We start from the raw sequence: 54,948 nt of genomic DNA on the forward strand, positions 1-54,948 counted from the left end.
CGATCAGGCAGCCGTGGTGCAGTAGTGGCACCTGCATCGACAACAGCGTGGATTCCTGCCCGCCGTGCAGCGACGCGGTGGAGGTGAACACCCCGGCCGGCTTGCCGGCCAGCGTGCCGTTGACCCACTCGGCCCCCAGCCCGTCGAGGAAATGCTTGACCGGCGCGGCCATGTTGCCGAACCGGGTCGGGCTGCCCAGCAGCAGGCCGCTGCATTCGGCCAGGTCCTCGACGCTTACGTAAGGCGCACCATCATCGGGCACCGGCGGCCGCGCGGTCTGGGTGACCGCCGCCACCGGCGGCACCGTGCGCAGCCGCGCGCTCATGCCGGGCACTTCGCCGATGCCACGCGCGATCTGGCGCGCAAGCCGCGCCACCGAACCGCCGCGGCTGTAATACAGCACCAGGATCTCCGCCATCTCGCTTCCGTTGTGTCCAGTCTGTCCGCAGTATGGCATTGCCTCCACCCGGCTTCAGGTACGCTTGCCACGATGGAACCCCTGGATACCCTCAACCTGTGGATGGAACGCGTGCGCGACCGCGCCCGTACCGCCAGCTTCGGTCGCTTCCTGTGGCGCCGCTTCCTCGACGACCGCCTGTTCCAGGCCGCCGCCTCGCTGGCCTATACCACCGTGTTCGCGCTGGTGCCGCTGGCGATCGTGGTGTTCGGCGTGCTCTCGGCATTCCCGGTGTTCGACCGCTGGAGCGACACCCTCAGCGACTACGTGTTCTCCAACTTCGTACCCAACGCCGCGCGCGCGGCCGAAGGCTACCTGCGCCAGTTCTCGGCCAGCGCCGGGCAGCTCACCGCCGCCGGCTTCATCGCGCTGGTGGTGTCGCTGCTGATCACCCTCAACAGCGTGGAGCAGACCTTCAACCAGATCTGGCGGGTCAGCTCGGCGCGGCCCAAGCTCACCCGTTTCCTGGTCTATTGGACCGTGCTGACCCTCGGCGCGATGCTGGCGGCCGCGTCGCTGGCGGTGTCTGCGCGCGTGTTCGCGTTGCCGCTGTTCGGCACCAGCGAAGGCCGCCTGCTGGCCAATGCGTCGCTGACCCTGGCGCCGATCCTGATCGAGTTCGTGTGCATCATGCTGGTGTACCGGGTGGTGCCACACCACACGGTGAAGTGGCGGCATGCCATTCCCGGCGCGATCCTCGCGGCAGTGATGCTGGAGCTGGTGAAGTGGGGCATGGGCGCCTACCTGGGCAGTTTCCAGTCCTACCAGAAGCTCTACGGCACCGTTGCCTTCGTGCCGATCCTGCTGCTGTGGATCTACCTGTGCTGGGTGTCGGTGCTGCTGGGTGCCTCGCTGGCCTCGTCGATCGCCGCGTTCCGCTACCAGCCGGCCGACCTGCGCCTGCCCACCGGCTACGAACTGTATGGCCTGCTGCGCCTGATCGGCCGCTTCCACCAGGCGCGCCTGGACGGCCGCGGGCTGGATGAAGACGAGGTCCTGCGGCTGGAGCCGATGCTGACCGACTCGCTGCTGCAGAGCATGCTCTGCGACCTGGAAGCGATCCGGGTGGTGCGCCGCGACGAGCAGGGCGAGTGGCTGCTGTCGCGCGACCTGGACAAGCTCACCCTGGCCGACCTCTACGAATCCACCCAGCTGCGCATTCCGGTCAAGGAAGCCTACCTTCCCTACCGCGATGACAGCCTCGGCACCGCCTCGGTGGCGGCGCTGGATGCATTGCGATTGCCCCTGCGCGAGCTGCTCAAGCGCCGCGTCAGCGATATCTATTCCTCGTCTGGAGACACCCCATGACCTTCAAGCCCCTGCTGCTGGCCGTCGGCCTGCTGGCCCTGGCCGGCTGCAACAAGCCGGCACCGCAGCCCCAAGCGGCCGCCCCGGCGCCCGCGCCCGCAGCAGAACCGGCGGCCCCGGCCGCCGATGCCGCCACGCCCGACCTGGAGCGCAAAACCGTGGCGCAGCCGCGCCTGGTGCTGCCCGCCCTCGACGGAACCACCTACGACCTCGCCGCACATCGCGGCAAGTGGGTGGTGGTGAACTTCTGGGCGACCTGGTGCGCGCCGTGCCGCAAGGAAATGCCGGAGCTGTCGGCACTGCATGCCATGCGCGAAGAGATCGAAGTGGTCGGCCTGGCGTATGAAGACATCGAGCCGGAGGAGATGAAGGCGTTCCTGCAGAAGCTGCCGGTGACCTACCCGATCGTGCTGGTGGACACCTACAACCCGCCGGAAGACTTCGCCGTGCCGCGCGGCCTGCCGCTGACCTACCTGATCGCCCCGGACGGAAAGGTAGCCAAGGAATTCCTGGGCCCGGTCACTGCCCACGACATCGAGGCGCGGATCGCCGCCAAATGACGGCGGCTCATTCGATGGCGTAACCGTCGATCGGCTTCAGCACGCCGAAATGCTCTTCGTGCAGTTTGCCCTTCAAGGGCGGCAGGTCCGGGATGGGGTCCTCCACCCCGGTATCCGGCAACCGGTCCAGCAGGTTGCGGATCAACCCCAGCCGCCCGCGCTTCTGGTCGTTGAAGTCCACCAGCGTCCAGGGCGCCTGCTCCCGGTGCGTCGCACGCAGCATCGCCTCGCGCGCCTCGGTGTAGGCGGTGTACTTGCTGCGTGACTCCAGGTCCACCGGCGACAGCTTCCAGCCCTTGAGCGGATCCACGTGGCGCTCGGCGAAGCGCTTTTCCTGCTGCACCTGGTCGACCGTGAGCCAGTACTTGAACAGCAGGATGCCGTCGTCCACCAGCAGCTTCTCGAACACCGGTGCCTGGGCCAGGAAGGCGTCGTACTCGGTATCGCTGCAGTAGCCCATCACGTGTTCGACCCCGGCCCGGTTGTACCAGCTGCGGTCCATCAGCACGATCTCGCCGGCTGCAGGCAGGTGCGACACATAGCGCTGGAAATACCACTGGGTGCTTTCGCGGTCGGTCGGCTTGGGCAGCGCGACCACCTTGCACTGGCGGGGGTTGAGGTGCTCGGCGATGGCCTGGATGGCGCCGCCCTTGCCGGCGGTATCGCGGCCTTCGAACAGCACCAGCACGCGCTGCCCGGTGTGCTGGGCCCAACGCGCCATCGCAGTGAGTTCGAGCTGCATCGGTTCGAGCAGTGCCTGGTACGCCTTGCGCTTGAGCTTGCCCATCGGTGCGGGATTCCGGCTGACAGAAGAAACCCGAGCCTAGCGCAGTGCGCGGTCAGCCCGCGTGTGCATCCTGCCAGCCGTGCAATCGCGCCATCGCCTGCACCTCGGCGCTGAAGTCGCGCGCGAACCCGGCCATGTCGAACAGGCCGCTGTCCGAACGCCGCTGGGCCAGGGTGGTCCGCAGCGCTGCCAGTGCCGCCGGGTCGTTGCCCAGCGCGATTGCGGTATCCACAAAGGCGCGGTCATCGGCGACGTTCATCGCCGGCAGTCCCAGGTGGTGGTTGAGCGAGCCGGCCACGCGCGACGCGAATGTCGCGCCCGGGCAGGTCAACACCGGGCAGCCGGCCCACAGCGCATCGGAGGCGGTGGTGTGCGCGTTGTACGGGTGCGTGTCCAGGAACAGGTCCGCAAGCGGGTAGCGCGCCAGATAGGTCGGGTGCGGCAGCTTGGGCATGAATACCAGCCGTGCGGGGTCCAGCCCGGCGTCGCGCGCGGCGGTGCGCAGCCGTGCATCGGCATTGCCGGGCCCGGATAGCAGCCACAGCACGCTGCCCGGTACGCCCTGCAGCACCGCGAATGCGCGGCGCATGCTGCGCGGGTTGAGCTTGTAGCTGTTGTTGAAGCAGCAGAACACCACGCCCTGCGCGGGCAGGCCACAGGCATCGCGGCCCGGCGCCGGCTCCAGCACCCGGGTGTTGTCCGAGGGCTGGAACGCGCGGGGCAGGTGCCGGACCTGTTCGCTGAAAGCCGGTGCCATCGCGGCAGGCAGCACGTAGCCATCGGCCAGCACGTAGTCCATCCACGGCGCACCCGAGGTGCCTGGATAGGCCAGCCAGTTCACCTGTACCGGGGCAGGGCGCATCGCCAGTACCGCCGGCGTGCCGCCGCCGCCCCAGCCGCGCAGGTCAAACAGCACATCAATGCCGGCCTCGCGGATGCGTGCCGCAATCGCCGCGTGGGCCAGGGGCGAGACGTCATGCAGTGCGGCGGCAGCGGCCTGCAGGCGCGCGCGGATGGCGCTGCCGTCATCGGCGTTGAGGGCAAACAGATGCAGCTCCAGCGCGCCCAGCGCGCGCAGCTGCTCGAACAGCGCCACGGTCAACAGCCCGGTCGGGTGCGCGCCGAAGCCATTGGAAAGGAAACCCACGCGCAGCTGCCCCTCGCGGCGGACCTGCGCGGGCGGCAGCGCACGCAGTCCCTCGGCAATGCCCGCAGCGCGCTGCCGCGCACACGCCATCTGCTCGGCGGCGCTGGCGTCTTCGCTGAGGAAGGCGAACGGCTCGACCACCGCCACGCCCTGCGCCACGGCCTGGCGCACCTGCTGGGACAGCGGCTCCAGCCCGCGCCAGTCGCACAGCCGGCGTTGCCAGTTGAGCAGCTGCGCGGTGATGTAAGGCTCGCCGGGCAGCAGCCGATGCGCCTGGCGGTAGGCATCGGCAGCGGCCTCGGGCTGGCCGGCGTCTTCCAGCGCGTGGCCCAGCCACAGCGCGATGCCAGGATGCTCCGGGACCTGGTTGGCGGCCTGGCGCAGCAGGGCGGCGGCCTCCCCGTGGCGGCCCTGCATCCAGCGCGTGCGGCCCAGCCGGGCCAGCGCTTCGGGGTGGCCGGGGCGCAGCTGCAACGCGCGCGAGGCGGCGTGGTCGCCGGCAGCGACATCGCCGGCTTCAAGCTCCGCGTCGGCCAGCATCACCCAGGCGATGAAATCCTGCGGCTGGCGCTGCACCGCGCTGCGCAGCTGCTCGTGCTGCGGGTCCATGCTCACGCGCCGGCGGACAGCTGGGCCAGTTCGTCGGCCTGGTGTTCGTGGATCAGCCGCTCCACCAGCGTATCCAGCTCACCGGCGATGATGTTGGGCAGGTCGTACAGGGTCAGTCCTTCCACGCGGTGATCGGTAATCCGGCCCTGCGGGAAGCTGTAGGTGCGGATGCGCTGGCTGCGGTCGCCGCTGCCGACCTGCAGCCGGCGGCTTTCCGCGGTGGCGGCCGCCTGCTTGCTGCGCTCGGCATCGAGCAGCTGTGCCTTCAGGCGCTTCATCGCCTTGTCGCGGTTGGCGTGCTGGCTGCGCTCGGTCTGGCATTCCACCACCACGCCGCTCGGCACGTGGGTGATGCGGATGGCCGATTCGGTCTTGTTCACGTGCTGGCCACCGGCGCCGGACGAGCGGAACGTATCCACCCGCAGGTCGGCCGGGTTGATGACGATCTCATCGACCTCGTCGGCTTCGGGAATGATCGCCACGGTGGCCGCCGAGGTGTGGATGCGCCCCTGCGACTCGGTCGCCGGCACGCGCTGCACGCGGTGCGTGCCGGATTCGAACTTGAGCCTGGAATAGGCGCCGCGGCCCACCACGCGCGCCACGATTTCCTTGTAGCCGCCATGCTCGCCGGGGCTGTCCGATTCGATCTCGACCTTCCAGCCCTGGCGCTCGGCATAGCGCGCGTACATGCGGAACAGGTCGCCGGCGAAGATCGCCGCCTCGTCGCCGCCGGTACCGGCGCGCACTTCCAGGAACAGGTTGCCGTCGTCGCGCGGATCGCGCGGCACCAGCAGCAACGCCAGGTCATGGTCCAGCTGCTGCAGGCGTTCCTGCGCGGCGGTGATTTCCTCTTCGGCCAGCTCGCGCAGGTCCGGGTCGGCACGCATGGCTTCGGCGGCGGCCAGGTCGGCCAGCGCCCGCGCTTCATCGGCCAGCGCGGTGGCGATCGGCTGCAGCTGGGCGAACTCGCGCGAAAAATTGCGGAAGCGCTCGTTGTCGCCGACCACGTCCGGGTCGGCCAGCAGGCGTTCAAGTTCTTCGCGGCGCTCGGCCAGCGCTTCCAGCTTACGGCGCAGGGTCGGCGTCATCGTTGCTCACGGCAGGGTGTTGGTAGCCCGGCTTGGCCGGGAACAGGCGCTCGGCGGCGCGGGTCAGTTCAGTATCGCCGCTGAGCGCGGCCGCACGCAGCGCGGCGGTCGGCGGGTGCAGCAGGCGGTTGGTCAGGCCATGCGCGAGCAGCTCCAGCACTTCCTCCGGCGATTTGCCGTGGGCCAGCTGCTGGCGCGCCTTGTCCAGCATTTCCACCCGGGTGGCTTCGCCATACGCGCGCAGCTGGCGCAGCGGCGCCTGGTGCGCGTTGGCCTGCAGAGTCTCGACGAACCGCGATACCTGCAGTTCGATGATGGCTTCGGCTTCGGCCGCCGCCTCGCGCCGGCTGCGGCGGTTGTCCTCCACCGCGCGCTCCAGGTCGTCCACCGTGTACAGGAAGGCATCCTGCAGGTCGCCCACCCCGGTTTCGATGTCGCGCGGCACCGCCAGGTCGAACAGCAGCATCGGCTTGTGCTTCCGCGAGCGCAGCGCGGCGGCGATCTGCGCCTTGCTGATCACCGGCTCGCGCGCGGCGGTGGCCGAAAACACCACGTCGGCTTCGCCCAGGTGGCGTTCCAGCTCGGTCAGCGGCAGCGCCACGCCGCCATGGCGGGTGGCCAGCTCCTGCGCATGGGCCAGGGTGCGGTTGGCGATCAGCAGCCGGCGCACGCGTCCTTCGCTGAGGTGGCGGGCGGCCAGTTCGATGGTTTCGCCGGCGCCGACCAGCAGCACGGTGGAGTCTTCCAGCCGCGCGAAGGAGTTCTGCGCCAGGCGCACCGCGGTGGAGGCCACCGAGATCGGGTTGGCGCCCACGCGGGTATCGGTGCGCGCGCGCTTGGCCACCGAGAAGGTCTGCTGGAACAGCCTGTCCAGGCGCTGGCCAAGCAGCCCATGGTCGCGCGCGGTCGCCCACGCATCCTTCACCTGGCCCAGGATCTGCGGCTCGCCCAGCACCATCGAGTCCAGCCCGGTGGCGACCCGGAACAGGTGGCGCACGGCATCGGCATCGGCATGCTGGTACAGGTAGCCATGCAGCTGCCCGGCGTGCGACTCCAGCCACTGCGCCAGCGCCTCGCCCGATTCGGCCACGGCATACAGTTCGGTGCGGTTGCAGGTGGACAGCAGCACCGCCTCGGCCACCTGCGGGGTATCGCGCAGCGACGCCAATGCCTGGGGCAGGGCGTCGCCGCCAAAGGACGCGCGTTCGCGCAGTTCCACTGGCGCGGTCTGGTGATTCAGTCCGAGCACCCACAGGGTCATTGTTCAGTTGCTTGCGATAAGCTGCTGGCCATTCAAGTCGTCATTTTAAGGCCAGAAGCCCCCGATGCCCGCATTGATTCGCATCTCCAGCGTTCTGCTGCTGTCCCTGTTCACCGCCAACGCCCTGGCGGCAGCCCCGGCTGCCCCGGCCGGCAAGGCCGGAACGGCCGAACCGGCATCGTTGACCCCGGTCATGGCCGGTGAGTTCGCGCTGCAGGCGGGCAAGCTGCCCGAGGCCGCGCGCTGGTACCTGGAAGCCGCCGAGGCAGGCCGTGACGATGCTGGCCTGGCCGAGCGCGCCACCCGGATCGCCATGCTCGCCGACGATGACAAGCGCGCCACCCGCGCGCTGGCCCTGTGGGAGAAGCGTGCGCCCCGTTCGCTGGCCATGCGCAGCGCCGCCGCCGCGCTGGACCTGCGCAAGGGCGATGTGAAGGGCGCGCGGACCGAGCTGGCCACCCTGCTGCGCGACCCGGACCCGCGCGGCTGGAAGTTCGCGCTGGCCGCGCTGGTCGGCGGGGGCCGCGACCCGGCCGCCGCCGCCGATGTGCTGGGCCGGCTGGTCGACGACAACGCCATCCCCAACCAGCTCGAGCCCTGGCAGGAATTTGGCCGGCTGGCCATGCGCATGGACCGCCCCGAGCTGGCCCGGCGCATGGTCGATGAAGTGGTGCGCCGCTTCCCCGGTGAGCCGCGCGTGGCGCTGCTCAATGCCAGCCTGATGTTCCAGGCCGGCAAGACCGACGAGGCACTGGCGGCGCTGCGTTCGGTGGAACCGCGCACCGCCGACGACCCGGAGCTGCGCAACGCGGTGGCCATCGCCTACGACGCGATGGGCGATGCGAAATCGGCCGAGCGCGTGCTCGCGGTCGGTCCGCAGAACGTGCAGACCTGGGGCATGCGCGCCTCGCTGCTGGCCAAGCAGAAAGACGATGTGGCGCTGCTGGCGCTGTACACCGACCTTTCAAAGCAGGCGACCAAGCCGGACCCGGCGCAGCGCCTGCTGCTGGGCAAGATCGCCGAATACCTCAAGCGCCACGCCGAAGCGGTGGACTGGTACCTCAGCGTGCCGGGTGGCGAAGAACGTGCGGAAGCGCGCCTGCGCGCGGCCAGCGCCCAGTACGAACTGGGCCAGACCGACAAGGCCTTCGCCGGGGTCCACGCGATCCAGTCCGACGCCATGATCGACGACGAAGCACGGCGCGACGCCTACCTGCTCGAGGCCGAGCTGCGCCAGCGGGGCGATGACCTGCCGGGTGAGCTGGACGCGCTGGCCCGGGGTCTGGCGGCCTACCCCGACGAGAACGCGCTGCTGTATGCCCGCGCCTTGGCCTGGGAGCGCCGCGACGACGTGCCCCGCGCCGAAGCGGACCTGCGCAAGATCCTGGTGACCGAACCGGAGAACGTGGCCGCGCTCAACGCGCTGGGCTACACCCTGGCCGACCGTACCCCCCGCTACCAGGAAGCATTGGAACTGATCGACCGCGCCCGCGTGGCCGAGCCGGACAACGCCGCCATCGTCGACAGCTATGGCTGGGTGCTCTATCGCCTGGGACGCAACGAAGAGGCGCTGGTGCAGCTGCGCCGGGCCTGGACGCTGGCCAAGGACCCGGAAATCGCCGCGCACGTGGGCGAGGTGCTGTGGGTGCTCGGCCGCAAGGACGAAGCCCGCCGCTTCTTCGATGAAGCGCGCAAGCTGGACCCGGAAAACCGTGCGCTGCAGCGCGTGATCGAGAAATACGGCGTATGAGCATGTTTCCCCTGAAGGCCGCCTTCGCGGCGGCCCTGGCTGTGTCGTTGTCTGCCTGCGTGTCGCTGGACACGCGCAAGGCCCCGGCGGCACCCGATGTGGTGACCGCCGTCAGCGCCGAAGCGCAGCAGGCCGAGGCCGCGCGCGTGGACGCGCTGCGCGCGCAGCCGGCGTGGTCGTTCCAGGGCCGGGTCGCGGTCAGCAAGGGGCGCAACGGCGGCACCGGCCGCATCGACTGGCAGCAGCAGGCGCGCCAGTACGTGGTGTCGCTGAGCGCGCCGGTCACCCGGCAGAGCTGGACCCTGAGCGGTGACAGCGAGAACCGCTCAGGGCGCCTGGACGGTGTGGAAGGTGGCCCGCGCCAGGGCGAGGATGCGCAGCAGGTGCTGCTGGAGGCCACCGGCTGGGATATCCCGGTCAACCAGTTGCCGGACTGGGTGCGCGGCCTGGTCGCCGGAGGGGCGACGGCCGCCGAGATCGATCGCGATGCCGAAGGCCGACCCCGCCGGGTGCGCCAGATGGGCTGGGACATCCAGTTCCTGGACTGGTACCCGGCTGAAGGCGACCGCCCGGTCCTGCCGCGGCGGATCGAAGCGGTCAATGGCGACGCCAAGGTGCGCCTGCTGGTCGATGGCTGGGTGCTGGGCAGCCCATGAGCGCGCTGGACCTGAACGCCAGCGGGCCGTGGTTTCCGGCCCCGGCCAAGCTGAACCTGTTCCTGCACATCACCGGCCGCAGGGCCGACGGCTACCACGAACTGCAGAGCGTGTTCCGGCTGCTGGACTGGGGTGACCGGGTCCGGCTGCAGGTGCGTGAAGATGGCCTGATCCGCCGCGACGGGCCGTCCGTGCCGGGCGTGGCCGAGGCCGATGACCTCGCCGTGCGTGCGGCGATGCTTCTCAAAAAGCATGCAAACGTCGGCCAAGGTGTGGATATCACCGTCGAAAAGTGCGTTCCGGCGGGTGGCGGTTTCGGCGGCGGGTCTTCCGATGCGGCCACCGTGCTGGTCGCGCTCAACCGGCTGTGGCGCGTGGGCCTGGATGAAGATGCACTGGCCGGATTGGGCCTGCAGCTGGGTGCGGACGTGCCGGTGTTCGTGCGCGGCCGCAACGCCTGGGCTGAAGGGGTGGGGGAGCAGCTGACCCCGCTGGCGCTGCCGCCGGCCTGGTATGTGATCGCCGACCCTGGCGTCCACGTGCCCACCGCCGCACTTTTCGCCAGTCCCGATTTGACGCGCGACGCCCCAGTAGCGAAAATAGCGGACTTCGCTTCCGGGTCTTTGCTCGGGAATGCGTTCGAGCCGGTACTGCGCCGTCGCGAACCTGCCGTCCAGGCAGTGCTCATCGCGTTGGACAGGATTGGCCGGGCACGACTCACCGGGTCGGGAAGCGGTTGTTTCGTCGAGTTCGCCACGCGCGCTGCTGCAGAGCAGGGCCTGGCGCGGTTGCCGAAGGAACTGCGGGCATGGGTGGCTGCGGGCGTGGAGCGCTCGCCACTGCTTGATGTACTCGAGCGTTATTGATTTTGATGCAGGGGCGTCGCCAAGAGGCCCAAGGCACCAGGTTTTGATCCTGGCATTCGGAGGTTCGAATCCTCCCGCCCCTGCCACTTGCGGACGCCAACCGCGTTCCATGCGCATGCTGCGCGGACACGGTTGAACGGCCGCGGTGTTGTCACCGCAGACGTCCTCGGGCGCCGGCGGCAGAGTTCTCCGCCAATCGCTCCCGCCCGAGACCGTCATGATGCAAGATCACCCGAACCTGCTGGTATTTTCCGGCAACGCCAACAAGCGCCTTGCGCAGAGCATCTGCAAGGAACTGGGGGTGCGACCGGGCAAGGCACTGGTCTCGCGCTTCTCCGATGGTGAAGTGCAGGTCGAAATCGAAGAGAACGTCCGCAAGCAGGACGTGTTCGTGATCCAGCCGACCTGCGCGCCCAGCGCCGAGAACCTGATGGAACTGCTGGTCCTGATCGATGCGCTCAAGCGCGCCTCGGTCAACAGTGTCACCGCCGTGGTGCCGTATTTCGGTTACTCGCGCCAGGATCGCCGCATGCGCTCCTCGCGCGTGCCGATCACCGCCAAGGTAGCCGCCAAGATGTTCAGCGCCGTTGGCGCCGACCGCGTCCTGACGGTGGACCTGCATGCCGACCAGATCCAGGGGTTCTTCGACATGCCGGTGGACAACGTGTATGCCTCGCCGCTGCTGCTCGCCGATATCTGGCGCGCCTACGGCACGGAAAACCTGATCGTGGTGTCCCCGGACGTGGGTGGCGTGGTGCGTGCGCGCGCCGTCGCCAAGCGCCTGGACGATGCCGACCTGGCGATCATCGACAAGCGCCGTCCGCGCGCCAACGTCTCCACCGTGATGAACATCATCGGTGACGTCGAAGGCAAGACCTGCGTGATGGTCGATGACATCGTCGATACCGCCGGCACCCTGTGTGCGGCCGCCGCGGCGCTGAAGGCGCGTGGCGCCCTCAAGGTGGCCGCGTACTGCACCCACGCCGTGCTCTCGGGCCCGGCGGTGGACAACATCAACAACTCCCAGCTCGACGAGCTGGTGGTGACCGATACCATCCCGCTGCGTGAAGAAGCGCGCGTGTGCAGCAAGATCCGCCAGCTCAGCGTGGCGGAAATGCTGGCCGAAACGATGCGCCGCATCGCCTTCGGCGAGTCGGTCAGCTCGCTGTACGTGGATTGATTCGTTTTTCCTGGCCGCCGGCAACGGCAGCCAGGGCCCCGGGGACGTCTGGTCGCGGACGTGCCCTTCATCGCCAAGCCATTCCGGCAAGGCAACAACTGGTAGAAGCAAAATGTCGAAGACCCATGAAATCAAGGTCACCAAGCGTGAACTGCAGCGTAAGGGTGCGAGCCGCCGCCTGCGTCACGCCGGTGTGATCCCGGCCATCGTGTACGGTGGCAACGCCGAACCGGTCGCCATCAGCCTGGACCACAACGCCACCTGGCTGGCCCAGCAGAACGAGTGGTTCTACTCGTCGATCCTGAGCCTGAACCTGGACGGCCAGATCACCAAGGTCCTGCTGCGTGACATGCAGCGCCACCCGCACAAGCAGCTGATCATGCACCTGGATTTCCTGCGCGTGGATGAGAACCAGGCCCTGACCGCTTCGGTGCCGCTGCACTTCCTCAACGAAGACACCTCGCCGGCCGGCAAGGCTGCCGACGTCGTGGTCACCCACGAACTGAAGGAAGTCACCGTCAGCTGCCTGCCGAAGGACCTGCCGGAGTCGATCGACGTCGACCTGGGCGAGCTGAAGGCGGGCGACGTGGTGTACCTGTCCAACATCAAGCTGCCCAAGGGCGTTGAGATCGTTGCCCTGGCCCAGGGCAAGGACCACGACGACGCCATCGTCACTGCCAAGCACGGCAAGGGCGAAGCCGCTGACGAAGAAGTGGCTGCTGCAGAGTAAGTGATTGCGGCGCCTGTCCTTCGGGGCAGGCGCCGTTTCTGCATGTACCGGCACACCGCCGGTAGCGATGAAGAAGAGCGATGACAGGATTGCGATTGATCGTTGGCCTGGGTAACCCCGGACCCGAGCACGCCCAGACCCGGCACAATGCCGGGTTTCGTTTCATTGACGCCCTGGTCGCACAGGCCGGCGCGCGCTGGAGCGTGGACAGCAAGCTGTTCGGCGAGACCGCCAAGGTCGACATCGCCGGTCAACCGGTGTGGCTGCTCAAGCCCGCCACCTTCATGAATCTCAGTGGCAAGTCGGTCACCGCCGCCCAGCGCTTCTGGAAGATCGAGCCCGAACAAACCCTGCTGGCGCACGACGAACTGGACCTGCCGCCCGGCGTGGCCCGGCTCAAGTTCGATGGCGGCCACGGCGGCCAGAACGGTCTGCGTGACACCATCCGCCTGCTCGGCCATGGAAAGTTCCACCGCCTGCGCATCGGCATCGGTCATCCCGGTCACAAGGACCGCGTGGTGCCATGGGTGCTCGGCCGTGCCAGCAAGGACGATGACGTGCTGATCGGGCATGCCATCGACGACGCCATCGACGTACTGCCGCTGGCCGTGCGTGGCGATTACAGTGAGGCGATGAAGCGCCTGCACACCCCGAAATAACAGAGGCTGTCAAAGATGGGTATCAAATGCGGCATCGTCGGCCTGCCCAACGTCGGCAAATCGACCCTGTTCAACGCGCTGACCAAGGCAGGCATCGCCGCGGCCAACTTCCCGTTCTGCACCATCGAGCCGAACGTCGGCATCGTGCCCGTGCCGGATCCGCGCCTGAATGAACTGGCGGCGATCATCAACCCGCAGAAGGTCATCCCGACCGCCGTGGAGTTCGTCGACATCGCCGGCCTGGTCGCCGGTGCCGCCAGCGGTGAAGGCCTGGGCAACAAGTTCCTGGCCCACATCCGCGAAGTGGATGCGATCACCCATGTGGTGCGCTGCTTCGAGCACGGCGACATCATCCACGTGGCTGGCAAGGTGGATCCGATCTCGGACATCGAGACGATCGACATCGAGCTGGCCCTGGCTGACCTGGACAGCGTGGAAAAGGCGCTGAACCGCGCCGAGCGCGCGGCCAAGGGCGGCGACAAGGATGCGGCGGCACGCAAGCCGGTGCTGGCCAAGCTCCAGGCCGCGCTGGCCGACGGCAAGGCCGGTCGTTCGGTGGGCCTGGACGAGGAAGAGAAGGCGCTGGTGCGTGACCTGTTCCTGCTGACCCTGAAGCCGGTGATGTACATCTGCAACGTGCTGGAAGACGGCTTCGAGAACAACCCGCACCTGGAAGCGGTGCGCGCGCATGCGGCGGCCGAGGGTGCGATGGTGGTGCCGGTCTCGGCGGCGATCGAAGAAGAACTCTCGCAGCTGGACGACGAAGACCGCGACACGTTCCTGGCCGACCTCGGCCTGAGCGAGCCGGGCCTCAACCGCGTGATCAACGCGGCGTACAAGCTGCTCGGCCTGCAGACCTACTTCACCGCTGGCGTGAAGGAAGTCCGCGCCTGGACCGTGCGCAAGGGTGCCACCGCCCCGCAGGCGGCCGCCGTGATCCACACCGACTTCGAGAAGGGCTTCATCCGCGCCGAAACCATCGCGTATGACGACTTCATCAAGTACAAGGGCGAAGCCGGCGCCAAGGAAGCCGGTCGCCTGCGCCTGGAAGGCAAGGAATACCGCGTCCAGGAAGGCGACATCCTGCACTTCCGCTTCAACGTCTGATCGGTCGGGCGGACCGTTGGTCCGCTGCCTGCCAACGCAAACGCCCCGCCAAGTGCGGGGCGTCTGCGTTTGAGCGTGGACAATATTTCACCACGCCCTGAATCCCTTCCAGCGCAGTGTTCAGCCGGGTTGTCCACAGCAAACTCCCATGGCTTTCCACGTCCCGTGTGGAAAACCCGCGCGTCGCCTGGACAAAAAACCGCCACCCTTCAAAACCGTTGCAGCGCGTGGCTCAGGCACGGTTGTCCACAGCAAACCCCCATCGCTTTCCACGCACGGTGTGGAGAAGTACGGGATTACAGCGCGGTGCCACCAAACTTGTGCGTGTACTGCAGGTTCAACTGACGCCCCACCGTGTCAAACCACGACACGTCGTAATACGGGTACGACGTATACGTCGCATCCTTCGGCGGCATCTTGTTGAACAGGTTCACCACCGACAGCGACAGGCGCGAATGGTCGTCGAAGCGGTACTGCACCGACAGGTTGTAGCGGTACGTCGCCTTGATCCACGGGCTGTCGCCGCTCTCCCAGTCGAAGCTCTGGTCGTAGCTGTCGAAGCTCGGCAGCTTGCCCAGGCGCTGCCCGTACAGCGTGGTCGACCACGCCGCGTTCTCCCAGGTCAGGCTCGCGCTGGTCTTGGTGCGCGGAATGTCGAAACCGCTGTTGACCGCGAACTGGTCCTCCACCACGTCCCCGGCGAACTGCTGGAAATCATGGCGCTGCACCCAGGTGTGGTTGCCGCTCAGGATGAAATCACCCACGCCGGTGGTCAGGCGGTAGCGCAGGCCCACATCGATGCCGCGGGTGGTCTCGCGCGCGATGTTGATCGGGCTCACGTGCACCCCGTACAGGCGCCCATCGCTGGTGCGGTTGACCCGGTTGATCGCATCCACGCAGGTCGGCGAGGCCGCGTCTGCAGCGCCCAGGCGGCAGGCCGCTTCATCGCGCAGGATCGTGCTCACGTCCATGTCTTGCACCTGGTCGCGCATGTCGATGTCGAACCAGTCCACCGACAGGTCCAGCCCCAGCGCAGGCGACCACACCAGGCCGGCGCTCCACGACGTACTGGTTTCCGGGTCCAGCTGGCGGTTGCCCTCGCGGGTGCGGATCAGGTTCTCCTCGTAATCCGAGCAGTCGTCCGCCCCATCCACCGCGCACGCGTAGTAGTCGTTCGCGCTGGTCTCATCGTTGCCCGGGCCGGCATACACGTAGTGCAGGTCCGGCGCACGGAACGCGGTGCCGTACGAGCCGCGCACCAGCAGCGACTCGAGCGGGCGCCACTCGATGCCGCCGCTCCAGGTCGCCTTGCCGATCGTGTTGCCCGAATAGCGGTACTGGTCGAAGCGGCCGGCCACGCTCACGTTGAGCGTGTCATGCAGCGGCAGGCGCAGCTCGGCCGCGGTGGCCCAGCGGTTGCGGCTGCCGTGGCCGTCCGAGTCCTTCCAGCTGTAGTAGTAGTACTCGGTCGCCAGCGGATCCGGGTTCAGCGCGTAGGACTGGTTGCCGAATTCGGCCGTGGCCGCAAAGCCCGCCTTGCCGCCCGGCAGATCGAACAGCTCGCCGTTGGTCAGGGTCAGCGCCGCGGTATCGGTGCGCGATTTCGGCGTATACGTGGTGCGCGCCGAGATCGAATCGTATTCGGCGCGGGTCAGCGGCCGGTACAGGCGCGCCGGGTCGGCGTTGTAGATCGGGAAGCCATCGTCGTCCTCGCCCAGCTGCGGGCCAAGGAACAGGTCGTTGGCCTTCGAGGCGATGATCTGCGGCCAGCGGATCGACGACTGGTACTGCGAATGGCTCAGCGAGGCCTCGTAGTCCCACGCCGCGCCCAGCGAGCCCTTGAACCCGGTGGTGACGCTGAAGGTCTTCTGGGTGCTGCGGATCATCCCGTTGCGCAGCCCGCCCATTTCCTCCGGCGAGAACTGGCGCTGCCAGAACTCCACCTGGTCGGTGGCCTGGTTGTAGAAGTAGCCGTCTTCATTGCCATCCGGCGTCATCAGGCCCCACTGGGTCACATCGCGCATCAGCGCAATGTCGTGGTAGCCCAGCTGCACGTCGGCGAACCATTCGGCGCCATTCTCGAAGCCGTAACGCAGCGATGCGTAGCCGTTGGCGCCGCGCCGCTCGCTGAGGATCGTGCCGTAGCCGATCGAACGGTCGCTGCCACAGTAGAAGCCATAGCGCGCGCGCTCGGCGTAGTACGTGCTGCCCTTGTTCTGCCCGGCCAGCGCATCGCAGGTGGCCTGGCCCGGGTCCAGGTAATCGTCGTTGTAATCGGTGCGCAGGTACGCGCGGCGCGCGGCGCGGGCGCTTTCGGTGGGGGCGTCGAGCGTGGAATCCTGCTGGGCGCGCTCATAGGCCCACAGCGGGGTCTGCGACTGCAGCTCCAGGCTGTATACCGCGCTGAACTTTCCCGAATCGAAGCCGCTGGCGATGCTCATGTCGAACGACTCGCCACCGCCCTCGGTGGTGGTGCCCATGCGCACATCCACCGTGGTGCCATCCACCTGCTTTTTCAGGATGAAGTTGACCACGCCGGCGATCGCATCCGAACCGTAGATGGCCGACGCGCTGCCGGTCAGCACTTCGATCCGCTCGATCATGCCCAGCGGGATGTTGGAGACGTCGGTGAAGTTGCTGCGGCCCTGGAAGGGCATCGGGAAATCGGCGATGCGCCGGCCGTTGACCAGCACCAGGGTGTGGTTGGGGCCCAGCCCGCGCAGGTCGACCTGCTGCGCGCCCGGCGAGAAATCGGCGCCGCTGGCGGACTGCTGGCTCTGGGTCTCACCGCCGTTCTGGGTCATCGAACGCAGCACGTCCGGCACGCTGGTGAAGCCGCTGGCCTGGATCTGCTCGGCGGTGATCACCGTGACCGGTGCCGGGCCTTCGACCTGGGCGCGCGGAATGCGCGAGCCGGTGACCTGCACCGTATCCAGCTGCTGCACCCCGGGGGTCGGGGCCTGCGCCGCCGCGGTTGCGGCCACACCCATCAACGCCAGCTGGATCGACCACGCCATCGCCTGTTTACGCATGAGAATTCTCAAGAAGAAAGTAGGCCTCAAGGGAGGCCGCGACCCCCATTCACATTCGGTGAACGGACGGCGCGCATTTAACGCCTTTTTTACGCCGTTCACCACTGCCTGATCTTCAGGAATGTGCTGGAACCGATTTCCGGCCGCGCTGCCCGGGCTGCATGGCTTTCGGCCGATGCAGGCCGGCGCCCGGCGCGGGCATGATGGGACTTCATCCGCCACCTGGTCACTGCCATGTCCCGCCGATCCTCCCTGCTGCTGTCCCTGTGCCTGCTCAGCCCGCTCGCCCTGGCCGCCGAACCGGTGCTGGTCATCCACGGCGGGGCAGGGGTGCAGCGCAAGGACCTCTCGCCGGCCGAAGACAAGGCGGCCCGCGCGGCACTCAGCCAGGCGCTCATCGCGGGCCACAAGGCGCTGGCGGCTGGCAAGCCGGCGCTGGACGCGGTCACGGCCGCCATTACCGTGCTCGAGGACGATCCGACCTTCAATGCTGGCAAGGGCGCGGTGTTCACCCATGATGGCCGCAACGAGCTGGATGCCGCGCTGATGGACGGCGCCAGCCTCAAGGCCGGCGCAGTGGCCGGCGTGCAGCGCGTGCGCAACCCGATCCTGCTGGCCGAAGCGGTCATGCAGCACTCCCCGCACGTGATGATGGTGGGCGAGGGCGCCGAGACCTTCGCCGCCAGCCAGGGCATCGCCCTGGTCGATCCGTCCTACTTCCGCACCGAAAAGCGCTGGCAGCAGCTGCAGAAGGCCCTGAAGGAAGAGGCCAGCGGCCAGGCCCATGCCGACCTGGAAACCGCCCGCCACTTCGGCACCGTGGGTGCCGTCGCGCTGGACAGCCAGGGCCACCTCGCTGCAGGCACCTCCACCGGCGGCATGACCAACAAGCGCTATGGGCGTGTCGGCGACTCACCGATCATCGGCGCCGGCACCTATGCAAACGCTACCTGTGCCGTGTCCGGCACCGGCTGGGGCGAGTACTACATCCGCACGGCGGCCGCGCACGACATCTGCGCGCGCATGCAGTACCTGAAGCAGGGGCCGGAAGAAGCAGGGCGCGAGGTGATCAACACGCGCATTCCCGCACTGGGCGGCGACGGCGGTGCGATCGTGCTTGGCGCCGATGGCCGTGCCGCCACGCCGTTCAACACGCAGGGCATGTATCGCGGCTGGATCGGTGCCGATGGCGTGCCGCACGTGGCGATCTTCGCGGACGAAACGCTGTCGCTTCCGGGCCAATAGCCGGTGTGGCCAGGGAAAAATGCGATTCGTGTGAAAAAGTTCAAAAAGGTTGTTGACAGAACCCGCATTCACCCCCAAAATTCACGGCTCTTCCACCCCACACCGAAAACGCTTCGGCGCCACGGGACAGGGTGGTAAGGAGGGATACCCAAGCGGCCAACGGGGGCAGACTGTAAATCTGCTGGCTTACGCCTTCGGTGGTTCGAATCCACCTCCCTCCACCAGTTTCATGCAGTTTCAAGTTGTGGCAAGAGCTTCCGATGCGGGAGTAGTTCAATGGTAGAACCTCAGCCTTCCAAGCTGATGGTGCGGGTTCGATCCCCGTCTCCCGCTCCATTGAATGGATTTGAATATATTCAAATTCGTGCCATAATTCAAAACTCGCTCACGTAGCTCAGTCGGTAGAGCACCTCCTTGGTAAGGAGGAGGTCGAAGGTTCGATTCCTTTCGTGAGCACCATCTAAGTGCCACCATTCAGACGATTTCGAGATAAGCAGCCATGGCCAAGGGTAAGTTCGAGCGCACCAAGCCGCACGTCAACGTCGGCACCATCGGTCACGTCGACCACGGCAAGACCACGCTGACCGCCGCACTGACCAAGATCGGTGCCGAGCGCTTCGGTGGCGAGTTCAAGGATTACTCCGCGATCGACGCCGCGCCGGAAGAAAAGGCTCGTGGCATCACGATCTCGACCGCACACGTCGAATACGAATCCCCGAACCGTCACTACGCCCACGTCGATTGCCCGGGCCATGCTGACTACGTCAAGAACATGATCACCGGTGCCGCCCAGATGGACGGCGCGATCCTGGTCTGTTCGGCTGCTGACGGCCCGATGCCGCAGACCCGCGAGCACATCCTGCTGTCGCGCCAGGTCGGCGTGCCGTACATCGTCGTGTTCCTGAACAAGGCCGACATGGTGGACGACGCCGAGCTGCTGGAACTGGTCGAAATGGAAGTCCGCGAGCTGCTGAGCAAGTACGACTTCCCGGGCGACGACACTCCGATCATCTCGGGCTCGGCCCGTCTGGCGCTGGAAGGCGACCAGAGCGAGATCGGCGTGCCGGCCATCATCAAGCTGGTCGAGGCGCTGGACACCTGGATCCCGCTGCCGGAACGCGACGTGGACAAGACCTTCCTGATGCCGGTGGAAGACGTGTTCTCGATCTCGGGCCGCGGCACCGTGGTGACCGGTCGTATCGAGCGCGGCGTGATCAAGGTCGGCGAAGAAATCGAAATCGTCGGTATCCGCGACACCCAGAAGACCACCGTGACCGGTGTGGAAATGTTCCGCAAGCTGCTGGACCAGGGCCAGGCAGGCGACAACGCCGGTCTGCTGCTGCGCGGCACCAAGCGTGACGACGTCCAGCGCGGTCAGGTTCTGTGCAAGCCGGGTTCGATCAAGCCGCACACCGAGTTCGAAGGCGAAGTGTACGTGCTGTCGAAGGATGAGGGCGGCCGTCACACCCCGTTCTTCAACGGCTACCGCCCGCAGTTCTACTTCCGTACCACCGACATCACCGGCGCCGCCAAGCTGCCGGAAGGCGTCGAGATGGTGATGCCGGGTGACAACGTGAAGATGGTCGTGACCCTGATCAACCCGGTCGCGATGGATGAAGGCCTGCGTTTCGCCATTCGTGAGGGCGGTCGTACCGTCGGCGCCGGCGTGGTCTCCAAGATCATCAAGTAATCTGCACTACCGGCGGCAGCAAAGCGCTGCCGGTCTCGCGAACGGCGGGCCGGGAACCTCGGTCCGCCTTCGCCGTCTAAGGGAAGGCAGTTTTTTCAGTACGCCAGTAGCTCAATTGGCAGAGCAGCGGTCTCCAAAACCGCAGGTTGGGGGTTCGAGTCCCTCCTGGCGTGCCACTTCTCCCTTCCAGCGGCCATGCCGCCACAGCAGCCAGAGCCGGATGAACAGCAAGATCGAGCATTCCAAGGACACCTCCACCGGGGGTGACATCGTCAAATACGCCGCCGCAGTGCTCCTGGCACTTGCGGGTCTTTTTGCGTGGTTCTGGTTCGGCATGCCCGAGCATGCGGCCCAGAGTGCCTGGTCCGGTCCCCTGCGTGGCCTGGGTGTCGCCGTCGGCCTGGCCGCCGGCTTTGGCGTGTTCATGCTGACCGCCAAGGGTCGCGATACCCGTGAATTCCTTTCCGAATCCCGTTTCGAGCTGCGCAAGGTGGTCTGGCCGACGCGCCAGGAAGCCATCCGCATGACGTGGGTGGTGATGGTCGTGGTGATCATCCTCAGCCTGCTGCTCGGCGGCTTTGATTTCTTGATTCAGAAAGCGATCCAGTTGTTCCTGGGTCGATAAGGAGAAACCTGTGAAGCGTTGGTATGTCGTTCACGCCTATTCAGGCTTCGAAAAGTCGGTGGCGCAGGATCTGCGCGGCCGTATCGAGCGTCAAGAAAAGCAGGAATTCTTCGGTGACGTGCTGGTCCCGACCGAGGAAGTGGTTGAAATGCGTTCCGGCCAGAAGCGCCGTTCCGAGCGCAAGTTCTTCCCCGGTTACGTCCTGGTCCAGATCGAGACGCACGAAGAGAACGGCATTCCCCGGATCGAGAGCGAAAGCTGGCATCTGGTCAAGGAAACGCCCAAGGTGCTGGGCTTCATCGGCGGTACCGCCGATCGCCCGCTGCCGATCGCGGACCACGAGGCCGAGGCCATCCTGAACCGCGTTCAGGAAGGTGTCGAGAAGCCCCGTCCGAAGGTGCTGTTCGAGCCGGGCCAGATGGTCCGCGTCACCGAAGGCCCGTTCAACGACTTCAATGGCGTCGTGGAAGAGGTCAACTACGAGAAGAGCCGCCTGCGCGTCTCGGTGCTGATCTTCGGTCGCGCCACCCCGGTCGAGCTCGAGTTCGGCCAGGTCGAAAAGGCCACCTGATCCGGCCGTCGCGCGCATTCACGCGGCGGGCTGAAAATCTGATATAGTGCGCGGCTTCCTGCCAGGAAGCTGGCAAAAGCAATGGGCCGCCGTGAGGTGGCCTTCTGCATGAATTCAAAAACGCGATGCCGGGACGCGTGATTCCCGGTCCGATGGGGAGCCTGTGGTCGCAAGGCGCTAGCACCCGGAGAGTATTCACATGGCAAAGAAAGTAATTGGTTACATCAAGCTGCAGGTGAAGGCCGGTCAGGCCAACCCCTCGCCGCCGGTCGGTCCCGCGCTGGGTCAGCGTGGCCTGAACATCATGGAGTTCTGCAAGGCCTTCAATGCCGCCACGCAGAAGCTCGAGCCGGGTCTGCCGGTTCCGGTGATCATCACGGCCTATTCGGACCGTACGTTCACCTTCATCACCAAGAGCACCCCGGCCACCACGCTGCTGAAGAAGGCCGCTGGCGTGACCTCGGGCTCCAAGCGCCCGAACACCGACAAGATCGGCAAGGTGACCCGCAAGCAGCTGGAAGAGATCGCCAAGGCGAAGGAAGCTGACCTGACGGCCGCCGACCTGGACGCCGCCGTGCGCACGATCGCTGGTTCTGCCCGTTCCATGGGCCTTGTGGTAGAGGGTTAAGAAGATGGCACAGACCAAGCGTGAGAAGGCCATCCAGGCCGCCGTCGTCCCGGGCAAGGCTTATGCCTTCGAGGACGCAATCAAGATCCTGAAGACCGCCACCAAGGCCAAGTTCGTCGAGTCCTTCGACGTTGCCGTGCGCCTGGGCGTGGACGCCAAGAAGTCCGACCAGCAGGTGCGCGGTTCGACCGTGCTGCCGGCCGGTACCGGCAAGAGCGTGCGCGTTGCGGTGTTCGCACCGGCCGGTGCCAAGGCTGACGAAGCCCTGGCCGCTGGCGCCGAAGCCGTCGGCATGGACGACCTGGCCGAGAAGATGCAGGCCGGCGATCTGAACTACGACGTCGTCATCGCCACCCCGGACGCCATGCGCGTCGTGGGTAAGCTGGGCACCGTGCTCGGCCCGCGCGGCCTGATGCCGAACCCGAAGGTCGGCACCGTGTCGGCCAACCCGGGCGAAGCCGTCAAGAACGCCAAGTCGGGCCAGGTGCGTTACCGCACCGACAAGGCCGGCATCATCCACTGCACCATCGGCAAGGCCGACTTCGCCGAAGACGCGCTGAAGTCGAACCTGCAGGCGCTGCTGCTGGACCTGATCAAGGCCAAGCCGGCTACCTCGAAGGGCACCTACCTGCAGAAGGTTTCGGTCAGCTCGACGATGGGCCCGGGCGTCACCGTCGACCAGTCGTCGCTGACCCTGAAGTAATCGTTTCAAGCGGGTACGCGGTTTCGGCCGCGTATCCGTGACATTTGAAGGCAATCCGAGCGGGTCTGTCCCGTGACGATAGCCGTCAAAGACCGCAGGGGTGGTGGGCGCAAGCCGGCCGCTTAATCGATTCCCCCGGGGATCACCCTGCGTAGATGGTGCCCTTCTGGAGTTTTCTGGTTCACGCACGTCTGGGTTCACCCAGGTTGGCCATCCAGGTCTAGAACGGCCCACCCTTGGAACATCGCCCCGATGTTCCCGGCGTCCAGGAAGGATGCTGCCCAGGACCGCACACGGCAGGAGCCGTAAGCGGAGTTCAATTGGAGGAGTGCAATGGCTCTCAATCTGTCCCAGAAGCAAGCAGTAGTAGCCGAGGTCGCGGAAGTCGCTGCCCAGGCTCACTCCTTGATTGCAGCACATTACGCCGGCACCACGGTCGCGCAGATCACCAAGATGCGCGAACAGGCCCGTAAGGAAGGCGTGTTCTTGAAAGTTGTCAAGAACACCCTGGCCGAACGTGCGGTGAAGGGTACTGAATTCGAAACCGCAGCGGCCCAGTTCACCGGCCCGATGCTGTTCGCGTTCTCGCTCGACGAGCCCGGCGCTGCCGGTCGCGTCATCAAGGAAGCCGCCAAGACCAACGACAAGCTGCAGCCGCAGCTGGTTGTGATCGGTGGCGAAGTGTTCCCGGCAAGCCACGTTGACGTGCTGGCTTCGTTGCCGACCCGCGATCAGGCCCTGGCCATGCTGGCCCGTGTCCTGTGCGAACCGGTCACGATGTTCGCCCGCGCCGTCAAGGCCGTTGGCGAGAAGCAGGAAGGTGGCGCTGTCGCCGCCGAGCCGGCTGCCGAAACTGCCTGAGTCGCTGTTTACGTGGTTCCTGATGGAACCTGAACCCAGAAAATTATCCAAAGGTATTCAAAATGTCCCTTACCACCGACCAGATCGTTGAAGCCATTGCCGCCAAGTCCCTGATGGAAGTCATGGAACTGGTGAAGGCCATCGAAGAAAAGTTCGGCGTCTCCGCCGCTGCCCCGGTTGCCGTTGCCGCCGCTGGCCCGGCTGCTGCCGTTGAAGAACAGACCGAATTCACCGTGTCGCTGAAGAGCGCCGGCGACAAGAAGGTCGACGTCATCAAGGCTGTCCGCGCCATCACCGGCCTGGGCCTGAAGGAAGCCAAGGACCTCACCGAAGCCGGTGGCGTCCTGAAGGAATCGGCTTCGAAGGAAGAAGCCGAGAAGATGAAGAAGGACCTGGAAGCTGTCGGCGCGACTGTCGAAGTCAAGTAAGCAGCTCCTTGCGTCGCCATCGAATCACGGCGATGCAGCAAAGGCTGGGGGCGTAAGCCCCCGGCCTTTGGTCGTTGTTGCGACAACAGCTGTAGGGCCGACTGTTAGTCGGCTGCTCTACCGGCCCCGGCCGGCGAGTTGGTAGTTGGAAGTAGCGGGAGAAGGCGTGCTGGTGCCGGCAATACCAGCGACTTCCAACTGACAATTTTCATGTTCCCTTCGGGCCACGCCTCCATGGCGGGGCCCGCACAGCCAAGGTGAGACCCCATGACGTCATATTCGTTCACCGAAAAAAAGCGTATCCGCAAGGATTTCGGCAAGCAGCGCTCGATCCTCGAAGTGCCGTTCCTGCTCGCCATCCAGGTGGATTCCTACCGCGAATTCCTGCAGGAAAACGTGGATCCGGCCAAGCGCCGTGATCTCGGCCTGCACGCGGCCCTGAAGTCGGTGTTCCCGATCGCCAGCTACAGCGGCAACGCTGCGCTGGAATACGTGGGCTACAAGCTGGGCGACCCGGTCTTCGACGAGCGTGAATGCCGCCAGCGTGGCATGAGCTACGGCGCGCCGCTGCGCGTGACCGTGCGCCTGGTGATCTACGACCGCGAGTCGTCCACCAAGGCCATCAAGTACGTGAAGGAGCAGGAGGTCTACCTCGGCGAAATCCCGCTGATGACCGACAACGGCACCTTCATCGTCAACGGCACCGAGCGCGTCATCGTCTCGCAGCTGCACCGTTCGCCGGGCGTGTTCTTCGACCACGACCGTGGCAAGACCCACAGCTCGGGCAAGCTGCTGTACAGCGCCCGCATCATCCCGTATCGCGGTTCCTGGCTGGACTTCGAGTTCGATCCGAAGGACGCGCTGTTCACCCGTATCGACCGTCGCCGCAAGCTGCCGGTGTCGATCCTGCTGCGTGCGCTGGGCTACAGCAACGAAGAGATGCTGGCCGAGTTCTTCGAGATCAACACCTTCCACATCAATCCCGATGAAGGCGTGCAGCTCGAACTGGTTGCCGAGCGCCTGCGCGGCGAGACCCTGAACTTCGACCTGGCCGACGGCGACAAGGTCATCGTCGAAGCCGGCAAGCGCATCACCGCGCGCCACGTCAAGCAGCTGGAAGCCTCGGGCATTGCCGCCCTGGCCGTGCCGGACGATTACATCGTCGGCCGCATCCTGTCCCACGACGTGGTCGACGCCGGTACCGGCGAACTGCTGGCCCAGGCCAACGACGAAATCACCGACGAGCAGCTGCAGGCCTTCCGCAAGGCCGGCGTGGATGCCGTGGGCACCCTGTGGGTGAACGATCTGGATCGTGGCCCGTACCTGTCCAACACCCTGCGCATCGATCCGACCAAGACCCAGCTCGAAGCGCTGGTCGAAATCTATCGCATGATGCGTCCGGGCGAGCCGCCGACCAAGGACGCCGCGCAGAACCTGTTCCACAACCTGTTCTTCACCTTCGAGCGCTACGACCTGTCCACGGTTGGCCGCATGAAGTTCAACCGTCGTGTCGGCCGCAAGGAAGTCACCGGTGAAGCAGTGCTGTACGACCGCAAGTACTTCGGCGAGCGCAACGACGAAGAGTCCAAGCGCCTGGTCGCCGAGCACGGCGACAGCTCCGACATCCTGGACGTGATCAAGGTCCTCACCGAGATCCGCAACGGTCGCGGCGTGGTCGATGACATCGATCACCTGGGCAACCGTCGCGTGCGTTCGGTCGGCGAAATGGCCGAGAACGTGTTCCGCGTGGGCCTGGTCCGCGTCGAGCGCGCGGTCAAGGAGCGCCTGTCGATGGCCGAATCCGAAGGCCTGACCCCGCAGGAGCTGATCAACGCCAAGCCGGTTGCCGCTGCGATCAAGGAATTCTTCGGCTCCTCGCAGCTGTCGCAGTTCATGGACCAGAACAACCCGCTGTCGGAAGTCACGCACAAGCGTCGCGTCTCGGCCCTGGGCCCGGGCGGCCTGACCCGTGAGCGTGCCGGCTTCGAAGTGCGCGACGTGCACCCGACCCATTACGGCCGCGTCTGCACCATCGAAACGCCGGAAGGCCCGAACATCGGCCTGATCAACTCGCTGGCCGTGTACGCCCGCACCAACCAGTACGGCTTCCTGGAAACCCCGTACCGCAAGGTGCACGACGGCAAGGTCTCCGACGAGATCGAGTTCCTGTCGGCCATCGAAGAAAACGAATACGTCATTGCCCAGGCCAACGCCCTGACCGACGCCAAGAGCATGCTCACCGAGCAGTTCGTGCCGTGCCGGTTCCAGGGTGAGTCGCTGCTCAAGCCGCCGGCGGAAGTCCACTTCATGGACGTCTCGCCGATGCAGACCGTGTCGATCGCAGCGGCGCTGGTTCCGTTCCTGGAACACGATGACGCCAACCGTGCACTGATGGGCGCCAACATGCAGCGCCAGGCCGTGCCGACCCTGCGTGCGCAGAAGCCGCTGGTGGGTACCGGTATCGAACGCGCCGTGGCCCGTGACTCGGGTGTGACCGTGAACGCCCGTCGTGGCGGCGAGATCGTGCAGATCGACGCCGGCCGCATCGTGGTCAAGGTCAACGAAGTGGAAATCACCGACGCCAGCGATGCTGGCGTGGATATCTACAACCTGATCAAGTACACCCGTTCCAACCAGAACACCTGCATCAACCAGCGTCCGCTGGTGGAAGTGGGCAACGTGGTGGCACGTGGCGACGTGCTGGCCGATGGTCCGTCCACCGACATCGGCGAACTGGCCCTGGGCCAGAACATGCTGATCGCCTTCATGCCGTGGAACGGCTACAACTTCGAAGACTCCATCCTGCTCTCCGAGCGCGTGGTGGAAGAAGATCGTTACACCACGATCCACATCGAAGAGCTGACCTGCGTTGCGCGTGACACCAAGCTGGGGCCGGAGGAAATCTCCGCCGACATCCCGAACGTGTCCGAGCAGGCCCTGAACCGCCTGGATGAGTCGGGCGTGGTGTACATCGGTGCCGAAGTCCGCGCCGGCGACATCATGGTCGGCAAGGTCACCCCGAAGGGCGAAAGCCAGCTGACCCCGGAAGAGAAGCTGCTCCGCGCGATCTTCGGTGAGAAGGCGTCGGACGTGAAGGACAGCTCGCTGCGCGTGCCGCCGGGCATGGACGGCACCGTCATCGACGTGCAGGTCTTCACCCGCGACGGCATCGAGAAGGACAAGCGTGCGCGCCAGATCGAGGAAAGCGAGATCAAGCGCGTCAAGAAGGACTTCGACGACCAGTTCCGCATCCTGGAAGGCGCCATCTACGCACGCCTGCGTTCGCAGATCGTGGGCAAGGTCGCCAACGGCGGTGCCAACCTGAAGAAGGGCGACACCATCACCGACGCCTACCTGGACGGCCTGAAGAAGGCTGACTGGTTCGTGCTGCGCATGAAGGACGACGACGCTTCCGAAGCCATCGAACGCGCCCAGAAGCAGATCCAGGCGCACGAGAAGGAATTCGAGCGTCGCTTCGCCGACAAGCGCGGCAAGATCACCGCCGGCGACGACCTCGCCCCGGGCGTGCTGAAGATGGTCAAGGTGTTCCTGGCCGTGAAGCGCCGCATCCAGCCGGGCGACAAGATGGCAGGCCGCCACGGCAACAAGGGTGTGGTCTCCAACGTGGTGCCGGTCGAGGACATGCCGTACATGGCCTCGGGCGAGACCGTGGACATCGTGCTGAACCCGCTGGGCGTGCCGTCGCGCATGAACATCGGCCAGATCCTGGAAGTGCACCTGGGCTGGGCCGCAAAGGGCCTGGGCCGCAAGATCCAGGGCATGCTCGAGGCACAGGCCGCGATCAACGACCTGCGCAAGTTCCTGGACGACGTGTACAACCACGACAAGACCCAGCACGCCAACCACGTCGACCTGACCCAGTTCAGCGACGAGGAGCTGCTGCGCCTGGCCGGCAACCTGACCGACGGCGTGCCGATGGCCACCCCGGTGTTCGACGGTGCCACCGAAGCTGAAATCAAGCACATGCTTGCCCTGGCTGACCTGCCGCTCAGCGGCCAGACCCAGCTGTATGACGGTCGTACCGGCGAGGCATTCGATCGCCACACCACCGTGGGCTACATGCACTACCTGAAGCTGAACCACCTGGTCGACGACAAGATGCACGCCCGTTCGACCGGTCCGTACTCGCTCGTTACCCAGCAGCCGCTGGGCGGCAAGGCGCAGTTCGGCGGCCAGCGCTTCGGTGAAATGGAAGTCTGGGCGCTGGAAGCCTACGGCGCGGCCTACACCCTGCAGGAAATGCTGACGGTGAAGTCCGATGACGTGCAGGGCCGCAACCAGATGTACAAGAACATCGTCGACGGTGAGCACGAGATGGTCGCGGGCATGCCGGAATCCTTCAACGTGCTCGTGAAGGAAATCCGCTCGCTGGCCATCAACATGGAACTGGAAGACAACTGATCGTGCAGGCGCGGCTGCCCCGGCAGCCGCGCCGCCGGATGTGACCTGACAGCCCCATCGACAAGATTTCCTCCTTTCGGAGAAACACCATGAAAGACCTGCTCAACCTCTTCAACCAGCAGCGCCAGACGCTGGACTTCGACGCGATCAAGATCGCGCTGGCCTCGCCGGACCTGATCCGTTCGTGGTCCTTCGGCGAAGTGAAGAAGCCGGAAACCATCAACTACCGTACCTTCAAGCCGGAGCGTGACGGCCTGTTCTGCGCCGCCATCTTCGGACCGGTCAAGGACTACGAGTGCCTGTGCGGCAAGTACAAGCGCATGAAGCACCGCGGCGTGGTCTGCGAAAAGTGCGGCACCGAAGTGACCCTGGCCAAGGTGCGCCGCGAGCGCATGGGCCACATCGACCTGGCCTCGCCGGTCGCGCACATCTGGTTCCTCAAGTCGCTGCCGTCGCGCATCGGCCTGATGCTGGACATGACCCTGCGTGACATCGAGCGCGTGCTGTACTTCGAAGCCTACGTGGTGACCGAGCCGGGCCTGACCGCCCTGGAGCGCCGCCAGCTGCTGACCGAAGAACAGTACCTGCAGGCACGCCAGGAGCACGGCGACGACTTCGACGCCGCCATGGGCGCCGAGGCCGTGTACGAACTGCTGCGCACCATCGACCTGCAGTCGGAAATGACCCGCCTGCGCGAAGAAATCGCCAGCACCGGTTCGGAAACCAAGCTCAAGCGCCTCACCAAGCGCATCAAGCTGGTCGAAGCCTTCCTGGAATCGGGCAACCGCCCGGAGTGGATGGTCATGACCGTGCTGCCGGTGCTGCCGCCGGACCTGCGTCCGCTGGTGCCGCTGGATGGTGGCCGCTTCGCGACCTCCGACCTGAACGACCTGTACCGCCGCGTCATCAACCGCAACAACCGCCTGCGCCGCCTGCTCGAGCTGAACGCGCCGGACATCATCGTGCGCAATGAAAAGCGCATGCTGCAGGAATCGGTCGATGCGCTGCTGGACAACGGCCGCCGCGGCCGTGCCATCACCGGCACCAACAAGCGCCCGCTGAAGTCGCTGGCCGACATGATCAAGGGCAAGCAGGGTCGCTTCCGCCAGAACCTGCTGGGCAAGCGCGTCGACTACTCGGGCCGTTCGGTCATCGTGGTCGGTCCGTACCTGCGCCTGCACCAGTGCGGCCTGCCGAAGAAGATGGCGCTCGAGCTGTTCAAGCCGTTCGTGTTCGCCAAGCTGCAGCGTCGTGGCCTGGCCACCACCATCAAGGCCGCCAAGAAGCTGGTCGAGCGCGAAGAAGCCGAAGTCTGGGACATCCTGGAAGAGGTCATCCGCGAACACCCGGTGATGCTGAACCGTGCGCCGACCCTGCACCGCCTGGGCATCCAGGCGTTCGAGCCGGTGCTGATCGAAGGCAAGGCCATCCAGCTGCACCCGCTGGTCTGCACCGCGTTCAACGCCGACTTCGACGGTGACCAGATGGCCGTCCACGTGCCGCTCTCGCTGGAAGCCCAGCTGGAAGCGCGTGCGCTGATGATGTCCACCAACAACATCCTGTCGCCGGCCAACGGCGAGCCGATCATCGTGCCGTCGCAGGACGTGGTGCTGGGTCTGTACTACATGACCCGCGCCCTGGAAAACAAGAAGGGCGAGGGCATGGCCTTCGCCAACATCGCCGAAGTGAAGCGTGCCTATGACAACCGCGTGGTGGAACTGCACGCCAAGGTCAAGGTCCGCATCACCGAAGTGGTGACCGACGAAAACGGCGACAAGCAGAACAAAACCTCGATCGTGGACACCACGATCGGTCGCGCCCTGCTGGCCGAAATCCTGCCGGAAGGCCTGCCGTTCGCGCTGGCCAACACCGAGCTGACCAAGAAGAACATCAGCCGCCTGATCAACTCCAGCTACCGCCAGCTGGGCCTGAAGGACACGGTCGTGTTCGCCGACAAGCTGATGTACACCGGCTTTGCCTACGCAACCCGTGCAGGCGTGTCGATCGGCATCGACGACATGCTGATCCCGGACGAGAAGCGTGGCATCCTCACCGAGGCCGAAGCCGAAGTGCTGGAAATCCAGGAGCAGTACCAGTCGGGCCTGGTTACCGCCGGCGAGCGCTACAACAAGGTGGTCGACATCTGGTCGCGTACCAATGAACGCATCGCCAAGGCGATGATGGACACCATTGGTACCGAGAAGGTGGTCAACGCCAAGGGCGAGACCATCGACCAGAAGTCGATGAACTCGCTGTACATCATGGCCGACTCCGGTGCCCGTGGTTCGCAGGCGCAGATCCGCCAGCTGGCCGGCATGCGTGGCCTGATGGCCCGTCCGGATGGCTCGATCATCGAAACGCCCATCAAGGCGAACTTCCGTGAAGGCCTGAACGTGCAGGAGTACTTCAACTCCACCCACGGTGCCCGTAAGGGTCTGGCCGATACCGCGCTGAAGACCGCCAACTCGGGTTACCTGACCCGTCGTCTGGTGGACGTGGCGCAGGACGTGGTCATCACCGAGGTGGATTGCGGTACCTCCGAAGGCCTGACCATGACCCCGATCGTGGAAGGCGGCGACGTCGTGGAGCCGTTGAAGGACCGCGTGCTGGGTCGTGTCGTGGCCGAGGACGTGTTCCTGCCGGGCAACGACGAAGATCCGATCGTGACCCGCAACACCCTGCTCGACGAAGCCTGGGTGGCCAAGCTGGAAGACGCCGGCGTGCAGAGCATCAAGGTGCGCTCCACGATCAGCTGCGAATCGGCGTTCGGCGTGTGCGGCCACTGCTACGGTCGCGACCTGGCCCGTGGCCACCTGGTCAACATCGGTGAAGCGGTGGGCGTCATCGCCGCGCAGTCGATCGGTGAGCCGGGTACCCAGCTGACCATGCGTACCTTCCACATCGGTGGTGCGGCATCGCGTGCGGCCGCCGTGGACAACATCACGGTCAAGACCACCGGTTCGGTGAAGTTCAACAACCTCAAGTCCGTCGAACACGCCAGCGGTTCGCTGGTGGCGGTCTCGCGCTCGGGTGAAATCTCGGTGCTCGATGCCCACGGCCGTGAGCGTGAGCGTTACAAGCTGCCGTACGGCTCGATGATCGCGTCCAAGGACGGCGATGCAGTGAAGGCTGGCCAGACCGTGGCCAACTGGGATCCGCATAACCACCCGATCGTGTCCGAAGTAGCCGGTTTCATTCGCTTCATCGACTTCATCGACGGCGTCACCGTCATCGAGAAGACCGACGAACTGACCGGCCTGGCCTCGCGCGAAATCACCGACCCGAAGCGTCGTGGCTCGCAGGCCAAGGAGCTGCGCCCGATCGTGCGCATCGTGGATGCCAAGGGCAATGACCTGACCATCCCGAACACCGACCTGCCGGCCCAGTACCTGCTGCCGCCGCGTTCCATCGTCAACCTGCAGGACGGCGCCGCCGTCGGCGTGGGCGACGTGGTCGCCAAGATCCCGCAGGAAGCGTCCAAGACCCGCGACATCACCGGTGGTCTGCCGCGCGTGGCCGATCTGTTCGAAGCACGCAAGCCGAAGGATCCGGCGATCCTGGCCGAGCGTTCGGGCATCATCAGCTTCGGCAAGGACACCAAGGGCAAGCAGCGCCTGATCATCAAGGACACCGATGGTTCGGAACACGAAGAGCTGATCCCGAAGTACCGCCAGGTGATCGTGTTCGAAGGCGAGCACGTGACCAAGGGCGAAACCATCGTGGACGGCGAGCCGAGCCCGCAGGACATCCTGCGCCTGCTGGGTGTCGAACCGCTGGCTGCCTACCTGGTCAAGGAAATCCAGGACGTGTACCGCCTGCAGGGCGTGAAGATCAACGACAAGCACATTGAAGTGATCACCCGCCAGATGCTGCGCAAGGTCGAGATCACCGACCAGGGCAGCAGCAAGTTCCTGAATGGCGAGCAGGCCGAGCGCCAGCGCGTCATCGAGGAAAATGCACGCCTGGCCACCCGCAACGAGCTGATCGCCCGTTTCGATCCGGTCCTGCTGGGCATCACCAAGGCATCGCTGGCCACCGAATCGTTCATCTCGGCGGCCTCGTTCCAGGAAACCACCCGCGTGCTGACCGAAGCTGCCGTCCGCGGCACCTCCGACAACCTGCGCGGCCTGAAGGAAAACGTCATCGTCGGCCGCCTGATCCCGGCCGGTACCGGCCTGGCTTACCACGCCAACCGTCGTCGCAACGCCTCCGGGCTGACCGAGTCGGAAATGCAGACCCTGTCCGGCACGCCGGCGGTGGCTGAAGTGGTGCCGGCTGCCCCGGTGGCAGTGGAATCGACCGAAGCCGAATCAGCCTCGGGCGAGGAATGAGAAAGCCGGTCCGGCCTTCGGGCCGGACCACCTTCGGGTAGCGGCCGACCGTTGGTCGGACGACATTCGAAGGGGTAGGGCGCCACCGTTGGTGGTGCCGAACCCACCTTGTCGGTGGCGTAACCGCCACCAATAGGGTAGGATGCCGGCCGGTCCTCGAAAGGGGGCCGGTTTGACAACCTGAACGGGGGGCATGGAAAAGGCTCCCCTGTAACGGCCCGGGATCAGGGCTGGCTTGGCGTGTGCGCGGTTGACTGCGTTTTCGCCGGGTTGCTACAATCGTCTGTCTCAGCAGGCCGGTTTCTCGCCTGCTCGCACATATCCGCATTCATGGCCTGTTTTCATCGGGCCTCTCTCAGAAGAACTTACTGATGGCGACGATCAATCAGCTTGTCCGCAAGCCGCGGCAGGCAACCACTTACAAGAGTGCCTCCCCGGCTCTTGAAAAGTGCCCCCAGCGCCGTGGCGTCTGCACGCGCGTGTACACCACCACTCCGAAGAAGCCGAACTCGGCGCTTCGCAAGGTTGCCAAGGTTCGCCTGACCAACCAGGAAGAAGTGATTAGCTACATCGGCGGCGAAGGCCACAACCTGCAGGAGCACTCCGTGGTCCTGATCCGTGGCGGTCGCGTCAAGGATCTGCCGGGTGTGCGTTACCACACTGTGCGTGGCTCGCTGGACGCCTCCGGCGTTGCCAAGCGTCGCCAGGGCCGTTCCAAGTACGGCGCCAAGCGTCCGAAGAGCTAAGGGAAAGTACACATGTCTCGTAAAGGTAATACGCCGCAGCGCTCTGTCCTGCCGGATCCGAAGCACGGAAGTGAAACCATCGCGCGCTTCATCAACATGGTGATGCTGAGCGGCAAGAAGTCGGTCGCTGAAAAGATCGTCTATGGCGCCATGGACGTGATCAGCGAAAAGAACCCGAACTCCATCGAGCTGGTGCAGAAGGCTCTGGACAACGTGGCTCCGTCGGTCGAAGTGAAGTCCCGCCGCGTCGGCGGTGCGACCTACCAGGTGCCGGTCGAAGTGCGTTCGTCGCGCAAGATGGCCCTGGCCATGCGCTGGCTGATCGACTCCGCCCGCAAGCGTGGTGAGAACACCATGCCGAAGAAGCTGGCTGCAGAACTGCTGGATGCCTCGGAAAACCGTGGTGGCGCCATCAAGAAGCGCGAAGAAACCCACCGCATGGCCGAAGCCAACAAGGCCTTCGCCCACTACCGCTGGTGAGTTTGACGGCCTTGTAAAACAGGCACGGCAGCACCATTAAGGTGCTGCCTCGCGGCCCCAGAAGGGCTGCGCCAATCCGAAGGCCGCCGAAAGGCGGCGTTCGGCCATCCGAATTCCAAGAAATTGAGAGGCTCCCGTGGCCCGCACCACTCCCATCGAGCGTTACCGCAATTTCGGCATCATGGCCCACATCGATGCCGGCAAGACCACCACGTCCGAGCGCATCCTGTTCTACACCGGCAAGAGCCACAAGATCGGTGAAGTGCACGACGGCGCCGCCACCATGGACTGGATGGAGCAGGAGCAGGAGCGTGGCATCACGATCCAGTCCGCTGCGACCACCGCGTTCTGGAAGGGCATGGACAAGTCCCTGCCGGAGCACCGCTTCAACATCATCGATACCCCCGGGCACGTCGACTTCACCATCGAAGTGGAGCGCTCGCTGCGCGTGCTCGACGGTGCGGTGTTCGTGCTGTGTGCCGTCGGTGGCGTGCAGCCGCAGTCCGAAACCGTGTGGCGCCAGGCCAACCGGTACAAGGTGCCGCGCATTGCGTTCGTCAACAAGATGGACCGCACCGGCGCCAACTTCACCAAGGTCGTTGGCCAGCTGAAGGCCAAGCTCGGCGCCACCGCCGTGCCGATGCAGCTGCCGATCGGCGCTGAAGAAGGCTTCAAGGGCGTCGTCGACCTGATCAAGATGAAGGCCATCCATTGGGATGAAGCCTCGCAGGGCATGAAGTTCGAGTACCTGGAAATCCCGGCCGACATGAAGGACGCCGCCGAAGAGGCGCGCACCTTCATGATCGAGGCTGCGGCTGAAGCCAGCGAAGAGCTGATGGAAAAGTACCTGGGCGGCGAAGAGCTGACCGAGGCTGAAATCATCGAAGCCCTGCGCGTGCGCACCCTGGCCACCGACATCGTGCCGATGTACTGCGGCTCGGCGTTCAAGAACAAGGGCGTGCAGGCCATGCTGGACGGCGTGGTGCAGCTGCTGCCGTCGCCGATCGACGTGCCGGACGTGACCGGTACCGACGTCGATGACGAAACCGTTGCGCTGAGCCGCAAGTCCGACGACAAGGCGCCGTTCTCGGCGCTGGCCTTCAAGATCATCACCGACCCGTTCGTGGGCGCGCTGACCTTCTTCCGTGTCTACTCGGGCACGCTGAACGCTGGCGACCAGCTGCTGAACTCGGTGAAGGGCAAGAAGGAGCGCATCGGCCGCATCCTGCAGATGCACTCCAACGATCGCGAAGAGATCAAGGAAGTGCTGGCCGGTGACATCGCCGCGGCCGTGGGCCTGAAGGACACCACCACCGGTGACACGCTGTGCTCGCAGGAGCACCCGATCATCCTGGAGCGCATGGTGTTCCCGGAGCCGGTCATCTCGATGGCCGTCGAACCGAAGACCAAGTCCGACCAGGAAAAGATGGGTCTCGCCCTTGGCCGCCTGGCCCAGGAAGATCCGTCGTTCCGCGTCAAGACCGACGAAGAATCCGGCCAGACCATCATCTCGGGCATGGGCGAGCTGCACCTGGACATCATCGTTGACCGCATGAAGCGCGAGTTCAACGTTGAAGCCAACGTGGGCAAGCCGCAGGTGGCCTACCGCGAAACCATCCAGCTGGCCGACGTGAAGTCGGATTACAAGCACGCCAAGCAGTCCGGTGGTAAGGGTCAGTACGGTCACGTCGTGATCGAACTGTCGCCGATCACCGCTGAAGACCGTGCCGATCCGAAGATCGCGCCGAACATCAAGGACGATTTCCTGTTCGTCAACGACATCACCGGTGGCGTGATTCCGAAGGAATTCATCCCGTCGATCGAAAAGGGCCTGCGCGAAACCATCACCAGCGGTCCGCTGGCTGGCTTCCCGGTCGTGGACGTGAAGGTGAAGCTGGTGTTCGGCTCGTACCATGACGTCGACTCCTCGGAAATGGCGTTCAAGCTGGCGTCGTCGATGGCCTTCAAGCAGGGCTTCGCCAAGGCCAAGCCGGTCCTGCTCGAGCCGATCATGAAGGTCGAGATCGTGACCCCGGAGGATTACCAGGGTGACGTGATGGGCGACGTGAGCCGCCGTCGTGGCGTGCTGCAGGGTTCGAGCACCACCGGTGACGGTTCGGCCAGCATCATCAACGCGATGATCCCGCTGGGTGAAATGTTCGGTTACGCCACCTCGCTGCGTTCGCAGACCCAGGGTCGCGCAACGTTCACGATGGAATTCGACCACTACGAGCCGGCGCCGAACAACATCGCCGACACCGTGATCAAGAAGGCCTGAGCGTAAGCTCAGGTCCTCCTCTCCTTCTTTCTGATATCCAAGGTATACAACAATGGCAAAGGGTAAGTTCGAGCGCACCAAGCCGCACGTCAACGTCGGCACCATCGGTCACGTCGATCATGGCAAGACCACGCTGACCGCCGCACTGACCAAGATCGGTGCAGAGCGCTTCGGTGGCGAGTTCAAGGATTACTCCGCGATCGACGCCGCGCCGGAAGAAAAGGCCCGTGGCATCACGATCTCGACCGCACACGTCGAATACGAATCCACCGAGCGTCACTACGCCCACGTCGATTGCCCGGGCCATGCTGACTACGTCAAGAACATGATCACCGGTGCTGCCCAGATGGACGGCGCGATCCTGGTCTGTTCGGCTGCTGACGGCCCGATGCCGCAGACCCGCGAGCACATCCTGCTGTCGCGCCAGGTCGGCGTGCCGTACATCGTCGTGTTCCTGAACAAGGCCGACATGGTGGACGACGCCGAGCTGCTGGAACTGGTCGAAATGGAAGTCCGCGAGCTGCTGAGCAAGTACGACTTCCCGGGCGACGACACCCCGATCATCGCGGGTTCGGCCCGACTGGCGCTGGAAGGCGACCAGAGCGAGATCGGCGTGCCGGCCATCATCAAGCTGGTCGAGGCGCTGGACACCTGGATCCCGCTGCCGGAGCGTGACGTGGACAAGACCTTCCTGATGCCGGTGGAAGACGTGTTCTCGATCTCGGGCCGCGGCACCGTGGTGACCGGTCGTATCGAGCGCGGCGTGATCAAGGTCGGCGAAGAAATCGAAATCGTCGGTATCCGCGACACCCAGAAGACCACCGTGACCGGTGTGGAAATGTTCCGCAAGCTGCTGGACCAGGGCCAGGCAGGCGACAACGCCGGTCTGCTGCTGCGCGGCACCAAGCGTGACGACGTCCAGCGCGGTCAGGTTCTGTGCAAGCCGGGTTCGATCAAGCCGCACACCGAGTTCGAAGGCGAAGTGTACGTGCTGTCGAAGGACGAAGGCGGCCGTCACACCCCGTTCTTCAACGGCTACCGCCCGCAGTTCTACTTCCGTACCACCGATATCACTGGCGCCGCCAAGCTGCCGGAAGGCGTCGAGATGGTGATGCCGGGTGACAACGTGAAGATGGTCGTGACCCTGATCAACCCGGTCGCGATGGATGAAGGCCTGCGTTTCGCCATTCGTGAAGGCGGTCGTACCGTCGGCGCCGGCGTGGTCTCCAAGATCATCAAGTAATCTGCTAGACTCTGCGCCCCGATGTTGCCTGGGTAGGGCATCGGGGTAGCAACACAAACGGGAAAAGAGGCGCAGGACGCACCTCGTGTTCCCCAGACCAGGAAGGGTCGCGCCATTCAGGCAGTGTCAACAGGACCCCCTGTTGACCGCCGCGTTGTATGCGCGCTATACTTTTTGTCTGGGCAGATCGGGAGACCGGTCTGCCTCGATTTTTGAGGTCTACGGAAAGATCTTGTCGCCGCGCAGGAATGTGCGGCGTCCGCATTCAGGATATTCATGGGACAAGGCAACCCAGAGGCCTTGTCCGTCGCTCTTTTAACGAAGGAACCTACCGCCATGGCGGACCAAAAGATCCGGATTCGGTTGAAGGCGTTCGATCATCGTTTGATCGACCGTTCGGCCAGCGAGATCGTTGAAACGGCAAAGCGGACCGGCGCGCAAGTGCGTGGCCCGATCCCGCTGCCGACCAAGATCGAGCGTTACACCATTCTCGTCTCGCCGCACGTCGACAAGGACGCGCGTGACCAGTACGAGACCCGCACGCACAAGCGCGTGCTCGACATCGTCGACCCCAACGACAAGACCGTGGACGCGCTGATGAAGCTCGAACTGGCTGCCGGCGTCGACGTTCAGATCAAGCTGACCTGAGGACTACGACCATGACGAAGAAATATTCGTTGGGCTTCGTGGGCCGCAAGGCTGGCATGAGCCGCGTGTTCACCGAAGATGGCCAGGCCATCCCGGTGACCCTGATTGAAGCTACCCCGAACCGCATCGCGCAGATCAAGACCGTCGAAGCTGACGGCTACAGCGCCGTGCAGGTGACCGTCGGCGCGCGTCGCGCTGCCCTGGTCAACAAGCCGGAAGCCGGCCACTTCGCCAAGGCGAAGGTGGAAGCGGGTCGTGGCCTGTGGGAATTCCGCGTTGAAGACGCGCAGCTCGGCGATTTCGCCGTTGGCGGCGAAGTCAAGGCGGACATCTTTGAAGTTGGCCAGAAGGTCGACGTCCAGGGTGTCACCAAGGGTAAGGGCTTCCAGGGCACCATCAAGCGCTACAACTTCCGTATGGGCGATGCAACCCACGGTAACTCGCTGTCGCATCGCGCGCCGGGTTCGCTGGGCCAGCGCCAGACCCCGGGTCGCGTTTTCCCGGGCAAGAAGATGTCGGGCCACATGGGTGCCGTGCAGCAGAGCACGCAGAACCTGGAAGTTGTCAAGGTCGACGTCGAACGCGGTCTGATCGCGATTCGTGGCGCCGTGCCTGGCGCTGCGGGTGGTGACGTGATCGTGCGTCCGGCTAGCAAGGCATAAGGAGAGATGACGATGGAACTCGTTATCACGGGTAGCAACAACAAGGTCTCGGTCTCCGATGCCGTGTTCGGTCGCGATTTCAGCGAAGATCTGGTCCACCAGGTCGTCGTTGCCTATCGCAATGCCGGTCGCGCCGGCACCAAGGCACAGAAGACTCGTTCTGAAGTGGCTGGTACCACCAAGAAGTCGAAGAAGCAGAAGGGCGGCGGTGCGCGTCATGGCGCGCTGACGGCTCCGATCTTCGTCGGCGGCGGTGTCACCTTCGCGGCCAAGCCGCGCAGCTTCGAACAGAAGGTCAACCGCAAGCAGTACCGTGCCGCCATGTGCGCGATCCTGTCCGAGCTGAACCGCCAGGGCCGTCTGACCATCGTGGAGTCCTTCGATGTCGAAGCGACCAGCACGAAGGCTCTGATCGCCAAGCTGGCCGGCCTGGAAGTGGGCAAGCGCCCGCTGATCGTCACCGAGGAAGCCACCGAACACCTGTACCTGTCGGCCCGCAACATTCCCTACGTGGAAGTGCGTGACGTGCAGGGCCTGGATCCGGTGTCGCTGGTCGGTGCCGACACGGTCGTCATCACCGCTGACGCGGTCAAGAAGGTCGAGGAGTGGCTGGCATGAACAGCAACGAAAAAATCTTCAGCGTGCTGCGTGCTCCGCGAGTCTCCGAAAAGACCGCGCGCCTGCAGGAACATTCCAACCAGTATGTCTTCGAGATCTCGAACGAAGCGACCAAGGCCGACGTGAAGGCCGCGGTAGAGCAGTTGTTCGACGTCAAGGTCGAAGCGGTCAACGTGCTGAACGTGAAGGGCAAGAACAAGTCCTTCCGTAACCGCACCGGCCGCCGCGGCGATTGGCGCAAGGCGTACGTGCGTCTCGCCGATGGCCAGTCCATCGATGTAACGGCCAAGGCCTGAGGTACATCCCATGCCATTGATGAAATTCAAGCCCACTTCCCCCGGCCGCCGTTCGGCCGTGCGCGTGGTTACGCCCGATCTGCACAAGGGCGCACCGCACGCAGCGTTGCTGGAGCCGAAGAGCAATACCGGTGGTCGTAACCACCACGGTCGCATCACCACCCGTCACGTGGGCGGTGGTCACAAGCAGCATTACCGTCTGATTGACTTCAAGCGCAACAAGGAAGGCATTCCGGCGCGCGTGGAACGCATCGAATACGATCCGAACCGCACCGCCCATATCGCCCTGCTGTGCTACGTCGACGGCGAGCGCCGTTACATCATCGCACCGAAGGGCCTGAAGGCCGGTGACCAGGTGATCGCGGGTTCGGATGCGCCGATCAAGACCGGCAACACCCTGCCGCTGCGCAACATCCCGGTTGGTACCACTGTCCACGGCATCGAACTGAAGCCGGGCAAGGGTGCCCAGATCGCGCGTGCCGCCGGCGCTGCCGTGCAGCTCGTCGCTCGTGAAGGCGTCTTCGCCACCCTGCGCCTGCGCTCGGGTGAAATGCGCAAGGTGCCGGTCGAGTGCCGCGCAACGATCGGTGAAGTCGGCAACGACGAACACAACCTGGAAAAGCTGGGCAAGGCTGGCGCCAAGCGCTGGCGCGGTGTCCGCCCGACCGTTCGTGGTGCTGCCATGAACCCGGTTGACCACCCGCACGGTGGTGGTGAGGCGAAGGCCGGCCAGGGTAATCCGCATCCGGTCACCCCGTGGGGTGTCCCGACCAAGGGTTACAAGACGCGCAAGAACAAGCGCACCCAGCAATTCATCGTCCGCGATCGTAGGGGCTAATCGACCATGGCACGTTCACTCAAGAAGGGCCCGTTCGTCGATCACCACCTCGTCAAGAAGGTGGAGGCCGCTGCGGGTAGCAAGAAGCCGATCAAGACCTGGTCGCGCCGTTCGATGATCCTGCCGGAAATGGTAGGCATCACCATCGCCGTTCATAACGGTAAGAACCACGTTCCGGTGCTCGTCAACGAGAACATGGTCGGCCACAAGCTCGGCGAATTTGCCATCACCCGGACCTTCAAGGGTCACGGTGGTGACAAGAAGTCGGGCAAGTAAGGAGAGATGACAATGGAAGCGAAAGCAATCCTGCGCTCCGCGCGCATCTCTGCGCAGAAAGCCCGCCTGGTCGCTGACCAGGTGCGCGGCCTGCCGGCCGAGCGTGCGGTAAACCTGCTGAAGTTCTCGGACAAGAAGGCTGCCCACCTGATCAAGAAGGTGGTGGAGTCGGCTATTGCCAATGCCGAGAACAACCAGGGCGCCGACGTCGACGAGCTTAAGGTTCAGACCATCATGGTTGATGAAGGTCCGACCCTGAAGCGTTTCATGGCGCGGGCGAAAGGCCGCGGCACCCGCATCCTCAAGCGCACCAGCCACATCACTGTGGTTGTGGGCGCCGGCAAGTAAGCGGAAAGGAAAACACCATGGGTCATAAAGTTCATCCGATTGGTATCCGCCTCGGCATCTCCAAGGACTGGAACTCCAAGTGGTACGCCAACAAGGCCGAGTTCGCTGGTTATCTGGCGGCCGACCTGAAGGTGCGGGACATGCTGCGCAAGAAGCTCGCGCAGGCCGGCATCAGCAAGATCCTCATCGAACGTCCGGCGAAGACCGCCCGCGTGACGATCCATACCGCCCGTCCGGGCGTGGTGATCGGCAAGCGTGGTGAGGACATCGAGAAGCTGCGCAAGGAAGTGAGCGAAATGATGGGCGTCCCGGCGCACATCAACGTCACTGAAGTGCGCAAGCCCGAGCTGGACGCACAGCTGGTTGCCGAGTCGATCGCGCAGCAGCTGGAGCGTCGCATCATGTTCCGCCGCGCAATGAAGCGCTCGGTCGGCAACGCGATGCGCCTCGGTGCCCTGGGCATCAAGGTCAACGTCGGTGGCCGCTTGAACGGTGCTGAAATCGCCCGTTCGGAGTGGTACCGCGAAGGCCGCGTGCCGCTGCACACGCTGCGTGCCGACATCGACTATGGCTTCGCTGAAGCCAAGACGACCTACGGCATCATCGGCATCAAGGTCTGGATCTACAAGGGCGAGGTTTTCGATTTCTCCCAGGTTGGCCAGGAAAAGCAGGACGACACCCCGTCGCGCAACGATCGTAACGATCGCGGCGACCGCGGTGACCGTCAGCGCCCGGCCCGTGAAGCGAGGTAACGACAATGTTGCAACCCAAGCGAACCAAGTACCGCAAGGTACACAAGGGCCGTAACGATGGCCTGAGCTGGAGCGCCAACGCTGTCAGCTTCGGCGAATACGGCCTGAAGGCAACCGCCCACGGTCAGCTGACCGCGCGCCAGATCGAAGCGGCCCGCCGCTCGATCAGCCGCTACGTCAAGCGCGGTGGCAAGATGTGGATCCGAGTGTTCCCCGACAAGCCGATCACCAAGAAGCCCATCGAAGTCCGAATGGGTTCTGGTAAGGGCAACGTGGAGTACTGGGTAGCCCAGATCCAGCCCGGCCGCATGATCTATGAAATTGAAGGTGTGGGTGAAGACGTGGCACGCGAGGCGTTCCGCCTGGCAGCTGCCAAGCTCTCCGTGACCACCACTTTCGTGACCCGGACGGTGATGTGATGGATATCAAACAACTTCGCGAAAAGTCGGCTGACGACCTGAAGTCCCATTTGGTTGACCTGCGTAAGGAGCAGTTCTCGCTCCGCATGCAGCAGGTCACCGGGCAGCTGCCGAAGACTCACGAAACCCGCCGGGTCCGCCGCGAGATTGCTCGCGTCAAGACCCTGCTCGGCAGCAACAAGTAAGGATGGCCGCGATGAGCGACAATACTGAAAACAAGCAGCTGCGCACGGTCGAAGGCCGTGTCGTCAGCAACAAGATGGACAAGACGGTCACCGTGCTGGTGGAGCGCCTGGTCAAGCACAAGCTTTACGGCAAGTACTTGAAGCGTTCGACCAAGCTGCACGCGCACGATGCCGACAACGCCTGCAATGAAGGCGATGTCGTGCTGGTGACCGAAATTGCTCCGATGTCCAAGACCAAGAACTGGCGCGTGGTGGAAGTCATCACGCGTGCGGCTCAATAAGGAGATCTGACTCATGATCCAGATGCAGAGCTACCTCGAGGTCGCGGACAATTCCGGTGCCAAGGAAGTGATGTGCATCAAGGTGCTGGGCGGCTCCAAGCGTCGCTACGCACACATCGGTGACATCATCAAGGTCACCGTGAAGGATGCAATTCCGCGCGGCAAGGTCAAGAAGGGTGAAGTGTTCGACGCCGTCGTGGTGCGTACCCGCAAGGGTGTGCGTCGCGCCGATGGCTCGCTGATCCGTTTCGACGCCAATGCCGCGGTCCTGCTCAACAACAAGCAAGAGCCGATCGGCACCCGCATCTTCGGGCCGGTGACCCGTGAACTTCGTTCCGAGAAGTTCATGAAGATCGTCTCGCTCGCTCCCGAAGTGCTGTGAGCGACAGGAGATAATCATGGCTAACCGTATCAAGAAGGGCGACCAGGTCGTCGTCAACACCGGCAAGGACAAGGGCAAGCAGGGCGAAGTCGTCCGCGTCGACGGCGATCGTGTGATCGTCGCCAACGTGAACATCGTCAAGCGCCACACCAAGCCGAACCCGCAGGCAGGCGTTGCCGGCGGCGTGGTCGAGCGTGAAGCGTCGATCCATATCTCCAACGTGAATGTGCTCAACCCGGCTTCGGGCAAGGGCGAGCGCGTTGGCTTCAAGGTGCTGGAGGATGGACGCAAACTGCGTGTGTTCCGCTCCAGCGGTGAGGCGCTCGACGCCTGAGGAATGAGAAGATGAGTTCCCGTCTCGAAAAGTTCTACCAGGAAGAAGTGGTGCCGGCGCTGATGAAGCAGTTCGGCTACACCAATCCGATGCAGGTTCCCCGCCTGGTCAAGGTCACCCTGAACATGGGTGTCGGCGAAGCGGCGACCAACAAGAAGATCCTGGAAAATGCCGTCGCCGACATGGCCAAGGTCTCCGGCCAGAAGCCGATCGTGACCAAGTCCCGCGTCTCGGTGGCTTCGTTCAAGATCCGCGATGGTTGGCCGATCGGCTGCAAGACCACGCTGCGTCGTGCCAAGATGTATGAGTTCCTGGATCGCCTGATCAACATCTCGCTGCCGCGCGTGCGCGACTTCCGTGGTGTCTCGGGTCGTTCCTTCGACGGTCGCGGCAACTTCAACATGGGTGTGAAGGAACAGATCATCTTCCCGGAAATCGACTTCGACGCTGTCGACGCGATCCGCGGCATGGATATCGCCATCACCACCACCGCCAAGACCGATGCGGAAGCGAAGGCGCTGCTTGCAGCGTTCAAGTTCCCGTTCCGTAACTGATACGTCGAGGAATCCGAAATGGCAAAGACCTCCATGGTCAACCGCGACCTGAAGCGTGCGAAGCTGGCCGTCAAGTACGCCGGCAAGCGTGAAGAGCTGAAGAAGATCATCTCCAGCACGACCGCTTCGTACGAAGAGAAGGAACAGGCCGTGATCAAGTTGCAGAAGCTGCCGCGCGATTCGTCGCCGAGCCGCCACCGCAACCGTTGCGAACTGTCGGGCCGCCCGCGTGGCGTGTACAGCAAGTTCGGCCTGGGCCGCAACAAGCTGCGCGAAGCCACCATGCGTGGTGACGTGCCGGGCCTGCGCAAGGCCAGCTGGTAAGGGATTCGTCCCTGCAGTACGGGGTGGGCCTGTTCAGGTTCACCCCGACTTGAAGAGTCCGACCCCGGTCGGGCTCTTTTTGTCGTATACTCCCGCGTCTCACCCGGCTGTACAGGGTGGGGTAGGGCGCAACACCCGAACGACGGGCCTCCAGGCCCATTTCAGAAATAGCAAGATTTTCGCGAAAGCGGATATCGGTGCACTCAAAGGTATCGACTATGAGCATGACTGATCCCATCGCCGACCTGCTGGTACGCATCAAGAATGCGGCCGCAGTTGGCAAGCAGACGGTGAAAGCACCGTCCTCCAAGATCAAGGTTGCAATCGCAGAAGTGTTGAAGGCCGAAGGCTACATCACCGACCTGCGCGTGACCAAGACCGAGAACAACAAGGCCGAGCTTGAAATCGTCCTGAAGTATTTCGAGGGCAAGCCGGTCATCGAGACCCTGAAGCGCTTCTCGCGTTCGGGTCTGCGCCAGTACCGTGGCAAGTCCGAGCTGCCGAAGGTCCTGAACGGCCTGGGCATCTCCATCATCTCCACCTCCAAGGGCATCATGACTGATGCGCAGGCGCGCCAGTTGGGCGTCGGCGGCGAAGTCCTGTGCTTCGTGGCCTAAGGCGAGAAGGAAACCACTATGTCCCGCGTAGCCAAGAAGCCGGTCAACCTGCCCAAGGGCGTTGAACTGAACATCCAGCCGGAATCCGTCAGCGTGAAGGGCCCGAAGGGCACCCTCAGCCTGCCGAAGGTGGCTGGCGTTGAAATTTCCGTGAACGACGGCGTTGCCACCCTGGCCGCCAGCAATGACGACCTGGTTGCCCTCGCTGGCACCGTGCGCGCCATCCTGGCCAACATGGTCAAGGGCGTCACCGAAGGCTTCGAGCGCAAGCTTGAGCTGGTCGGCGTCGGTTACCGCGCCACCATGCAGGGCAAGGACCTGAGCCTCGCGCTCGGTTTCTCGCACCCGGTTGTGTACGTGGCGCCGGAAGGCATCACGCTGTCGACCCCGACCCAGACCGAAATCCTGGTCCAGGGCACCGACAAGCAGCTGGTGGGCGAAGTTGCCGCCAAGATCCGCGCTTACCGCAAGCCGGAGCCCTACAAGGGCAAGGGTGTGAAGTACGCCGGCGAAGTCATCATTCGTAAGGAAGCCAAGAAGGCGTAAGGGCGAATCCCCTTCGTGGGGAAGAATCCTGTCTTCAGCTTTCAAGGAAAAAGATCATGAACAAGAACATTGCTCGCCTGCGTCGCGCCAAGTCCACCCGCGCACACATCCGTGTCCTCGGCGTGCCGCGTCTGTCGGTGCTGCGCACCGGTCAGCACCTGTACGCCCAGGTCTTCACCGCCGACGGCTCCAAGGTGCTGGCTGCTGCCAACACCACCCAGGCCGACGTCAAGGAAGGCCTGAAGAACGGCAAGAACAGCGACGCCGCCGCCAAGGTCGGCAAGCTGGTTGCCGAGCGCGCCAAGGCTGCGGGCATCGAGAAGGTCGCTTTCGACCGCTCGGGCTACCGCTACCACGGCCGCATCAAGGCACTGGCCGATGCAGCCCGCGAAGGCGGCCTGCAGTTCTAAGGGATAAGGAAGCGGGGCTGGTCCCCGCTTCCGCCTGCCTGCCGGCACGGGTTGTGCCGGGCGGCGTCCTTCTTCTGCAGGGGCGTTCGATCCACTGCGTCATTCCACAGCTATAAGCGGCCCTGAGCCGTACATACCCAATCAATCAAGGAATCAACATGGCAGAAGAACGTCAGCAGCGGGGTCGCGATCGCGACCGTAACCGCGAAGAGAAAGTCGACGACGGCATGATCGAAAAGCTGGTCGCGGTCAACCGCGTCAGCAAGACCGTCAAGGGCGGTCGTCAGTTCACCTTCACCGCACTGACCGTGGTCGGTGACGGCGCAGGCAAGGTTGGCTTCGGCTACGGCAAGGCGCGTGAAGTGCCGGTCGCGATCCAGAAGTCGATGGAGCAGGCTCGCAAGAACCTGGCCGACGTCGATCTGAACAACGGCACCCTGTGGCACCCGGTGAAGTCCGGCCACGGCGCAGCCCGCGTGTTCATGATGCCGGCTTCGGAAGGTACCGGCGTCATCGCCGGCGGTGCCATGCGCGCCGTGCTGGAAGCCGTTGGCGTCAAGAACGTGCTGGCCAAGGCCGTCGGTTCGCGCAACCCGATCAACCTGGTTCGCGCCACGCTGAAGGGTCTGTCCGAAATGCAGTCGCCGGCCCGCATCGCGGCCAAGCGCGGCAAGAAGGTGGAGGATCTCAACCATGGCTAATGACACCGTCAAGACCGTCAAGGTCCGTCTGGTTGGCGGCCTGCGTGGCACCCAAGCGCGTCACCGCCTGTCGGTGCGTGCCCTGGGCCTGAACAAGCTCAACGATGTGCGTGAACTGAAGGACAGCCCGCAGGTTCGCGGCCTGATCAACAAGGTCCACTACCTCGTCAAGGTTGAGGAATAATCCAATGACCCTGCATCTGAATGAACTGAGCCCGGCACCGGGCGCGCGCAAAGAGCGCACCCGCGTCGGCCGTGGTATCGGCTCCGGCCTGGGCAAGACCTGCGGCCGCGGCCACAAGGGTTCTTTCGCCCGTAAGGGTGGCGGCAAGATCAAGGCGGGCTTCGAAGGCGGCCAGACCCCCATGCAGCGTCGTCTGCCGAAGGTCGGTTTCCGTTCCAAGATCGCCAAGGACACGGCCGAAGTGCTGTCGTACCACCTGGACCGCCTGGAAGCTGGCGAGATCGATTTCGCCGCGCTGCGCGCTGCGAAGCTGGTCCCGAGCACTGCCAAGCAGGCCAAGATCGTCATGAAGGGCGGCCTGACCAAGGCCTTCACCCTGAAGGGCATCGCAGCAACGGCCGGTGCCAAGGCCGCGATCGAAGCTGCCGGCGGCAGCGTACAGGAGTAAGACATGGCGCAAGCTGGCATTGGTAACCTGGGCGGCGGGCTCGGCAAGTTCACGGAACTTCGCCAGCGTCTGCTGTTCGTCGTCGGGGCTTTGATCGTCTACCGCATCGGCTGTTATGTGCCGGTGCCGGGCGTCAATCCCGATGCCATGCTTGCGCTCATGCAGGCGCAGGGCGGCGGCATCGTGGACATGTTCAACATGTTCTCGGGCGGCGCCCTGCACCGTTTCAGCATTTTCGCGCTGAACGTGATGCCGTACATCTCGGCATCCATCGTGATGCAGCTGGCCGTCCACATCTTCCCCGCGCTCAAGGCGATGCAGAAGGAAGGTGAGTCCGGTCGCCGCAAGATCACCCAATATTCCCGCATCGGCGCCGTGTTGCTGGCGGTGGTGCAGGGCGGCAGCATCGCGCTGGCGCTGCAGAACCAGCTGTCCCCGTCCGGTGCGCCGGTCGTGTACGCGCCGGGCATGGGCTTCGTGCTTACCGCCGTGGTCGCGCTGACCGCCGGTACCATCTTCCTGATGTGGGTCGGCGAGCAGGTCACCGAGCGCGGCATCGGCAACGGTGTGTCGCTGATCATCTTCGCCGGCATCGTGGCGGGCCTCCCGGGTGCGGTCATCCACACCTTCGACGCCTTCCGCGAAGGCAACCTGCAGTTCATCCAACTGCTGCTGATCGCGCTGGTGGTGCTGGCCTTCACCTTCTTCGTGGTGTTCGTCGAACGCGGCCAGCGCCGCATCACGGTGAACTACGCACGTCGCCAGGGCGGCCGCAACGCGTACATGAACCAGACCTCGTTCCTGCCGCTGAAGCTGAACATGGCGGGCGTGATCCCGGCCATCTTCGCCTCCAGCATCCTGGCGTTCCCGACCACCCTGGCCATGTGGTCCGGCCAGGCCAGCTCGGCGACCTGGCTGCAGAAGGTCGCCAACGCCCTGGGTCCGGGCGAGCCGCTGCACATGATCGTGTTCGCTGCGCTGATCACCGGTTTCGCGTTCTTCTATACCGCGCTGGTGTTCAACTCGCAGGAAACCGCCGACAACCTGAAGAAGTCGGGCGCGCTGATTCCGGGCATCCGTCCGGGCAAGGCCACCGCGGACTACATCGACGGCGTGCTGACCCGCCTGACCGCAGCCGGCTCGGCCTACCTGGTGATCGTCTGCCTGCTGCCGGAAATCATGCGCACGCAGCTGAATGCGTCGTTCTACTTCGGCGGCACCTCGCTGCTGATCGTGGTGGTGGTGGTGATGGACTTCATTGCGCAGATCCAGGCGCACCTGATGTCGCACCAGTACGAGAGCCTGTTGAAGAAGGCCAACCTGAAGGGCGGCAACCGCGGCGGTTTTGCCCGCGGCTGATTGGCCTGTTACACTATCGTCTTCCTGACGTGATGGTCCTCCGCTTCGCGGACCTGGCCACACAAACGAAGGGCGGCCCCCGCAGCGGTTCCGGGTGGGGGTGAGATCGGGTCGTCCCGCGCGGGAGTAGCGCGGGCGGCACCGGAAGAGGGCTCGAAAGGGTCGTTTTCCGGAGTCAACCTGATCCGGCGCCGGAGCCTGGGCACACTCCCTGGGCCGGGTCCATGAAACCTTTCAGGTTTCACGGGCTTCCATGTAAACCGGAACCTTGTTAGTATCGCTAGTTAACTTTTTTGATCCATCCTGCCGGATCGGCGCGCCTTGGGTGCGCTGTCGGCCATCACTCAGCTGGAGAACCGCGTCATGGCGCGTATTGCAGGCGTCAACCTGCCAGCCCAGAAGCACGTCTGGGTCGGGTTGCAAAGCATTTACGGCATCGGCCGTACCCGTTCGAAGAAGGTCTGCGACGCCGCAGGCGTCACTTCGACCACCAAGATCCGCGATCTGTCGGAGCCGGAAATCGAGCGTCTGCGCTCGGAAGTGGCCAAGTACATCGTGGAAGGCGATCTGCGCCGTGAAATCGGTATCGCGATCAAGCGCCTGATGGACCTGGGCTGCTATCGCGGTCTGCGTCACCGCCGCGGCCTGCCGCTGCGTGGTCAGCGCACCCGTACCAACGCCCGCACCCGCAAGGGCCCGCGCAAGGCGATCAGGAAGTAAGGGACCTAAGAAATGGCTAAGCCCGTCGCTAAGACCAAGAAGAAGATCAAGCGCGTCGTCACTGACGGCGTTGCCCACGTCCACGCTTCTTTCAACAACACCATCGTGACCATCACCGACCGCCAGGGCAACGCTCTGTCGTGGGCGACGTCCGGTGGCGCTGGCTTCCGCGGTTCGCGTAAGTCCACCCCGTTCGCTGCCCAGGTGGCTGCCGAGAAAGCCGGCCGTGCCGCGCTGGATTACGGCGTCAAGTCCCTGGAAGTCCGCATCAAGGGCCCGGGTCCGGGTCGTGAGTCGGCCGTGCGCTCGCTGAACAACGTGGGCTACAAGATCACCAACATCATCGACGTGACGCCAATCCCGCACAACGGGTGCCGTCCGCCGAAGAAGCGTCGCGTCTAAAGGAGCGATAAGAAATGGCTCGTTATATCGGTCCTACCTGTAAGCTCGCCCGCCGCGAAGGCGCCGACCTTTCCCTCAAGAGCCCGGCCCGTGCGCTGGACTCCAAGTGCAAGCTGGAGCAGAAGCCCGGCCAGCACGGCGCGACCGCCCGCAAGGGCAAGCTGTCCGACTACGCCACCCAGCTGCGTGAAAAGCAGAAGGTCAAGCGTATCTACGGTCTGCTGGAGCGTCAGTTCCGCAACTACTACAAGAAGGCCTCGACCAAGAAGGGCAACACCGGCGAGAACCTGCTGCAGCTGTTGGAAACCCGCCTGGACAACGTCGTCTATCGCATGGGCTTCGCTGTGACCCGTCCGGCTGCCCGTCAGCTGGTCTCGCACCGCGGCGTCACCGTGAACGGCAAGTCGGTCAACCTGGCTTCGTACCAGGTCAAGGCTGGCGACGCTGTCGCGCTGTCCGAGAAGGCTGCCAAGCAGCTGCGCGTTCAGGAAGCCCTGACCGTGTCCAAGACGCACGACCTGCGCCCGACGTGGATCGAAGTGGACGCCGACAAGTTCGCCGGCATCTTCAAGGCCGTGCCGGATCGTTCGGACCTGCCTGCGGATATCAACGAAGCGCTGATCGTCGAGTTGTATTCGAAGTAATTCACATTGGAGAGCCCCCGGCGACGGCCGGGGGTTCACTAGGAGAACCCGCAACATGACGGTTACCGCCAACCAGGTTCTGCGTCCTCGTGGTCCGCAGATCGAACGCCTTACCGATACCCGCGCCAAGGTCGTTATCGAACCCTTGGAGCGTGGTTACGGGCATACGCTGGGCAATGCCCTGCGTCGCGTGCTGCTGTCGTCCATCCCGGGCTTCGCCATCACGGAAGTTGAGATCGACGGCGTACTGCACGAGTACACCACGCTCGAAGGCCTGCAGGAGGACGTTCTCGAAGTCCTGCTCAACCTGAAGGACGTGGCGATCCGTATGCACACCGGTGACAGCGCAACCCTGTCGCTGTCCAAGCAGGGTCCGGGTGTCGTGACTGCTGCCGATATCAAGGTCGACCACAACGTCGAGATCCTCAACACGGATCATGTCATCTGCCACCTGACCAAGGACACGGCAGTCAACATGCGTTTGAAGATCGAGCGTGGTTTCGGCTACCAGCCGGCGGCTGCACGTCGTCGTCCGGACGAAGAAACCCGTGCCATCGGTCGTCTGGTCCTGGACGCCTCGTTCTCGCCGGTCCGTCGCGTCGCCTATTCGGTGGAAGCGGCCCGCGTCGAACAGCGTACCGACCTGGACAAGCTGGTGCTGGACATCGAAACCAACGGCACGATCGATGCCGAGGAAGCCGTGCGCACCGCCGCCGACATCCTCAGCGATCAGCTGTCGGTCTTCGGTGACTTCACCCACCGCGACCGCGGTGCAGCCAAGCCGGCCAACAACGGCGTGGATCCGGTGCTGCTGCGCCCGATCGACGACCTGGAACTGACCGTGCGTTCGGCCAACTGCCTCAAGGCCGAGAGCATCTACTACATCGGCGATCTGATCCAGAAGACCGAAGTGGAACTGCTCAAGACCCCGAACCTCGGCAAGAAGTCGCTGACCGAGATCAAGGAAGTCCTCGCCCAGCGCGGTCTTTCGCTCGGCATGAAGCTGGAGAACTGGCCGCCGGCCGGTGTCGCCCAGCACGGCATGCTCGGCTGATCCAGCGCCAACGTTTCACCCCGCACCTTCGGGTGCGGGGGCTTTACCCGCAGTACCTCGCATCGACAGGCGCCAGCCTGCGGTGACGGTCGGCCAGGAGGGCCGGCACCGGACCATCCGCAGTCCAAGTAACAACGCCGGGAAGGCGACAGCGATACCCAACCGATCCAACATTCTTTCAAGGAACATCTGTCATGCGTCACATGAAATCCGGCCGCAAGTTCAGCCGTACCAGCGCCCACCGCGAAGCAATGTTCAAGAACATGGCCGCGTCGCTGTTCAAGCACGAGCTGATCAAGACCACCCTGCCGAAGGCCAAGGAACTGCGCCGCGTCGCCGAGCCGCTGATCACCCTGGCCAAGGTCGACTCCGTTGCCAACCGCCGTCTGGCCTTCGCCCGCCTGCGTGACAACGAAGCCGTGGGCAACCTGTTCACCACCCTGGGCCCGCGTTACGCGAACCGTCCGGGCGGCTACCTGCGTCTGCTGAAGTGCGGCTTCCGCGCTGGCGACAACGCGCCGATGGCCTACGTCGAACTGGTCGACCGTCCGGCCGCCGTGGCTGAAGCCGTCGAAGAATAATCGACGCGCTTTACCAAAGATTCTTCAGGAAACCCGGCCTTGTGCCGGGTTTTTTGTTGGCTGCGTAGATCAAGAGCAACGTCAACGGCACTGGGGATTTACGGTCCACTCCGGGGCCCCGGCCGGTGTGGGTTTGCGGGGGGCGCCGTGAACCCTTCCATGGGGGCTCTTACCAAACATCCATGTTTGGTAAAGCCCCCGCAAACCCACCCCGGCCGGAACCCCCGACACCGGGTCGGTGGCCAAAGGGCCCATCGGCCGGGCGTGGGAGGCCGCGATCTGGGGCAGGCCGGGCCAAGCCCGGCACCTCCTCGCCAACCGTAGAGCCGGGCCTTGCCCGGCTGCTGTTGCCCCCCATGCGCACCGACCCACCGTCGGGGTCGCGACGGGGGCGGGTTTGCGGGGGCTTTGCGAAACATGGATGTTTCGCAAGAGCCTACACGGACGTATTCACGGCGCCCCCCGCAAACCCGCACCCGGCGCGGCCGGGCAGTGGACCCTTGCAGCCGTGCAGCTGTTCGCGCACAAGCTGAAACACACCATATGGCCTGCCAAGCCGATGTACGGCAATCGGCCGCAGCCAACACCGCACAGCTCCCTGTTAATCTTGGTGCCTGGACTAACAAGAGTGTTGGCAATGAATCCATTGCGCTGGAATTTCCGCGCCCAGTTCCTGCTGGGGTTCTTGGTGTGTGCTGGCCTGCTGGGCTATGCGATCTTCCTGCAGCTGAAGATGGGGCTGGAGCCGTGTCCGCTGTGCATCTTCCAGCGCATCGCCTTCGCCGCGCTTGGGTTGCTGTTCCTGATCGGCGCGCTGCATGGCCCGCGGGATCGACCGGGGCGGATCACCTATGGCGTGCTGGCCTTCATTGCCGCCGCCGTAGGCATCGGCATTGCCGGGCGGCACGTGTACGTGCAGCTGCTGCCGCAGGACATGGGTTCGAGCTGCGGCCCGCCGCTGTCGTTCCTCAGCGAGACCATGGGGCCGTTTGAAGTGTTCCGTACCGTTCTTACCGGTACCGGCAACTGCGGCAACATTGACTGGCAGTTCCTGGGCTTGACCATGCCCATGTGGAGCCTGGTGTGGTTCACCCTGCTGGGCCTGTGGGCGCTGGTGGTGTCGTTCCGCCGTCCTGCCCGTCGTTACTGATCTTTCTTCTGCTGGTTTACTGGATATTCCGATGACTGCCTCCGACCGTGCCACCCCTTCCGCTTCGCTGCCGACCGACTGGTCGCCGGAGAGCTGGCGCGGCCCGCCCGCGCTGCAGATGCCGACCTATCCCGATCCGGTCGCGCTGGATGCCTCGCTGCATGAGCTCAAGCGGCTGCCGCCGCTGGTGACCTCGTGGGAGATCCTCTCGCTCAAGCAGCAGCTGGCCGACGCGCAGGAAGGCAAGCGCTTTCTGCTGCAGGGCGGCGATTGCGCCGAGAACTTCAGCGACTGCGAGTCCACCACCATCTCCAACCGGCTCAAGGTGCTGCTGCAGATGAGCCTGGTGCTCGTGCACGGCATGCGCAAGCCGGTGATCCGCGTCGGCCGGTTCGCCGGGCAGTATGCCAAGCCGCGTTCGGCCGATACCGAAACCCGCGATGGCGTGACCCTGCCCAGCTACCGGGGTGATGTGATCAATGCGCCCGAGTTCACCGAAGGCGCGCGCCTGCCCGATCCGCGCCGGATGCTGCAGGCACACGCGCATTCGGCCATGACCATGAACTTCGTGCGTGCGCTGATCGACGGCGGCTTCGCCGACCTGCACCATCCTGAATACTGGAACCTGGAGTGGGTGCGGCATTCGCCGCTGGCCACCGATTACCAGAAGATGGTCTCGTCCATTGGCGATGCCGTGCGCTTCATGGAAACCCTGTCCGGCGCCCAGGTGTACAACCTCAACCGGATCGACTTCTATACCTCGCACGAAGCGCTGCTGCTGCCCTACGAGCAGGCGCTTACCCGCCAGGTGCCGCGCCAGCATGGCTGGCTTAACCTGAGCACGCATTACCCGTGGATCGGCATGCGCACCGCCGCCCTCGATGGCGCCCACGTGGAATACCTGCGCGGCGTGCGCAACCCCATCGCGATCAAGGTCGGCCCGTCCGTGCAGCCCGACCAGCTGCTGCGCCTGATCGACGTGCTCAATCCGGAAGACGAGCCCGGCCGCCTGAGTTTCATCCATCGCATGGGTGCGGCGCAGATCGCCGAGAAGCTGCCGCCGCTGCTGGATGCGGTCAAGCGCGATGGCCGCCGCGTGCTGTGGGTGTGCGATGCCATGCATGGCAATACCGAAAGCACCAGCAACGGCTACAAGACCCGTCGCTTCGACAACGTGCGCAGTGAAGTGGAGCTGTCCTTCGACCTGCACGCGGCCGCCGGCACGCGCCTGGGCGGCGTGCACCTGGAGCTGACCGGGGAGGATGTGACCGAGTGCACCGGGGGCGCGCGCGAGCTCACCGAGCGCGACCTGGAGCGTGCCTATCGCTCGTCGGTGGATCCGCGCCTGAACTACGAGCAGTCGCTGGAGATCGCCATGGCGATCGTGCGCAAGCACGGTGGCGCCGGCGTGTAACGTCGGCGTTATCCCACAGCCACGCAGGGCGTGGCTCTACATACTGATCATCGTCCTTCTGGCAGTGTGGTTCCCGTATTGAAACGATGCGGGAGCACGCATGCGGGTGGATTGGCAGGAAGCGGCTGCGTATCTGTGGCCGATCGGGATCGCGCTGGCGATCGGCATCACCGGCTGGTGGCTGCTGATGGCGCTGACCCGGCGCCTGAAAGGGCGTGACTACCGGCGCGCGCGCATCGCCCGCGTGATCAGCCGGCCGCTGGCATTCGCGTTGCCGATGCTGGTGCTGATTCCCGCACTGGAAGCCACCCCGCTGGACGGGCGCTGGCTGGACCAGTCGCTGCGCCTGCTGC

59 protein-coding genes and 5 tRNA genes (2 of these 64 running past the window's edge) are annotated in these 54,948 nt (G+C 64.6%); 58 read left to right on the forward strand and 6 right to left on the reverse strand.

The annotated features are described in order from the left end of the window. Positions 1-418: the 5' portion of an NAD(P)H:quinone oxidoreductase gene (wrbA, locus tag NMB40_RS01545; protein ID WP_494359942.1), read on the reverse strand. 173 nt of this gene lie to the left of the window's left edge; only the first 418 of its 591 coding nucleotides appear in the window; it begins with the start codon at positions 416-418; its stop codon lies off the left edge, out of view. Between the two features lie 72 nt (positions 419-490). On the opposite strand from wrbA, the gene NMB40_RS01550 reads away from it, so the two are divergent. Together NMB40_RS01550 and NMB40_RS01555 are read left to right on the forward strand one after the other, a co-directional pair. Beyond that, entirely contained in the window at positions 491-1,765 is a 1,275-nt protein-coding gene (locus NMB40_RS01550) for a YihY family inner membrane protein (RefSeq protein ID WP_494359943.1), read from the forward strand. Beyond that, on the forward strand, positions 1,762-2,325 hold the full coding sequence (locus NMB40_RS01555) for a TlpA family protein disulfide reductase (protein ID WP_494359944.1): 564 nt from the start codon (positions 1,762-1,764) through the stop codon (positions 2,323-2,325). The genes NMB40_RS01550 and NMB40_RS01555 overlap by 4 nt, the downstream gene beginning before the upstream one ends. Positions 2,326-2,332: 7 nt before the next feature. On the opposite strand, the gene ppk2 is transcribed toward NMB40_RS01555, so the two are convergent. Genes ppk2 through hemA form a run of 4 tightly spaced genes read right to left on the reverse strand, consistent with a single transcriptional unit; the run spans position 2,333 to position 7,217 of the window. Continuing rightward, positions 2,333-3,112, reverse strand: a complete 780-nt coding sequence (ppk2, locus tag NMB40_RS01560; protein WP_282247168.1) for a polyphosphate kinase 2 — start codon at positions 3,110-3,112, stop codon at positions 2,333-2,335. Between the two features lie 52 nt (positions 3,113-3,164). Beyond that, on the reverse strand, positions 3,165-4,868 hold the full coding sequence (locus NMB40_RS01565; protein ID WP_494359945.1) for an O-linked N-acetylglucosamine transferase, SPINDLY family protein: 1,704 nt from the start codon (positions 4,866-4,868) through the stop codon (positions 3,165-3,167). A 2-nt stretch (positions 4,869-4,870) separates the two neighbouring features. Next, positions 4,871-5,956 carry a peptide chain release factor 1 gene (gene prfA / locus NMB40_RS01570; protein ID WP_494359946.1) on the reverse strand — a complete coding sequence of 362 codons (1,086 nt, stop codon included), beginning with the start codon at positions 5,954-5,956 and terminating at the stop codon, positions 4,871-4,873. Further along, entirely contained in the window at positions 5,934-7,217 is a 1,284-nt protein-coding gene (gene hemA / locus NMB40_RS01575) for a glutamyl-tRNA reductase (protein ID WP_494359947.1), read from the reverse strand. The genes prfA and hemA overlap by 23 nt, the downstream gene beginning before the upstream one ends. A gap of 64 nt (positions 7,218-7,281) precedes the next feature. Here hemA and NMB40_RS01580 point away from each other — a divergent pair, with 64 nt between their 5' ends. The 8 genes from NMB40_RS01580 to ychF all read left to right on the forward strand — a co-directional run bounded on the left by NMB40_RS01580 (position 7,282) and on the right by ychF (position 14,165). Beyond that, a complete protein-coding gene (locus tag NMB40_RS01580; RefSeq protein ID WP_494359948.1) occupies positions 7,282-8,967 on the forward strand; it encodes a tetratricopeptide repeat protein in 1,686 nt (561 codons plus the stop codon). Beyond that, the gene (lolB, locus tag NMB40_RS01585) at positions 8,964-9,623 is read left to right on the forward strand and encodes a lipoprotein insertase outer membrane protein LolB (RefSeq protein ID WP_494359949.1); all 660 of its coding nucleotides are present in this window, start codon (positions 8,964-8,966) and stop codon (positions 9,621-9,623) included. The genes NMB40_RS01580 and lolB overlap by 4 nt, the downstream gene beginning before the upstream one ends. Further along, entirely contained in the window at positions 9,620-10,489 is an 870-nt protein-coding gene (gene ispE / locus NMB40_RS01590; RefSeq protein ID WP_494359950.1) for a 4-(cytidine 5'-diphospho)-2-C-methyl-D-erythritol kinase, read from the forward strand. The genes lolB and ispE overlap by 4 nt, the downstream gene beginning before the upstream one ends. A 9-nt stretch (positions 10,490-10,498) precedes the next feature. Then, positions 10,499-10,575 (forward strand) — tRNA-Gln (locus NMB40_RS01595). A gap of 134 nt (positions 10,576-10,709) precedes the next feature. Further along, positions 10,710-11,669: a ribose-phosphate diphosphokinase gene (locus NMB40_RS01600; RefSeq protein ID WP_038692467.1), complete on the forward strand. Its 960-nt coding sequence runs from the start codon at positions 10,710-10,712 to the stop codon at positions 11,667-11,669. A 112-nt stretch (positions 11,670-11,781) separates the two neighbouring features. Beyond that, positions 11,782-12,399: a 50S ribosomal protein L25/general stress protein Ctc gene (locus NMB40_RS01605; protein WP_068849424.1), complete on the forward strand. Its 618-nt coding sequence runs from the start codon at positions 11,782-11,784 to the stop codon at positions 12,397-12,399. Between the two features lie 80 nt (positions 12,400-12,479). Continuing rightward, complete coding sequence (gene pth, locus NMB40_RS01610; RefSeq protein ID WP_214904664.1) at positions 12,480-13,058, forward strand: aminoacyl-tRNA hydrolase; 579 nt, start codon at positions 12,480-12,482, stop codon at positions 13,056-13,058. 15 nt (positions 13,059-13,073) lie between these two features. Next, a complete protein-coding gene (gene ychF / locus NMB40_RS01615; RefSeq protein WP_217538810.1) occupies positions 13,074-14,165 on the forward strand; it encodes a redox-regulated ATPase YchF in 1,092 nt (363 codons plus the stop codon). A 296-nt stretch (positions 14,166-14,461) separates the two neighbouring features. On the opposite strand, the gene NMB40_RS01620 is transcribed toward ychF, so the two are convergent. Next, positions 14,462-17,197 (reverse strand): TonB-dependent receptor plug domain-containing protein, encoded by a 2,736-nt coding sequence (locus tag NMB40_RS01620; RefSeq protein ID WP_494359951.1) that lies wholly within the window; start codon positions 17,195-17,197, stop codon positions 14,462-14,464. Positions 17,198-17,431: 234 nt separating this feature from the next. Between NMB40_RS01620 and NMB40_RS01625 the strand changes: the two genes are divergently transcribed. From NMB40_RS01625 to NMB40_RS01860, 48 genes are all read left to right on the forward strand, one after another. Next, positions 17,432-18,442: an isoaspartyl peptidase/L-asparaginase family protein gene (locus NMB40_RS01625; RefSeq protein WP_494359952.1), complete on the forward strand. Its 1,011-nt coding sequence runs from the start codon at positions 17,432-17,434 to the stop codon at positions 18,440-18,442. A 138-nt stretch (positions 18,443-18,580) separates the two neighbouring features. Next, positions 18,581-18,666, forward strand: a tRNA-Tyr gene (locus NMB40_RS01630). Between the two features lie 38 nt (positions 18,667-18,704). Then, positions 18,705-18,778 (forward strand) — tRNA-Gly (locus tag NMB40_RS01635). 47 nt (positions 18,779-18,825) lie between these two features. Continuing rightward, positions 18,826-18,901: transfer RNA gene (locus tag NMB40_RS01640), tRNA-Thr, on the forward strand. Positions 18,902-18,941: 40 nt separating this feature from the next. Then, positions 18,942-20,132: an elongation factor Tu gene (gene tuf / locus NMB40_RS01645; protein WP_494359953.1), complete on the forward strand. Its 1,191-nt coding sequence runs from the start codon at positions 18,942-18,944 to the stop codon at positions 20,130-20,132. A gap of 100 nt (positions 20,133-20,232) precedes the next feature. Further along, positions 20,233-20,308: transfer RNA gene (locus NMB40_RS01650), tRNA-Trp, on the forward strand. Positions 20,309-20,352: 44 nt separating this feature from the next. Further along, complete coding sequence (gene secE / locus NMB40_RS01655; RefSeq protein WP_282247499.1) at positions 20,353-20,757, forward strand: preprotein translocase subunit SecE; 405 nt, start codon at positions 20,353-20,355, stop codon at positions 20,755-20,757. 10 nt (positions 20,758-20,767) lie between these two features. Further along, a complete protein-coding gene (gene nusG / locus NMB40_RS01660; protein ID WP_095364661.1) occupies positions 20,768-21,328 on the forward strand; it encodes a transcription termination/antitermination protein NusG in 561 nt (186 codons plus the stop codon). Between the two features lie 199 nt (positions 21,329-21,527). After that, positions 21,528-21,956, forward strand: coding sequence for a 50S ribosomal protein L11 (gene rplK, locus NMB40_RS01665; protein WP_282247498.1), 429 nt, complete (start codon positions 21,528-21,530; stop codon positions 21,954-21,956). 4 nt (positions 21,957-21,960) lie between these two features. Further along, a complete protein-coding gene (gene rplA, locus NMB40_RS01670) occupies positions 21,961-22,659 on the forward strand; it encodes a 50S ribosomal protein L1 (protein ID WP_068849440.1) in 699 nt (232 codons plus the stop codon). Positions 22,660-22,992: 333 nt separating this feature from the next. Further along, positions 22,993-23,520: a 50S ribosomal protein L10 gene (rplJ, locus tag NMB40_RS01675; protein WP_494359954.1), complete on the forward strand. Its 528-nt coding sequence runs from the start codon at positions 22,993-22,995 to the stop codon at positions 23,518-23,520. Positions 23,521-23,582: 62 nt separating this feature from the next. Then, positions 23,583-23,948, forward strand: coding sequence for a 50S ribosomal protein L7/L12 (gene rplL, locus NMB40_RS01680; protein WP_494359955.1), 366 nt, complete (start codon positions 23,583-23,585; stop codon positions 23,946-23,948). Positions 23,949-24,215: 267 nt separating this feature from the next. Continuing rightward, entirely contained in the window at positions 24,216-28,370 is a 4,155-nt protein-coding gene (rpoB, locus tag NMB40_RS01685; RefSeq protein ID WP_282247495.1) for a DNA-directed RNA polymerase subunit beta, read from the forward strand. Positions 28,371-28,459: 89 nt separating this feature from the next. After that, entirely contained in the window at positions 28,460-32,701 is a 4,242-nt protein-coding gene (gene rpoC / locus NMB40_RS01690) for a DNA-directed RNA polymerase subunit beta' (protein ID WP_282247494.1), read from the forward strand. A gap of 371 nt (positions 32,702-33,072) precedes the next feature. Then, positions 33,073-33,447 (forward strand): 30S ribosomal protein S12, encoded by a 375-nt coding sequence (rpsL, locus tag NMB40_RS01695; RefSeq protein WP_025879344.1) that lies wholly within the window; start codon positions 33,073-33,075, stop codon positions 33,445-33,447. A gap of 12 nt (positions 33,448-33,459) precedes the next feature. After that, the gene (gene rpsG / locus NMB40_RS01700; protein WP_068849450.1) at positions 33,460-33,927 is read left to right on the forward strand and encodes a 30S ribosomal protein S7; all 468 of its coding nucleotides are present in this window, start codon (positions 33,460-33,462) and stop codon (positions 33,925-33,927) included. 136 nt (positions 33,928-34,063) lie between these two features. Next, positions 34,064-36,205 (forward strand): elongation factor G, encoded by a 2,142-nt coding sequence (gene fusA / locus NMB40_RS01705; protein ID WP_494359956.1) that lies wholly within the window; start codon positions 34,064-34,066, stop codon positions 36,203-36,205. Positions 36,206-36,257: 52 nt separating this feature from the next. Further along, positions 36,258-37,448, forward strand: a complete 1,191-nt coding sequence (tuf, locus tag NMB40_RS01710; protein WP_448142067.1) for an elongation factor Tu — start codon at positions 36,258-36,260, stop codon at positions 37,446-37,448. Positions 37,449-37,784: 336 nt separating this feature from the next. Then, the gene (gene rpsJ / locus NMB40_RS01715) at positions 37,785-38,096 is read left to right on the forward strand and encodes a 30S ribosomal protein S10 (RefSeq protein WP_010341589.1); all 312 of its coding nucleotides are present in this window, start codon (positions 37,785-37,787) and stop codon (positions 38,094-38,096) included. Between the two features lie 11 nt (positions 38,097-38,107). Next, positions 38,108-38,758, forward strand: coding sequence for a 50S ribosomal protein L3 (gene rplC / locus NMB40_RS01720; protein WP_068849456.1), 651 nt, complete (start codon positions 38,108-38,110; stop codon positions 38,756-38,758). A 12-nt stretch (positions 38,759-38,770) separates the two neighbouring features. Then, positions 38,771-39,376 carry a 50S ribosomal protein L4 gene (rplD, locus tag NMB40_RS01725; protein WP_068849458.1) on the forward strand — a complete coding sequence of 202 codons (606 nt, stop codon included), beginning with the start codon at positions 38,771-38,773 and terminating at the stop codon, positions 39,374-39,376. Further along, entirely contained in the window at positions 39,373-39,672 is a 300-nt protein-coding gene (gene rplW / locus NMB40_RS01730) for a 50S ribosomal protein L23 (RefSeq protein ID WP_068854553.1), read from the forward strand. The genes rplD and rplW overlap by 4 nt, the downstream gene beginning before the upstream one ends. A gap of 10 nt (positions 39,673-39,682) precedes the next feature. Then, positions 39,683-40,510 carry a 50S ribosomal protein L2 gene (gene rplB, locus NMB40_RS01735; protein ID WP_068849460.1) on the forward strand — a complete coding sequence of 276 codons (828 nt, stop codon included), beginning with the start codon at positions 39,683-39,685 and terminating at the stop codon, positions 40,508-40,510. A 6-nt stretch (positions 40,511-40,516) separates the two neighbouring features. Continuing rightward, the gene (rpsS, locus tag NMB40_RS01740; protein ID WP_017355409.1) at positions 40,517-40,786 is read left to right on the forward strand and encodes a 30S ribosomal protein S19; all 270 of its coding nucleotides are present in this window, start codon (positions 40,517-40,519) and stop codon (positions 40,784-40,786) included. Between the two features lie 12 nt (positions 40,787-40,798). Beyond that, positions 40,799-41,134, forward strand: a complete 336-nt coding sequence (gene rplV / locus NMB40_RS01745) for a 50S ribosomal protein L22 (protein ID WP_017355410.1) — start codon at positions 40,799-40,801, stop codon at positions 41,132-41,134. Between the two features lie 17 nt (positions 41,135-41,151). Continuing rightward, on the forward strand, positions 41,152-41,886 hold the full coding sequence (gene rpsC, locus NMB40_RS01750) for a 30S ribosomal protein S3 (protein ID WP_068849461.1): 735 nt from the start codon (positions 41,152-41,154) through the stop codon (positions 41,884-41,886). 5 nt (positions 41,887-41,891) lie between these two features. Next, positions 41,892-42,305, forward strand: a complete 414-nt coding sequence (gene rplP, locus NMB40_RS01755; protein WP_068849463.1) for a 50S ribosomal protein L16 — start codon at positions 41,892-41,894, stop codon at positions 42,303-42,305. After that, positions 42,305-42,490: a 50S ribosomal protein L29 gene (gene rpmC / locus NMB40_RS01760; RefSeq protein WP_068849465.1), complete on the forward strand. Its 186-nt coding sequence runs from the start codon at positions 42,305-42,307 to the stop codon at positions 42,488-42,490. Before rplP ends, rpmC begins: the two co-directional genes overlap by 1 nt. 11 nt (positions 42,491-42,501) lie before the next feature. Next, positions 42,502-42,771 (forward strand): 30S ribosomal protein S17, encoded by a 270-nt coding sequence (gene rpsQ / locus NMB40_RS01765; RefSeq protein WP_193059172.1) that lies wholly within the window; start codon positions 42,502-42,504, stop codon positions 42,769-42,771. Between the two features lie 13 nt (positions 42,772-42,784). Next, positions 42,785-43,153 carry a 50S ribosomal protein L14 gene (gene rplN / locus NMB40_RS01770; protein WP_017355415.1) on the forward strand — a complete coding sequence of 123 codons (369 nt, stop codon included), beginning with the start codon at positions 42,785-42,787 and terminating at the stop codon, positions 43,151-43,153. A 16-nt stretch (positions 43,154-43,169) separates the two neighbouring features. Further along, positions 43,170-43,487 (forward strand): 50S ribosomal protein L24, encoded by a 318-nt coding sequence (rplX, locus tag NMB40_RS01775; protein ID WP_017355416.1) that lies wholly within the window; start codon positions 43,170-43,172, stop codon positions 43,485-43,487. An 11-nt stretch (positions 43,488-43,498) separates the two neighbouring features. After that, positions 43,499-44,041, forward strand: coding sequence for a 50S ribosomal protein L5 (rplE, locus tag NMB40_RS01780; RefSeq protein ID WP_068849470.1), 543 nt, complete (start codon positions 43,499-43,501; stop codon positions 44,039-44,041). An 18-nt stretch (positions 44,042-44,059) separates the two neighbouring features. After that, positions 44,060-44,365 carry a 30S ribosomal protein S14 gene (gene rpsN / locus NMB40_RS01785; RefSeq protein WP_068849472.1) on the forward strand — a complete coding sequence of 102 codons (306 nt, stop codon included), beginning with the start codon at positions 44,060-44,062 and terminating at the stop codon, positions 44,363-44,365. Positions 44,366-44,583: 218 nt separating this feature from the next. Further along, on the forward strand, positions 44,584-44,982 hold the full coding sequence (gene rpsH, locus NMB40_RS01790; RefSeq protein ID WP_017355419.1) for a 30S ribosomal protein S8: 399 nt from the start codon (positions 44,584-44,586) through the stop codon (positions 44,980-44,982). 18 nt (positions 44,983-45,000) lie between these two features. Continuing rightward, on the forward strand, positions 45,001-45,528 hold the full coding sequence (rplF, locus tag NMB40_RS01795) for a 50S ribosomal protein L6 (RefSeq protein WP_282246922.1): 528 nt from the start codon (positions 45,001-45,003) through the stop codon (positions 45,526-45,528). Positions 45,529-45,584: 56 nt separating this feature from the next. Beyond that, positions 45,585-45,938 carry a 50S ribosomal protein L18 gene (rplR, locus tag NMB40_RS01800; protein ID WP_019186158.1) on the forward strand — a complete coding sequence of 118 codons (354 nt, stop codon included), beginning with the start codon at positions 45,585-45,587 and terminating at the stop codon, positions 45,936-45,938. A 158-nt stretch (positions 45,939-46,096) separates the two neighbouring features. Continuing rightward, positions 46,097-46,639: a 30S ribosomal protein S5 gene (gene rpsE, locus NMB40_RS01805; protein ID WP_038690276.1), complete on the forward strand. Its 543-nt coding sequence runs from the start codon at positions 46,097-46,099 to the stop codon at positions 46,637-46,639. Next, positions 46,632-46,823 (forward strand): 50S ribosomal protein L30, encoded by a 192-nt coding sequence (gene rpmD, locus NMB40_RS01810; RefSeq protein ID WP_282246924.1) that lies wholly within the window; start codon positions 46,632-46,634, stop codon positions 46,821-46,823. The genes rpsE and rpmD overlap by 8 nt, the downstream gene beginning before the upstream one ends. A gap of 4 nt (positions 46,824-46,827) precedes the next feature. Next, positions 46,828-47,271 (forward strand): 50S ribosomal protein L15, encoded by a 444-nt coding sequence (rplO, locus tag NMB40_RS01815; RefSeq protein ID WP_068849476.1) that lies wholly within the window; start codon positions 46,828-46,830, stop codon positions 47,269-47,271. Between the two features lie 3 nt (positions 47,272-47,274). Beyond that, positions 47,275-48,630 (forward strand): preprotein translocase subunit SecY, encoded by a 1,356-nt coding sequence (gene secY / locus NMB40_RS01820; protein ID WP_068849478.1) that lies wholly within the window; start codon positions 47,275-47,277, stop codon positions 48,628-48,630. A gap of 363 nt (positions 48,631-48,993) precedes the next feature. Next, a complete protein-coding gene (gene rpsM / locus NMB40_RS01825) occupies positions 48,994-49,350 on the forward strand; it encodes a 30S ribosomal protein S13 (protein ID WP_017355426.1) in 357 nt (118 codons plus the stop codon). 12 nt (positions 49,351-49,362) lie between these two features. Next, complete coding sequence (rpsK, locus tag NMB40_RS01830; protein ID WP_017355427.1) at positions 49,363-49,752, forward strand: 30S ribosomal protein S11; 390 nt, start codon at positions 49,363-49,365, stop codon at positions 49,750-49,752. 14 nt (positions 49,753-49,766) lie between these two features. Beyond that, positions 49,767-50,396, forward strand: a complete 630-nt coding sequence (gene rpsD, locus NMB40_RS01835) for a 30S ribosomal protein S4 (protein WP_068849480.1) — start codon at positions 49,767-49,769, stop codon at positions 50,394-50,396. Between the two features lie 55 nt (positions 50,397-50,451). Further along, positions 50,452-51,450 carry a DNA-directed RNA polymerase subunit alpha gene (locus NMB40_RS01840; protein ID WP_068849481.1) on the forward strand — a complete coding sequence of 333 codons (999 nt, stop codon included), beginning with the start codon at positions 50,452-50,454 and terminating at the stop codon, positions 51,448-51,450. 194 nt (positions 51,451-51,644) lie between these two features. Next, entirely contained in the window at positions 51,645-52,031 is a 387-nt protein-coding gene (gene rplQ, locus NMB40_RS01845) for a 50S ribosomal protein L17 (RefSeq protein ID WP_068849483.1), read from the forward strand. Between the two features lie 637 nt (positions 52,032-52,668). Next, on the forward strand, positions 52,669-53,181 hold the full coding sequence (locus tag NMB40_RS01850) for a disulfide bond formation protein B (protein ID WP_494359957.1): 513 nt from the start codon (positions 52,669-52,671) through the stop codon (positions 53,179-53,181). 31 nt (positions 53,182-53,212) lie between these two features. Next, a complete protein-coding gene (locus NMB40_RS01855; protein ID WP_494359958.1) occupies positions 53,213-54,595 on the forward strand; it encodes a class II 3-deoxy-7-phosphoheptulonate synthase in 1,383 nt (460 codons plus the stop codon). Between the two features lie 100 nt (positions 54,596-54,695). Beyond that, positions 54,696-54,948 carry the 5' portion of a mechanosensitive ion channel family protein gene (locus NMB40_RS01860; RefSeq protein WP_494359959.1) on the forward strand. Its footprint extends 893 nt past the window's final position, so 253 of the gene's 1,146 nt are visible here — the first part of the coding sequence; it begins with the start codon at positions 54,696-54,698; its stop codon lies beyond the right edge, outside the window.

The organism is Stenotrophomonas sp. FBCC-B152 (genome assembly GCF_059134105.1).

Excerpts from the sequence above, each read along its gene's own strand:
- NMB40_RS01550 (WP_494359943.1), top strand. The coding sequence starts at position 491 with ATGGAACCCCTGGATACCCTCAACCTGTGGATGGAACGCGTGCGCGAC.
- NMB40_RS01555 (WP_494359944.1), top strand. The coding sequence starts at position 1,762 with ATGACCTTCAAGCCCCTGCTGCTGGCCGTCGGCCTGCTGGCCCTGGCC.
- ppk2 (WP_282247168.1), bottom strand. The coding sequence starts at position 3,112 with ATGGGCAAGCTCAAGCGCAAGGCGTACCAGGCACTGCTCGAACCGATG.
- NMB40_RS01565 (WP_494359945.1), bottom strand. The coding sequence starts at position 4,868 with ATGGACCCGCAGCACGAGCAGCTGCGCAGCGCGGTGCAGCGCCAGCCG.
- prfA (WP_494359946.1), bottom strand. The coding sequence starts at position 5,956 with ATGACGCCGACCCTGCGCCGTAAGCTGGAAGCGCTGGCCGAGCGCCGC.
- hemA (WP_494359947.1), bottom strand. The coding sequence starts at position 7,217 with ATGACCCTGTGGGTGCTCGGACTGAATCACCAGACCGCGCCAGTGGAA.
- NMB40_RS01580 (WP_494359948.1), top strand. The coding sequence starts at position 7,282 with ATGCCCGCATTGATTCGCATCTCCAGCGTTCTGCTGCTGTCCCTGTTC.
- lolB (WP_494359949.1), top strand. The coding sequence starts at position 8,964 with ATGAGCATGTTTCCCCTGAAGGCCGCCTTCGCGGCGGCCCTGGCTGTG.
- ispE (WP_494359950.1), top strand. The coding sequence starts at position 9,620 with ATGAGCGCGCTGGACCTGAACGCCAGCGGGCCGTGGTTTCCGGCCCCG.
- NMB40_RS01600 (WP_038692467.1), top strand. The coding sequence starts at position 10,710 with ATGCAAGATCACCCGAACCTGCTGGTATTTTCCGGCAACGCCAACAAG.
- NMB40_RS01605 (WP_068849424.1), top strand. The coding sequence starts at position 11,782 with ATGTCGAAGACCCATGAAATCAAGGTCACCAAGCGTGAACTGCAGCGT.
- pth (WP_214904664.1), top strand. The coding sequence starts at position 12,480 with ATGACAGGATTGCGATTGATCGTTGGCCTGGGTAACCCCGGACCCGAG.
- ychF (WP_217538810.1), top strand. The coding sequence starts at position 13,074 with ATGGGTATCAAATGCGGCATCGTCGGCCTGCCCAACGTCGGCAAATCG.
- NMB40_RS01620 (WP_494359951.1), bottom strand. The coding sequence starts at position 17,197 with ATGCGTAAACAGGCGATGGCGTGGTCGATCCAGCTGGCGTTGATGGGT.
- NMB40_RS01625 (WP_494359952.1), top strand. The coding sequence starts at position 17,432 with ATGTCCCGCCGATCCTCCCTGCTGCTGTCCCTGTGCCTGCTCAGCCCG.
- tuf (WP_494359953.1), top strand. The coding sequence starts at position 18,942 with ATGGCCAAGGGTAAGTTCGAGCGCACCAAGCCGCACGTCAACGTCGGC.
- secE (WP_282247499.1), top strand. The coding sequence starts at position 20,353 with ATGAACAGCAAGATCGAGCATTCCAAGGACACCTCCACCGGGGGTGAC.
- rplK (WP_282247498.1), top strand. The coding sequence starts at position 21,528 with ATGGCAAAGAAAGTAATTGGTTACATCAAGCTGCAGGTGAAGGCCGGT.
- rplA (WP_068849440.1), top strand. The coding sequence starts at position 21,961 with ATGGCACAGACCAAGCGTGAGAAGGCCATCCAGGCCGCCGTCGTCCCG.
- rplJ (WP_494359954.1), top strand. The coding sequence starts at position 22,993 with ATGGCTCTCAATCTGTCCCAGAAGCAAGCAGTAGTAGCCGAGGTCGCG.
- rplL (WP_494359955.1), top strand. The coding sequence starts at position 23,583 with ATGTCCCTTACCACCGACCAGATCGTTGAAGCCATTGCCGCCAAGTCC.
- rpoB (WP_282247495.1), top strand. The coding sequence starts at position 24,216 with ATGACGTCATATTCGTTCACCGAAAAAAAGCGTATCCGCAAGGATTTC.
- rpoC (WP_282247494.1), top strand. The coding sequence starts at position 28,460 with ATGAAAGACCTGCTCAACCTCTTCAACCAGCAGCGCCAGACGCTGGAC.
- rpsL (WP_025879344.1), top strand. The coding sequence starts at position 33,073 with ATGGCGACGATCAATCAGCTTGTCCGCAAGCCGCGGCAGGCAACCACT.
- rpsG (WP_068849450.1), top strand. The coding sequence starts at position 33,460 with ATGTCTCGTAAAGGTAATACGCCGCAGCGCTCTGTCCTGCCGGATCCG.
- tuf (WP_448142067.1), top strand. The coding sequence starts at position 36,258 with ATGGCAAAGGGTAAGTTCGAGCGCACCAAGCCGCACGTCAACGTCGGC.
- rpsJ (WP_010341589.1), top strand. The coding sequence starts at position 37,785 with ATGGCGGACCAAAAGATCCGGATTCGGTTGAAGGCGTTCGATCATCGT.
- rplC (WP_068849456.1), top strand. The coding sequence starts at position 38,108 with ATGACGAAGAAATATTCGTTGGGCTTCGTGGGCCGCAAGGCTGGCATG.
- rplD (WP_068849458.1), top strand. The coding sequence starts at position 38,771 with ATGGAACTCGTTATCACGGGTAGCAACAACAAGGTCTCGGTCTCCGAT.
- rplW (WP_068854553.1), top strand. The coding sequence starts at position 39,373 with ATGAACAGCAACGAAAAAATCTTCAGCGTGCTGCGTGCTCCGCGAGTC.
- rplB (WP_068849460.1), top strand. The coding sequence starts at position 39,683 with ATGCCATTGATGAAATTCAAGCCCACTTCCCCCGGCCGCCGTTCGGCC.
- rpsS (WP_017355409.1), top strand. The coding sequence starts at position 40,517 with ATGGCACGTTCACTCAAGAAGGGCCCGTTCGTCGATCACCACCTCGTC.
- rplV (WP_017355410.1), top strand. The coding sequence starts at position 40,799 with ATGGAAGCGAAAGCAATCCTGCGCTCCGCGCGCATCTCTGCGCAGAAA.
- rpsC (WP_068849461.1), top strand. The coding sequence starts at position 41,152 with ATGGGTCATAAAGTTCATCCGATTGGTATCCGCCTCGGCATCTCCAAG.
- rplP (WP_068849463.1), top strand. The coding sequence starts at position 41,892 with ATGTTGCAACCCAAGCGAACCAAGTACCGCAAGGTACACAAGGGCCGT.
- rpmC (WP_068849465.1), top strand. The coding sequence starts at position 42,305 with ATGGATATCAAACAACTTCGCGAAAAGTCGGCTGACGACCTGAAGTCC.
- rpsQ (WP_193059172.1), top strand. The coding sequence starts at position 42,502 with ATGAGCGACAATACTGAAAACAAGCAGCTGCGCACGGTCGAAGGCCGT.
- rplN (WP_017355415.1), top strand. The coding sequence starts at position 42,785 with ATGATCCAGATGCAGAGCTACCTCGAGGTCGCGGACAATTCCGGTGCC.
- rplX (WP_017355416.1), top strand. The coding sequence starts at position 43,170 with ATGGCTAACCGTATCAAGAAGGGCGACCAGGTCGTCGTCAACACCGGC.
- rplE (WP_068849470.1), top strand. The coding sequence starts at position 43,499 with ATGAGTTCCCGTCTCGAAAAGTTCTACCAGGAAGAAGTGGTGCCGGCG.
- rpsN (WP_068849472.1), top strand. The coding sequence starts at position 44,060 with ATGGCAAAGACCTCCATGGTCAACCGCGACCTGAAGCGTGCGAAGCTG.
- rpsH (WP_017355419.1), top strand. The coding sequence starts at position 44,584 with ATGAGCATGACTGATCCCATCGCCGACCTGCTGGTACGCATCAAGAAT.
- rplF (WP_282246922.1), top strand. The coding sequence starts at position 45,001 with ATGTCCCGCGTAGCCAAGAAGCCGGTCAACCTGCCCAAGGGCGTTGAA.
- rplR (WP_019186158.1), top strand. The coding sequence starts at position 45,585 with ATGAACAAGAACATTGCTCGCCTGCGTCGCGCCAAGTCCACCCGCGCA.
- rpsE (WP_038690276.1), top strand. The coding sequence starts at position 46,097 with ATGGCAGAAGAACGTCAGCAGCGGGGTCGCGATCGCGACCGTAACCGC.
- rpmD (WP_282246924.1), top strand. The coding sequence starts at position 46,632 with ATGGCTAATGACACCGTCAAGACCGTCAAGGTCCGTCTGGTTGGCGGC.
- rplO (WP_068849476.1), top strand. The coding sequence starts at position 46,828 with ATGACCCTGCATCTGAATGAACTGAGCCCGGCACCGGGCGCGCGCAAA.
- secY (WP_068849478.1), top strand. The coding sequence starts at position 47,275 with ATGGCGCAAGCTGGCATTGGTAACCTGGGCGGCGGGCTCGGCAAGTTC.
- rpsM (WP_017355426.1), top strand. The coding sequence starts at position 48,994 with ATGGCGCGTATTGCAGGCGTCAACCTGCCAGCCCAGAAGCACGTCTGG.
- rpsK (WP_017355427.1), top strand. The coding sequence starts at position 49,363 with ATGGCTAAGCCCGTCGCTAAGACCAAGAAGAAGATCAAGCGCGTCGTC.
- rpsD (WP_068849480.1), top strand. The coding sequence starts at position 49,767 with ATGGCTCGTTATATCGGTCCTACCTGTAAGCTCGCCCGCCGCGAAGGC.
- NMB40_RS01840 (WP_068849481.1), top strand. The coding sequence starts at position 50,452 with ATGACGGTTACCGCCAACCAGGTTCTGCGTCCTCGTGGTCCGCAGATC.
- rplQ (WP_068849483.1), top strand. The coding sequence starts at position 51,645 with ATGCGTCACATGAAATCCGGCCGCAAGTTCAGCCGTACCAGCGCCCAC.
- NMB40_RS01850 (WP_494359957.1), top strand. The coding sequence starts at position 52,669 with ATGAATCCATTGCGCTGGAATTTCCGCGCCCAGTTCCTGCTGGGGTTC.
- NMB40_RS01855 (WP_494359958.1), top strand. The coding sequence starts at position 53,213 with ATGACTGCCTCCGACCGTGCCACCCCTTCCGCTTCGCTGCCGACCGAC.